Here is a 56,382-nt window from a genome sequence, read left to right on the forward strand (position 1 = left end):
AGGCGTCGGGTTTTCGCTTCCGCTGGTATGAGCTGCAGAATGCATTACAGGATGTGGTGAAAAGCTGAGGATCAGGGGAGCACTTGCTCCCCTTCGCTTTTTTACTGAGAGGTGACCGCGGTTTTCGACTTCACCGTGGAACGCAGCGCGCCGTGATTCGGTTGCGGTACGCGGATGATAAACGTCAGCACACCGGCAAACACATACAGGCAGGTGTAAGCCCACACCACGCCGACGATATCAAAGAACGGCAGCATCATGGAGGCGATGGCGGGCGCAACAAAATTGCTCATGCCTGCGGACAGGTTATACACCGAGACGGCCGCGCCCTGATGATGGGGCTCCAGCGTAGGGAAAACCGCCGTCATGGGCACAAAGGCCGCCACGAAAATGCCCAGCATCACGGCAGGAATCAGGGCGACCAGGAAATTGTGACCGGCATAGACAGGCAGGTAATAGAACGCCAGGCTGGAGATCGCCATGCCGAGGCAGCCAAACCAGCGCACCTGGCGAATCCAGCCAATACGTTCACCCATGATGCCCCAGAAGATATTGGTAAAAATGGTGACAAAAAAGAACACCGCCCAAATCTGCAGCCACTCTGAGAGCGTAAACCCAAGCCGATCCACAAACAGCAGTGGCATAATGATGGCAAAGCCAAACAGCGACAGCGTATTAATAATGCGGATCAGACAGGCGTAAAACACATGCTGGTTGGTGAACAGGATAGTCACCGCACGCGACATTTCCGTCATTTTTTCCCGCAGGGGTAAGTTGACGCGAGAACGATCGACCGGCACGTTGCGCAGGCTAAAATAGGCCAGCAAGCCGCCGCAGGTTACCCAGCCAATCGCCAGCCAGAGCGTGCCGGTTTCACCAATGGAAGGAATGATCAGGCTGGGCAGATAGCTCCCGACCACGCCGATGCCTACCGAATACATCGCCCAGAACCAGCCCGTGGCAGCCGCCAGCCGTTCCCGTGGCAGCACCTGCACCAGCAGCAACATAAATGAGTAGATAAACAGCGGATAGGCCAGGCCACGGATACCGTAAAACAGCAGCATAAGAGGATAATTGCGCATCCCCAGCCCCAGGCTCATAAACAGGGCGTGCATGACAACCCACAAGATAAAACCGATCAGCATAGCGCGCTGCGGCGTAATCAGCTCCGCCACCACACCGGATGCCCAGGCGGCCAGCGCCACCGCTAAACCGTAAAAGGTAAACACCAGCGCCGACTGCCCCGGCGTGAATCCCATATCGGTAATATGGCGTGACAGGAACGCCATCTCGAAACCGTCACCTGCCATAAAAACAGCGATGGCGACAAATCCCCAGATCAGATGTTTGGGCAAGCCAAACCAGTACGCAGTAGAGTGCATGACGATCGTCCTTCTCTGTTGGGTTACAGGTTAATCAGGCCAGCGAACGGGACTGAGAGTGTTGACGGTAAAGCTCACGGAACTGAGCCAGCCGTTGCTGCAGCCCCTGACGAACCTCAGGATTGGGCAGGAAGCGCGCCTGTATCGGGGGTTTAAGACACACCTGCGCTTCATCACCGCCCGCAGCCAGCCAGGCCAGGCGCGCCGCGCCCAGTGCACCGGATGCGCTGGCGGGATGCGTCACGACAGGCAGCGCCAGCACATCGGCGATCAGCTGCGCCCACAGGCTGCTGCGCGCGCCGCCGCCGGTCAGGCTGAACTGGGTAATGGCACGCCGTCCTTCCCCTAAGACGGTCAGGCCGTCGGCCAGGCCAAAGGCTACGCCTTCGAGCACCGCATAGCCCAGTAAGGCACGCTGGGTTTCGTGCCGCAGATAAAAAAACGCGCCCGTCGCATCAGGATCGTTGTGCGGGGTACGTTCTCCAGAGAGGTAAGGCAAGAAAAGCGGGGCCTGCTGTTTTTGTGCCGGACCCAGCGCAGCAATCTCTTCCAGCAGTTGGTTTTCACTGACCGAGAGCAACTGGCACAGCCAGCGCAGGCAGCTTGCGGCGCTGAGCATGACGCTCATCTGGTGCCAGCGGTCAGGCAGCGCATGGCAGAAAGCGTGCACGCCTGACTGCGGATCGGCCTGCAGCCGGTCATTAACCACAAAGATGACGCCAGAGGTGCCAAGTGAAATAAACGCATCGCCAGGATTCACGGCGCCCACGCCAACCGCCGAGGTGGCATTATCCCCGCCGCCGCCTGCAATGATGACCGACGAGGAGAGCCCCCATTCGTCGGCAATCGCCGGCCGTAACGTGCCGCTGACGGCATTCCCTTCGACGAGTGCAGGCATCTGGTCACGACGCATTCCCGTTGCGGACAACAGTGCCGCTGACCAGTCGCGTTTGGCGACGTCCAGCCATAAGGTGCCTGCGGCATCCGAGGGATCGGTGACAAAGCGCCCGGTCAGGCGCCAGCGCAGGTAATCTTTTGGCAATAACACTTTGCTAATGCGGCGAAAGCAGTCAGGCTCATGCCGGGCCACCCAGCACAGCTTTGGGGCCGTGAAGCCCGGCATGATCATGTTGCTGCTAATGTGCATGATTTCGGGATGATGCTGACCCAGCCAGTGGCATTCTGCCGCGCTGCGTGTGTCATTCCACAGAATGCAGGGCCGTAAAACCTCCCCCTGCTCATCCAGCAGCACCGCTCCGTGCATTTGTCCTGACAGCCCAATCGCCTCTATCGCAGACCAGGCCAGAGGTGCCTGCTGACGCAGACGCGTGATGACCTGATGGCAGGCGCGCCACCAGTCATGCGGGTCCTGCTCTGCCCAGTGTGGATGGGGGCGCTGCACGGCCAGAGCGGCATGTTCCGATGCCACGATCTCGCCCTGCGCATTCACGATCAGCGCTTTAAGCTCAGAGGTGCCGATATCGATACCCAGATACATATTCGCCCCCTAAACCACGGCCAGCGGTTGTTCTGGCTGGACTTGCCACGTTTCCAGCCCGGCGACGGTAGTGCTAAGCCGCGCATGAAAATCCTGTGATGTGGCCAGCTCAGCAAACAGGGACGTCTGGGTCATGTAAGCCTGTAACGGATCGGCATGGGCAAACCACTGCTGAACCACTTCAGGTTGCAGCACGCCATCCTGATAGTCATAAGGCAGCTCGCCACTGGCCCAGCGTTGCAAAAACAGATAGAACAGCGCCGGGAGCACAAGGCTGGCCGCAGGCGGCGTGCCGCGCTGATAGCATTCCCGCAGCGTCGGCGTCACCATGGCGGGAATTTTTGACAGACCGTCAGCCGCCACCCGTTGGTTGGTATCTTTTATCCACGGATTGCTAAAGCGGGACAGAACAACATCCCGATACTCCGCCAGGTTGAGCGGGCTGGGTGAAAGTGAAGGTATGACATCCTGTGAGACATATTCCCATGCCATCTGGTGGATGGCTTTCTGCCGGGTGCTTTCATCAATGTAAAGCAAACCGATAAGCGTGCCCGCCCAGGCAATGGCGCTGTGGGTGGCGTTGAGAATACGAATCTTGGCTTCTTCCCAGGGCAACACCGACTCGACCAGCTCGACGCCCACCTGCTCCAGCGCCGGACGCCCGGCAATAAAATCGTCTTCGATCACCCACTGGATAAAGGACTCCGCCATCACCGGCACCGCATCATCTTTACCGGTTGCCGCCTGAACGCGCTCCGCGACGTCAGGCGTGGGACGCGGGGTGATTCGATCCACCATGGTATTCGGCGAGGTGGTGTTATCACGCACCCAGGCGGCCAGCTCATCTGCCCCTTTTGCCGCAAGGAAGGCCAAAAAACCCTGACGGAAACGCTCACCGTTATGGCGCAGATTGTCGCAGTTCAACAGGGTCACGGGCGCCCCACCGTTGACGACGCGTGCCGTCAGGATACGCGCCAGCGCGCCATACAAGGTTCGCGCCTCGCCATTCAGATCCGCCTGGATATCGGGCTGCTGCAGGTCAAGCTCATGTTCCGGTGTTAAATAGTAACCCGCTTCGGTCACGGTGAAGGCGATTACCCGGGTGCATGGATCGGCGCCCTGCTGCACCAGCGCGCTGATCTCTTTGTCCCACGGCAGAATTTGCCGAATGGAGGTAATGGTCTCATAGTGACGCTCGCCCTCAGGCGTGACCGTCTCCAGCACATATTCCCCTTGCTGGGCGGTTAGCTGCGTCAGTAACGGCGTTGCGTCATCGCGGATATTGCCCAGCGCGATATGCCAGCGGCTGTCGCCCTGCTGCATCAGGCGGTGCAGATACCATGCCTGATGGGCACGATGGAAAGAGCCTGCGCCGATATGCATCCAAACTGATGGTGTCATCATGACCTCTTTAGGCATTTGTTTAAATTAAGGGCATTTGCCCGATGCACATATGTTAATCAGAGGTAACGTCAAGGTTCTGTGATTAATTTCACATTTAAGACATTGGCCCGTTAATTGAGCTTTTGCCCTGATAGGCTTTTAAACAGATTGCGCGATAAAATGGCGATCCGCAGAGAAGGGAATGGCGCAATGAACAAAGAAGAGAAGAAACAGGAGTTGGCGGCACGTGCCGCCTGGATGTATTACGTCGCTGGGTTAACACAGCAGGAGATCGCCCGGGCACTGGGATTGTCGCGCCAGGTGGCCCAGCGTTTGATTTCCGGGGCGCGTGAAATGGGCATGGTCAGCGTAAAGATCGCCCACCCCGTGACGCACTGCCTGCGTCTGGCGCACGACGTGCAGGAGAAATTTGGCCTGCAGCACTGCCGCGTGGTGCCTTCCGGCGATCTGGACGACAATGCCATACAGCAAATGCTGGCGGTAGAAGGCGCAGAGGTGATGTCGCAGTTTATCAATAACGACGAGCCGCAGGTGTTTGGCATCGGTTCGGGAAAAACCCTGCGTGCCATTATTGATGCGCTTCCCTGGGTTGAACGACCGCAGCATCACTGTGTTTCCATGATTGGGGCCATCGCCCGCGACGATTCAGGCACCCGCTACGACGTGCCGCTTAAGCTGTCTGAAAAAATGCAGGGCAAGTATTTCTTCATTCCCGCCCCGCTGTTCGCCGACAGCCCAGACGATAAGCAGATGTGGTGCCAGCATCAGGTCTATCAGCGCGTGGTCAACCGTGCACGACAGGCCCACGTCACCTTTTTGGGAATTGGGGAGGTCAATCCCGGCTGCCCGCTCCATGCCGAAGGCTTTATCACAGACAGCCAGGTGCAGGCGCTGAATGCGCGCGGCGTGGTCGGGGAAATGCTCGGTCATTTCTTCAATCAGCAGGGCGAACGCGTGTTAGGGGAAACCGATGCGCTGTTAACCAGCGTGGCGCTGGAAAGCCAGACGACGCGCAATATCATCGGCTTTGCGGGCGGGGAGCGGAAATATGCCGCTATTCAGGCGGCGGTGAACGGCGGCTGGATATCGGGCCTGGTGACCGATGAAGCCACCGCCGTGCGCCTGCTGAATAACCGATAGCTTGCCTACTTAAGCGATCCCTTCAGAAACTGCTGTAAGCGCGGGCTCTTGGGCTGACCAAATAATTCAGCCGGTGGCCCCTGCTCCTCAATTTTCCCCTGATGCAGGAAAATGACGTGGCTGGAGACGTGACGGGCAAATTCCATTTCGTGCGTGACCACCACCATGGTTTTCCCCTCTTCGGCCAGCTTCTGCATAATACGCAGCACCTCGCCGACCAGCTCAGGATCCAGGGCTGAGGTGGGCTCATCAAATAACAGCACCTCCGGCTCCATCGCCAGCGCGCGGGCAATGGAGACGCGCTGCTGCTGCCCTCCCGAGAGATGGACGGGATATTTTCCCTGCGCCCGCTCGTCGATGCCGACCTTGTTCAAATAGGTAATCGCGCGCTCACGTGCCTGCGCTTTACTCAGGCCCAGCACCTGAATCGGCGCTTCCATAACGTTTTCCAGCACCGTCATGTGGCTCCACAGGTTGAAATGCTGAAAGACCATGGTCAGACGGGTACGAAGCAGGCGCAGCTGCTCCTTGTCTGCCACCTTCAGCTGGCCGTCCGTATCGCGTACAAGGGTAATAGCGGTGTTGTTGACCACAATGGTGCCTTCACTCGGCTTTTCGAGGAAGTTAATACAGCGCAGAAAGGTACTTTTCCCGGAACCCGACGAGCCAATAATACTGATGACATCGCCCGCATTGGCGTTCAATGACACACCTTTTAATACTTCATGTTCACCGTAACGTTTATGCAGGTCGGTGACGCTTAATTTGTTATCAGCCATAGTCTTACTCAATGCGATGAAGAAGGTTTCACGTGCGCCAGCCAACGACGTTCCGCAAGACGAAACAGGCTAATCAGCACGTAAGAAATAATCAGGTATAACACGGCCGCAATGCCGAACGCGGTAAAGGGCTGATAGGTTGCCGCGTTAATGTCCCTGGCGATTTTCAGCAAATCAGGCACGGTTGCGGTAAAGGCCAGTGCGGTAGAGTGCAGCATGAGTATGACTTCGTTGCTGTAAACCGGTAAGGCCGTGCGCAGTGCAGAAGGCAAAATAATGCAGCGATACAGTTTAAAGGTCGAGAAGCCATAGGCTCGCGCCGCTTCGATTTCACCGTGTGGCACGGCACGAATCGCCCCGGCAAAAATTTCCGTGGTGTAAGCGCAGGTATTAAGGGTAAATGCCAGTAGCGTACAGTTCAGGCCGCTGCGGAAAAACGCATTCAGTAGCTCTGTGCCTTTCACGATTTCCAGCGTATACATGCCGGAATAGAACACCAGCAGTTGCACATAGAGTGGCGTACCGCGAAACACATAGGTAAAGAGCCACACCGGCAGGCTGATAAAACGATTGGGTGATACACGCGCAATCGCCAGCAACACGGCCATGCAGCCGCCCAGTACGACCGAGACAATCAGCAGCCATAGCGTAATCGCCACGCCTGTGAAGCGATAACCGTCTGTCCAGAGCAGCGACTTCCAGTATTCGTGAATAATCTCGATCATAGCTCCGCCCTCTTCACGCCGACCGTGTAGCGGCGATTGAGCCACCAGAGAATGCCGTTAGACAAGGTGGTAAAGACCAGATAAATCACGCCCGCCACGATAGCAAAATAAAACGGCTGCCAGGTGCTTTTACCTGCCAGCTGCGTGGCTTTTACCACATCCTCCAGCCCCAACAGGGAAACCAGCGCCGTGGCTTTCAGGATCACCTGCCAGTTATTACCGATGCCGGGCAGCGCGTAGCGCATCATCGCAGGGAACAGGATACGGCGGAAAACCTGCGAACCGGTAAAACCAAACGCCGTGGCGGCTTCAATCTGCCCTTTTGGCACCGCCATAAAGGCGCCACGGAAGGTTTCGGTAAAATAGGCGCCATAGATAAAGCCCAGGGTGATGATGCCAGCCACCATGGGATCGATATCGAACTGGGCCAGGCCAAGCGCATCGGTGAGATGGTTGAGAGCGATCTGCAGGCCGTAGAAAATCAGCAGCATCAGAACGAGGTCGGGCACGCCACGAATCAGCGTCGTGTAGCCCTCAAAAATCAGTGACAGCAGGCGATTGCGCGACAGCTTCGCGCCTGCGCCAATCAGACCCAGGATCACCGCCAGCAGCACCGAGCTCAGGGCGAGCTCAAGCGTAACCAGCGTGCCTTTTAAAATGACATCAGAGTAGCCATACAACATGGAAAAGGTCCTGTCGTGGGGTGGAAACGACGCTGCGCCGTCGTGCAGACGGGCAGCGCAGCTTCTGTTCTCGCATAGCCGATGACACAGGGTTGCTCCGACCAGAGAGATCGGGACAACCCAGGGCTTATTCTGTTATGCGAACAACAGAGGCGAGGACGACAGATCAGTCACCGTACACGTTGAAATTAAAGTATTTCTTCGCAATTTTGTCGTAGGTACCGTCTTTACGCATTGATTCAAATGCTTTATCGATGGCCGCTTTCAACTCGGTATCGTCTTTACGTAATCCCATACCGGTTCCGACACCGAAGATTTTATCGTCTTTCACGGCCGGACCTGCGAACGCATAGCTTTTACCGACAGGCTGTTTCAGGAAGCCTTCGGCGGCCTGAACTTCGTCCTGGAAGGCGGCGTCAATGCGGCCGGCGGTCAGATCCTGATAGACCAGATCCTGGTTGGCATAAGGCGTTACGGTTACGCCTTTTGGACGCCAGTACTCATTCGCGTAGGTTTCCTGAGTAGTGCCCTGCAGCACGCCGATGTTCTTGCCTTTCAGCGCCTCAGGCGTCGGCTCGATTTTTGATCCTTTCGGCGCGACTAAGCGTGCGTTAGCGGCATACAGTTTGTCTGAGAACGCAATCTCTTCCTGACGTTTAGCGGTGATGGACAGCGAGGAGATGATGGCATCGATTTTCTTCGCTTTCAGCGACGGAATCAGCGCATCAAAATCGCTTTCTACATAGGTACACTTGGTCTGGATACGTTTACAGATTTCGTTAGCCAGGTCGATATCAAAACCAACCAGCTGTCCTTGCGCGTTTTTCGACTCAAACGGCGGATATGTTGGGTCAGTGCCGACACGAATCGAGGTCGGTACTGCTGCAAATACGCTGGCCGCACTGGACAGGCCCAACATTAAAGAAAGAGCCAGAACACGCTTCTTCATAGATTACCCTCAAGTAAATTGCTTATTGTTATGTGATGCATGATGTGTGTTTGCGACGAACACTGCCTTTTCCTGTGCATGTTTCATGCCAGTTCTGCAGTTTTGCCGTCTGCCCAGCCGCCCGTTTGGTGACGAAAAGACTGGGTTTGTGAAAGGAATATATCAGTGATGTCGCAGAGAAAAAGCGATGTTGTGAACTTTTAGTTCAAGAAATGCAGGAACAGTGATCGCTCCCGCGTTTCTGCACCAAAGAAGGGCGAAAGAACACGCTTATGCACCTTGCCAGCGCACAAACAAGTCCTGCGGTAGTTCAATATCAAACTGATCAATGACCCGATTAACGGTCTGATCGACAAGCTGTTCGATAGTGGTTGGACGGTGGTAAAACGCCGGCACCGGCGGCATGATGATAGCCCCCAGTTCGGCCGCGGTCGTCATCATGCGCAGATGACCAATATGCAGCGGAGTTTCACGTACGCACAGGACCAGTTTACGCTGCTCTTTCAGCACCACGTCTGCTGCGCGCGTCAGCAGCGAGTCGCTGTAGCTGTGAACAATACCGGACAGGGTTTTCATTGAGCACGGCAGGATCACCATGCCCAACGTTTTGAACGACCCGGAGGAGATACTGGCGGCAATGTCCCGCACGTCATGAACCACGTCGGCCAGCGCCTGGACGTCCCGCAGGCTGTAGTCGCTTTCCAGGCTCAGCGTCTGACGTGCCGCATGGCTGATGATCAGATGGGTTTCCACGTCGCTGATCTGCTGCAAGACCTGCAATAGCCGGACGCCATAGATCACGCCGCTTGCGCCCGAAATACCAATAATGAGTCGTTTCATCGTTCAACCTTGCAGTGGCAAAGTGCACCATAATAGCGCAGACCGGCAGAAAACACAGAGGGCGGGATAAATCCCGCCCTCCTTTTTGCATTCAGGTTCGCTTACCCTTCGTTATGCAGTTCGAGGTTTTCGACTTCGTTTTGACGGGCGATGGCTTTCGCATCGTCGTTACGCAGGGATTCCAGATATTCAAGATAGCCCTGATCGACGTCTTTCGTCACGTAGATGCCGTTAAAGACGGAGCACTCAAACTGCACGATATCCGGGTTCTCTTCCCGTACGGCTTCGATAAGGTCATCGAGATCCTGGAAAATCAGCGCATCTGCTTTGATAATCTGGCGAATCTCTTCCACTTCACGGCCGTGGGCAATCAGCTCGGTCGCGCTGGGCATATCAATGCCGTAGACGTTAGGAAAGCGCACTTCCGGCGCGGCAGACGCAAGATAGACCTTTTTCGCGCCCGCCTCTCGCGCCATCTCGATAATCTGCTCGGAGGTGGTGCCACGAACAATTGAGTCATCAATCAGCAGCACGTTCTTGTCGCGGAACTCAGCGCGGTTAGCGTTGAGCTTGCGGCGAACGGCGCTGCGGCGCAGTTGCTGGCCCGGCATGATAAAGGTGCGGCCCACGTAGCGGTTTTTCACAAACCCCTGACGGTAAGGCTTATCAAGGATGCGGGCGATTTCCAGCGCGGTATCCATCGAGGTTTCCGGAATGGGAATCACCACGTCGATATCCAGATCTTCCCACTCGCGGGCGATCTTCTGACCCAGCTTGGTGCCCATGCGCACGCGGGCACTGTAGACCGAAATCTTATCCAGGAAGGAGTCCGGACGCGCAAAATAGACGTATTCGAACAGGCAAGGATTGTTTTTTGGGTTTTCGGCACACTGACGGGTTGAAAGCTGCCCCTGCTCAGTGATGTAAACCGCTTCACCCGGTGCCACGTCACGGATAAATTCAAAACCCAGGGTATCCAGCGCGACGCTTTCGGAGGCGACCATGTACTCGGTACGGCCATCGGCAATGACGCGTTTGCCCAGCACCAGTGGCCGAATGCCGTTAGGATCGCGGAAGGCGACCATGCCGTGACCGATGATCATCGCCACCACGGCATAGGCGCCACGCACCTGCTGGTGGACGGCAGCGATGGCGGCAAACACGTTATCGGCTTCCAGCGGATAGTGCTGAAAACGATCCAGTTCCTGCGCAAAGATATTCAACAGGATTTCAGAATCGGAGGTGGTATTAACGTGACGGCGGCCTTTTTCGAACAGCTGCTTACGCAGCTCGTGGGCATTGGTCAGGTTACCGTTATGGGCAAGGGAAATACCGTACGGCGAGTTAACGTAGAATGGCTGGGCTTCAGAAGCGCTGGAGCTGCCCGCGGTAGGATAGCGTGCGTGACCAATCCCCATGTTGCCTTGTAAACGTTGCATATGACGCGCTTCGAAAACATCGCTGACCAGACCATTAGCCTTACGCAGGCGGAAGCAGTTCAGCGCATCGATGGTACAAATGCCTGCGGCATCCTGCCCACGGTGCTGGAGCACCGTTAACGCGTCATAGATCGACTGGTTGACCGGCATGAAACCGGTGATACCGACAATACCGCACATGTTGTCATTTCCTCATTAAGCCGTACGCCCGGTGGTCTCACCGGGGCAAAAAACTCGACGTGCTTTTCAGGTAGTCAAAAAACCACCTGATTATAGAACTGAACTCGGGAATAAGTTGAGACTGCTGCCAGTCCGGGCTCTTTGAAAAGCCCGTGAATGTATCCAGGAAGAACAGCAGAGCGGCCACGATGAGCACACCACGCAATGCCCCGAAACAAACGCCTAATACCCGATCGGTTCCCGACAGGCCAGTTTTCTCAACCAGCGAGCCGATAACGTAGTTCACGATTGCGCCCACAATCAGGGTCGCGATGAACAGCACCGCAATCGCGATTCCGTTACGAACCAGTTCGTCGTCAAAACCTGTGAACCAGACTGCAAGGTAGGCATAGTAATGACTGGCGACAAAAAACGCGCATCCCCAGGTAACAAGAGATAAGGCTTCGCGGACAAACCCTCGAACCAGGCTGACCAAAGCCGAAAAACCAACTACCGCAATAATGACGTAATCAATCCAGATCATGAACTCTTCCAGCGCCAGTGCCATTGCACCCCTGCTTCCAGTTCGGGGCGCATTCTAACAGAAAAAGAAAACGTTTGCGTAGGGGTTTTCAGGTTCTGCATCCATAAAAAAGGCGATGAAAAAATCCGTCTTCGCCTGTGTCATTTTCACCCCGCTAACAGGCTGAAAAGTTGTCAGAAATTTAGCGTCAAGCCGGGTCAGGCACTGCCGTTCTCATCCCGATTGGCGCTGCCTGTTATTTCTATCGGCAGCGCCAATCGGCGCTTTAGCGGGCGCTGTAAGACTTAACCACGCCGCTCAAGCCTGAAACGTTCTTCAGCTCGCCGACGGCCGCCTGCATCTTCGCTTTTGACGCATCCGGCCCCACATAAATGCGGGTGATTTGCCCCTGCACGGGCGTAGACGGCACGGTATAGGCCCGGTAACCCGACAGGCGCAGTTTCGCCACAATCTCGTTAACCTTGCTGGCGTTCTTGAGTGCGCCTAACTGAACAACGTAAGCCTGACCGGCAGGCTGCGTTTCTTTGGGCTGCTCCGCAGGCGCGGTTTTTTCCGCAGGCTGCGACTGCTCGGCCGGTTTAGTTTTTTCAACAGGCTTAGCCTGCTCAACCGGTTTGGTTTTTTCTACCGGTTTGCTCTGCGTCTGCTCGACCGACTTCGGTTTAGCCTGCTCAACCTGTTTGGGTCGGGTTGGCTCAACCGGCCTGGCTTTCGGCGCTGTCGTGGCCGGAGACGAATGGACCGGTGGCGGTGAGACCACGCTCGGTTCGCTACTTTGCTCGGGCTGACTGCTGCCCTCGGCGGCGGCATCATCATCCGTATCAGAATGGCTGACCGCACTGCCTGCGCCTGCTGGCGGATGCGCAGGCAGCGACTGCGTCACCGGCGGCACCATTTCGCTGTCCTGCTGGTCATCGGGTTTGGGCACCAGCGGGATCGCGGCAAATTCTTCTTTATAATGTTTTTTCTTACCATCCAGCAGCCCCGGCAATACGATCACGCCGACGGCCACCAGAATAACGGTACCGACTAAACGGTTTTGAAACTTACTCGCCACGTCCTTTCTCCGTTTCAATCGATTCCATAACCTGCGCCACCGTCAGGAAAGAGCCGCAGACCAGAATAATATCCTGCGCTTCCGCCTGCTGGCGCGCCTGGTGCCAGGCCTGTTCAACATCCGCAAATGCCTGAGCGGACGTTACGTGCGCCATGAGCTGCTCCGCGCTGGCACCGCGCGGACCGGCCAAGGGTGCGCAATACCAGCAGTCCACCTGAGGTGCCAGGGCCGCCAGAGTGCCCGCAATGTCTTTATCGTGCAGCATCCCCACAACCGCATGGACGCGTCCGCTTTGCGGCAATGCAGCCAGTCGCGAGGCCAGATAGGTCGCCGCATGCGGATTGTGGGCAACGTCCAGAATCACCCGTGGGGATTCGCTGATGGTCTGAAAGCGTCCCGGTAAAATCGCCAGCGGCAGATGCGCACGAATGATTGCATCGCTCACGTTCAGCCCGGAGGCGCGCAGCGCCACCAGTGCGGTAGCCGCATTTGGCAACGGCACCTGAGGCAGCGGTAAATCATGCAGCTCGCCTTGCGCATCGCGCAGCGACCAGCTCTCTGCCTGCTGATGATAGTGCCAGTCGCGCCCGTGCTGCATTAACCGCGCACCTTTTTCACGGGCAACCTGAGCAATTGTGGCAGGCATATCAGGTTCACCGACCACGGCGGGTTTCGCCTGGCGGAAGACACCGGCTTTTTCCCGGCCAATACTGTCACGGTCCGGGCCAAGCCAGTCGGTATGATCCAGCGCGATACTGGTAATCACCGCGACATCCGCATCGACAATATTGGTCGCGTCCAGCCGACCGCCCAACCCGACTTCAAGAATGACGACATCCAGCCCCGCCTGCTTAAACAGGTTAAGCGCCGACAGCGTGCCAAATTCAAAGTAGGTCAGAGAAACCTTACCCCGTCCGGCCTCAATATCGGCAAAACTGGCGCTGTGTTGGGCTTCACTGAGTTCCTGCCCCTGAATCCGGACGCGCTCGGTGTAGCGCACAAGGTGCGGCGAGCTGTAAACCCCAACCCGATAGCCGGCTGCCATCAGTAAGGTTTCCAGGGTGCGACAGGTGGTACCTTTGCCATTGGTGCCCGCAACGGTAAAAACGAAGGGTGCAGGCTTGAGCAGGTCCAGACCTTGCGCCACCTGGCGAATACGATCCAGGCCCAGTTCTATCGCCTGAGAGTGGAGGTGCTCAAGATAATAAAGCCACGTGGCCAAAGGCGACGTGGCTTGAGGAAGGTGAAGATTGTCCATATGTCCCGTTTTGCAAATTTATACCCGATGAAAGCCGCAAGGTATACGGTGCATTGGTGGAAGGCGCGACCTGCGCGCCTTCTGTCTCCTGTCAGGCCTCGTTGCTCTCCGGATGGCTCGTCGCAGGTGCGAACGCTTCACCGTCGTGCAGCGGTGCGGGCAGATTCATCATTTTTGCCAGCAGACTCGCCAGTTTATAGCGCATTTCCGGACGACGAATGATCATATCAATCGCCCCTTTCTCGATTAAAAACTCACTCCGCTGGAAGCCCGGCGGCAGTTTTTCACGAACGGTCTGCTCAATCACACGTGGACCCGCAAAGCCGATCAGGGCTTTAGGTTCGGCAATATTCAGATCGCCCAGCATCGCAAAGCTGGCAGACACGCCGCCCATGGTCGGGTCGGTCAAAACCGAAATATACGGCAGACCGCGTTCCTGCATTTTCGCCAGCGCGGCACTGGTTTTGGCCATCTGCATCAGCGACATTAACGCTTCCTGCATACGCGCACCGCCACTGGCGGAGAAGCAGATCAGCGGGCAGTTATCTTCCAGCGCCTGCTCAACAGCCCGGACGAAGCGTGCGCCAACCACCGATCCCATTGAGCCGCCCATAAAGGCGAATTCAAAGGCGGCCGCCACAACCGGCATACCGTGCAGCTGACCTTTCATCACGATCAGCGCATCTTTCTCATTCGTGGCTTTCTGTGCAGCAACCAGACGATCTTTATACTTTTTGGAATCCCGGAACTTCAACAGATCCTTGGGTTCCAGCTCGCTGCCCAGCTCAACCAGCGTGCCCTGATCGAGCAGGCTCGCCAGGCGCTCACGGGCATGCATGCGCATGTGGTGGTCGCACTTAGGGCAGACCTCAAGATTACGCTCCAGCTCGGCACGATAAAGTACCTGGCCACAGCTGTCGCATTTCGTCCACACTCCTTCCGGAATACTGGCGCGACTTGTGGGCGTAATGTTGCTTTTATTAAGAATGCGTTCAATCCAGCTCATTGATGACCTTTCTGTTTAAAACTGACCTGGTCCAGTCGTCTTGATACTGCTGAAAACCGCTTCAGCAGACGGTAAATGTCGCTCATTAAACCACAACCAATTAAGACTGTGGATAAAAATCTGGTCTTACCCCTGAGCAACGCGGCTACTCAGGGATAATTTTACTGCTTAGCCTGGCGGCGATGGCGCCAGATTTCAATCACACCTGGCAGAATCGACACCACGATAATCCCGAGGATAAGCAGCTTAAGGTTTTCCTGTACCACGGGCAAATCGCCAAACAGATAACCCGCATAGGAAAACAGCAGCACCCAGGCCAGCGCGCCCGCGACGTTAAACAGGGCGAAGTGGCGGTAGGACATGTGTCCCATTCCGGCGACGAAAGGCGCAAAGGTCCGCACGATGGGCACGAAGCGCGCCAGGATAATGGTTTTCCCACCGTGCCGGGCATAAAAGGCATGGGTTTTATCCAGATAGCTGCGGCGGAAAATTTTCGAGTTCGGGTTGCTGAACAGCCGTTCGCCAAAGAGTTTGCCGATGGTGTAGTTCACGGCGTCCCCCAGAATAGCGGCGATGACTAGCAGCGCCACCATGAGATGCACGTTGAGATCGTTACCCGGCAACGCGGCCAGCGCCCCTGCCACGAACAGCAGTGAATCACCCGGCAAAAACGGCGTGACGACTAAGCCCGTTTCGCAGAACAAAATCAGAAACAGGATGGCGTAGATCCAGATGCCATACTGCGCGACTAATTCGGCCAGATGCACATCAATGTGCAGAATAAAATCGACCACAAAATGGATAAACTCCATAACGATCCCTTGTACGTAAGGTTAATTAATCCGCGAGGAACAATGGCCCCATCGCCGGCTGAGGTAAAGCAAAATGCACGGGATAATCCACCGCCACCAGATAAAGCCCTTCGGCTTTCGCCGTTGCCGCCGCCAGCGTGCGATCTTTAGCCGCCAGCAGTTCCGCCATCCAGGATTCTGACTGATTGCCGCAGCCAATTTCCATCAGACTACCGACAATATTGCGCACCATATGGTGCACAAACGCATTGGCTTTAATATCGACAATCACATAAGGCCCGTGGCGCGTGACGTTCAGGTGCATCACGTTGCGCCACGGCGTTCGCGACTGACACTGCACGGCGCGGAAAGAGGTAAAATCATTCTCGCCCAGCAGGCACTGTCCGGCGCGCTGCATCTTTTCTACATCCAGAGGATAGTAAAAATGCGTCACGCCATTACCCAGAATCGCCGGACGGAGCCGCTGATTGTAGATCAAATAGCGATAACGCCTGGCGGTTGCGCTAAAACGCGCGTGAAAGTCGTCCGGCACCGCCTTGACCCAACGTACGGCGATATCGTCTGGCAGATTGGCGTTCACGCCCAGCGTCCAGGCGGCATCGGCGCGCTGCGCAACGGTTTCAAAATGTACTACCTGGCCGGTGCCGTGTACGCCAGCATCGGTGCGGCCGGCACAGAACACGCTGACCGGATGGTCGGCCACTTTCGACAGCGCCCGTTCCAGCTTTTCCTGCACGCTGCGCACTTCCTGCTGACGTTGCCAGCCATAGTAGCGGCTGCCGTCGTACTCGATGCCCAGTGCCAGTTTTTGTGTCTGACCTTCTGACATCAGTACATGTACTCCTGAACCAGCTTCTCAGCGGTCTTCACCGCCATCAGCGCACCGCCGAAACGGACGTTGTCGGCCACCGACCAGAACTGCAACAGCTCAGGAATGCCGTAGTCGTTACGCACACAGCCAATGCTCAGTTCATCGCTGCCCGAAGCATCGGTAACCGGCGTCGGCACCGCATCCTCTTCGCTCAGATGAATATCCGCAGCCAGCGCCAGCTCTGCCCTTGCCTCTTCCGCCGACAGCGGGCGCAGGTTTTCAATATGTACGATCTGCGCATTGCCATAAAATACCGGCGCCTGAATGCTGCTGACCGCCACGGGCAAACCCTCGTCCTGCAGGACTTTGCGTACCTGATCGACCAGGCGGCGCTCGCTTTCTACGCTGCCTTCGCTATCTGCCAGCTGCGGCAGAAGGTTAAAGGCCAGCTGGCGGCCAAAGTGGTGCTCGTCAGCGGGCACGCCGTTCAGCAGACGCGCACTCTCACCGGCCAGCGCATCCACGGCCACTTTGCCGTGGGTGGAGACAGAGATCAGATTGGTGACCTGTAAACGGCCCAAACCTGCCGCATCCACCAGCGGTTTGATTGCCGTCAGCAGTTGACTCACCAGATTATCCGCCACGCTGATGATGTTGCGATTACGGTAATCGGCCAGCACCTGTGGATTCACATCCGGCACCACCAGCGGCACGTCCGGTGACAGGGCAAACAGCTCGCTGCTGTCGATCACCAGACAGCCCGCGCCCGCCGCCTCTTCGGCATAGCGTTCTGATGCATCGCGACCGGCAACAAAAAAGGCCAGCTGCGCCTGTGACCAGTCAAACCCGGCCGCGTCTTCAACGCGCACAGAACGTCCTTCAAAACGTTTGATTTCACCGGCACCGTTGTCGCTCGCCAGCAAATACAATTCACCAACCGGGAACTGGCGTTGAGCCAGTAGTTCCAGTACAGCGTTCCCTACTGCGCCTGTTGCGCCCAGTAGCGCAATATTCCAGCCGTCAGACATGTTGGTTTACCTCAGACAATGACATAAAAACAGAAGGCGGTGATGTCACCGCCCGGGGATTCAGAATTATCCCTACCTTCAGCCGCGCGTTACCCGGCTGAACCCATCAGGTTGAGGATAATATGGCGTTAAAGCCCAGCTGAATAAGCTGCTCAGCGGTGGCTTCATTATCACAGTTCACCTGTAATGATGACCATTCGCGACGCTCTTCATACTGTTTGCGCAGGCGGTCAAACTCGCCCGGTTTTGCCGCCACTTTTCGCAGGGGCGCATCATCGCGGCGCACATCATACACCAGATGCACTAACCGTTTCAGCGTTGGCTGATCGAGCGGCCCGTTCAGGCTGACCTGGCTGAATTCCGGCGTCGGTAGCAGGCTACTCAGCGGCACCTGCTGCGGTTGACCAATAAAGTCACACCAGGCCTCAAAAACCTGGGTGGTGCCGCGCGCCTTGCCCTCCAGGGTGTAACCAGCAATGTGGGCCGTCGCGATATCCACCTTATCCAGCAGCGCCAGGGAGAGATCCGGTTCAGGTTCCCAGACGTCCAGCACCACGCTGAGATCGTGACGCATGTTCAGGACTTCCAGCAGCGCGGCGTTATCCACCACCGGGCCGCGGCAGGCGTTAATCAGAATGGCGTTGGGCTTCAGGGCCATCAGCCGCGCGGCATCGGCCAGATGCCAGCTCTTGTAGGGGCCAGATTTAAACAGCGGCGTATGAAACGTTAAAATATCGGCCTGTTCCACCAGCGCATCGAGCGAGTGAAAATCCTCTTTGTCACCCCGGTCAGCGCGCGGCGGATCGCACAGCAGGGTTTTCACGCCCCAGGCTTCAAGGCGTTTCTGCAATCGCCCGCCCACGTTACCGACGCCAACGATGCCCACCGTGCGATCGCGCAACTGAAAACCGTCGCGCTCCGCCAGCAGCAGCAAGGCAGAAAAAACATACTCTACGACGGCGATCGCGTTACAGCCCGGCGCGGCAGAGAAGGCAATGCCCGCCTGCTCAAGCCAGTCTTCGTCAATATGATCTGTGCCCGCGGTTGCCGTGCCGACAAACTTTACGGGCTTGTCCTGCAGTAACGCAGCGTTAACCTGGGTCACGGAACGCACCATCAGGCCATCGGCATCGGCCAGTTGGGCTTCAGGAAGCGGCCTGCCAGGGACAGCGACCACCTCGCCCGTGCGGCTAAAGAGTTCACGGGCATAGGGCATGTTTTCATCGACGAGAATTTTCACCACGGCTTTCCTGTGTGTTGCATTTAAGGGCGCTATTTTGGCACAAAAGCCCCGCGTTAGCCTAACCACGCTGTGCAGTGAGTGCTAAGGCTGGCAGAAAGGGGCAACACAGGCGTACACTGCGGCGGGTCTGAGGCTGGAGTCATATTATGTTCTTTTTGTTCCCGCTGTTTGCGGTCTTAATTTGGTCGGTTAATGCTATCGTTAATAAATTATCGGCGAGTGCCATCGAGCCTGCGGCGATTTCTTTTTATCGCTGGTTACTGGCGTTGCTGGTCCTGACCCCGTTTGTGTTACCGGGTGTGATACGGCAATGGCAGACGATCCGGCCGCACCTCTTGCGCTTGATGGTTCTGGGTCTGCTGGGCATGGCGCTGTACCAAAGTCTGGCCTACTATGCCGCGCACAGCGTGAGCGCCCTGTTTATGGGTATCATCGCCGCGCTAATCCCACTGTTAACGGTATTGCTCAGTGTGGTCATACTGCGCATTGCCCCGACCGTGGGGATTCTGGCGGGCAGCCTGATCTCCTTTTGTGGCTTAATCTGGTTGGTCAGCGCAGGCAATCTTGATCAGTTGCTGCATCACGGCATCGGAGCAGGTGAAGCCATGATGCTGGCGGCCTCAGCCAGCTATGCGCTTTATGGCGTGATGACCAAACGCTGGTCAATTCCGCTGCCGGTCTGGCAGAGCCTGTATGTGCAAATTGCCTTTGGCGTTCTGTTGCTGTTACCCGGCTTTCTGATGACGCCGGACGTGGCGCTTACGCCGCGTAACCTTCCGCTGGTGGCCTTTGCCGGGCTGTTTGCCTCGATTCTTGCGCCCTGGCTGTGGATCCATGGCGTGCAAAAATTAGGTGCCAGCATCACCAGCATCTTTATGAATTTGACGCCGGTTTTTACCGCCCTGATTGCGGTGCTGTTTCTGCATGAGCATCTGCACAGCTATCACTGGATCGGCGGCGGTCTGACGCTGACGGGCGTTTTGCTGGCACAGCGGCTGCGCAGGCCGCTTAGCGCGCGCAAATCGATCAAGGCCGATCCGCGCTAAAATTGACGGAAACACGCAGTCCGCCCAGTAACGGACTGCTCTCCAGCGTGACGGCCGCCCCGTGCCAGGCACAAATATCCTGTACCAGCGCCAGTCCAATGCCCGCTCCGGCCTGCATCGCGGCATTATCCAGCCGGATAAAAGGCCGCAGTGCTTTTTGTTGCTCTTCCCGGCTAATCCCCGGTCCCGAGTCTTCAATTTGCAGCCTGCCGCTCTTTACGCGGGCCGTAATCATGCCCTGCGCTGGCGTGTACTTAATCGCGTTATCCAGCAGGTTGGCGCACAGCTCGCCCAGCAACAGCGCATCGCCTTTCACCTCACCGTGCTCATCCCCTTCGTAACCCAGGTCAATCTGTTTCGCGCGCGCCGCTGCATAACGACTCAGGCACGCTTCACGCACCACTGCCGCCAAATCCACCCGCGTCATGGGTTTATCTTCCCCGTGACGGGCTTTGATGCGCGCCAGTTGTAACAGACGGTCGGTGAGCAGAATGGTGTCATCCAGCGTGTAATGCATGCTCTGTAGACTTTCCCGCCACTGTTCGGGCCTATCGCTATCCAGCGCCGTGCTAATCTGCGTTTTCAGAATGGTGAGCGGTGTGCGTAGCTGATGCGCGGCATCGGCGCTGAACCGATCCTGCCGTGCCAGCAATTTTCTCAGCCGTTCCAGATAGCGGTTAAAGGCCACAATGAGCGGCTGAAGTTCCGACCAGGGCAGCGAAGGCAGCGGGGTCAGTTCAGCACCGTCGCGGCGCAGGACAATCTTTGACAGCCGACGTAAAGGCCGTAATACCCGGCGCAGCATCATGCTCGCCAGCAACAAGGCGATGAGCACCAGCGCGCTCTGGCTAAGTAAGGCTGTCCGCATCAGCCCCTGGGCAAACGCCTCACGGGAATGGATAGTTTCCGCCACCAGCACCAGTGCCATACCTTCCACGCCCGCCTCGCTGACCGGCTGCCATAAGGCCGCGACCCGAATGCGCTGTTTCTGGTAAAACCCGTCATAAAAATGGACTAACGCAGGATAGGCTTCAGACATCTCGCTGGTGGCCGGAATCGGCGGCAGCCCGTCATAACCCGACAGCGTTTTACCCTGGGGCGAAATCACCTGGTAAAACAGGCGATCGTTCATATTGCGCTCAAAGCTGTCGAGCACGACCCAGGGCACATCGACCTCCAGATGCTGATGACGGACCACCAGCCGCTCGGCAACGGTGCGCGCAGAGGCCAGCAGCGAACGATCGTAGGCCTGATTCGCCGCCGCCAGGCCGCTCTGGTAATGCGTATAAACCGACAGAATCCACAGCAGGAGCAATGGCAGTCCCAGCCAGGCGAGCAGCTCTCCCCGTAGCGAGGTGATTAATCGCATGCCAGGGTTTCCAGGCTGTAACCCAGACCGCGTAGCGTCACAATACCGACATCACTTCCGGCCAGTTTTTTGCGCACCCGATGCACATAGAGTTCAATACTTTCCGGGCTGGCTTCATCCGCCAGCGTAAAGGTTTGTTCATACAAATGTTGCCGCGAGACCGGGCGACCCTGACGCTGCATCAGCGTGGTCAGCACGCTGGATTCTCGCGGCGTCAGCGCCAGCGGTTTTTCGGCCAGCAAAAAGTAACCCTCGCCGTTCAGCACCAACTGACCCAGCGTTTGGTTTTGTGGCGATTGCCCCTGAGAACGCCGCAGTAGCGCTCGCAGGCGCGCGTCCAGCTCATCCAGTTCAAAGGGTTTGGTCAGATAGTCATCCGCCCCCGTGTTCAGACCGCGCACGCGGTCATCCAGCGTAGTGCGCGCGGTCAGCATCAGTACCGGCACAGTTTGTCCCCGGCGGCGCAGCCGGGTTAATACTTCAATGCCGTCCAGGCGCGGCAGAGAGACATCCAGTACGACCAGCGCATAATCTTCGCTTTGCAGGCTGTGATCGGCCGCCAGGCCGTCCGCCACCCAGTCCACAGCAAAGCCTTTTTGTGTTAACGCTTTCTGTAACCACAGCGCCAGCTCGGCCGTGTCTTCCACCAGTAAGAGACGCATATCACATCCTTTCACTAAACCTCATGAATGAAAGGTAAATGAAAGGTTGCTGTTTTAACAATTCAATAACACCGAATAGTCGGTAGTAATCACACTCTGAAACAAAGATGGAGCGCACGATGAAAAAAATAATCCACACCGCCCTCGCCTCTGCCCTACTGGCTTTTATGTTCTCCTCATCAGGTTATGCTGCTGCACCCGACAGAACAGAATGCATCGCACCGGCTAAACCCGGCGGCGGTTTTGACCTGACCTGTAAGCTGATTCAGGTTTCGCTGATGGAAACGAAGCAGATCGAGAAGCCGATGCGCATTACCTACATGCCAGGTGGCGTAGGCGCGGTGGCCTATAACGCGATCGTTGCGCAGCGTCCTGCCGAAGCCGGTACGGTCGTGGCCTTTTCGGGGGGATCGCTGCTGAACCTGTCTCAGGGAAAATTTGGTCGCTACTCGGTTGATGACGTGAAGTGGCTGGCGGCGATCGGTACCGATTACGGCATGATTGCCGTGCGTGAAGACGCGCCGTGGAAAAACCTGGGCGAACTCATGGCGGATATGAAAAAAGATCCCACCAAAGTGGTGGTGGGTGCGGGTGCCTCTATCGGCAGCCAGGACTGGATGAAAACGGCGCTGGTCGCAAAAGAAGCCGGTATTGATCCGCGCAAAATGCGCTATGTCGCGTTTGAAGGCGGTGGTGAAGTCGTCACCGCCCTGCTGGGTAATCATATTCAGGTGATGTCGGGCGATCTCAGCGAGATGGTGCCGCATTTACAAGGGGGCAAACTGCGCGTGCTGGCGGTAATGGCAGACAAACGCCTGCCCGATCAGCTGGCCTCGATTCCTACCGCCAAAGAGCAGGGCTTTAACGTGGAATGGCCGATTATTCGCGGCTTCTATCTTGGCCCTAAAGTCAGCGATGCCGATTATCAGTGGTGGCAGAGCGCCTTTGAGAAAATGGTGCAAACCCCTGAATTCAAGAAGCAGCGCGAACTGCGAGGCCTGTTCGAATTCAATATGTTTGGCGCTGAACTGGATAAATACGTGAAAGACCAGGTTGCCGCCTATCGCGAGCAGGCGAAATCCTTTGGTCTGGCTAAGTAAGCGGGAGAGATCATGAGCGATCGTATTTTTGCCACCTTGTGGCTAGTGCTGTGCCTGGCGGGACTGGTTATCGCCTGGCAGATTCAGAGTGAATACAGCTATGAGCCTGTCGGCCCACGTCCTTTTCCGCTGGTGCTTCTCAGCCTGATGGCTTTCTGTGCCGTGATGCTGCTGCTGAGAAAACCGGATGCCATCCAGTGGCCCACGCCCGCCACACTGAAACGCCTGGTGGCGCTGGCGGCGATGATGCTGGTGTACGGCGGGATGTTTGAAACCCTGGGCTTCCCGTTAGCGACCTCGCTGCTGACGTTTGGTATCGGCCTGCTGTTTGGCGCGCGCTGGTGGGCCGCTGTGCTGTCCGGCGGTGTAATGGGATGGTCACTGTTTTACGCCTTCGACCATCTACTGGACGTTACCTTGCCTGCTGGCAGCCTGTTTAATTAAGGAGAGAAATGATGGAAACCTGGTCTTTCCTGATGCACGGCTTTGCCGTTGCCATGACGCCGGAAAATCTGCTGATTGCCCTTATCGGCTGCTTTATCGGCACGATCGTAGGCTTACTGCCGGGACTCGGGCCGATCAACGGCGTAGCGATTTTGATGCCGCTGGCGTTCGCCCTGCACCTGCCTGCAGAATCCGCGTTGATTCTCCTGGCCACCGTTTATCTGGGCTGTGAATACGGCGGACGTATTTCGTCGATACTGCTCAACGTTCCGGGCGATGCCGGCGCCATTATGACCGCACTGGATGGCTATCCGATGGCGCAGCAAGGAAAAGCGGGCGTGGCGCTCTCTATCTCTGCCGTCAGCTCCTTTGTCGGTTCCACCATCGCTATCATCGGCATCATCTTATTCGCACCGCTGCTGGCCCGCTGGTCGCTGGCGTTTGGCCCGGCCGAATATTTTGCGCTTATGGTCTTCGCCATTGCCTGTCTGGGCAGCATGATGAGTCAGAACCCGCTTAAATCATTCCTGTCGGCGTTGATCGGGCTGAGCATGGCGACCGTGGGCGTGGATGCGAATACCGGCGTCTATCGCTTCACCTTTGACAGCGTTCACCTTTCTGACGGCATCCAGTTTGTCGTGGTCGTCATTGGCCTGTTCTCAGTGAGCGAAATTTTGCTGATGCTGGAATCCACCCATAGCGGGCAAAAGGTGGTGCGTGCCAGTGGCCGCATGATGTTCAATATGAAAGAGGCCGCTATGTCTACGGGTGCCACACTGCGTGCCTCATTTATCGGCTTCTTTGTGGGCGTGCTGCCCGGCGCGGGCGCCACTATCGCCAGTGCTATCGCCTACATGGCCGAGAAAAAAATCACTGGCAGCGATCAGTTTGGTAAGGGCGATATTCGCGGTGTGGCTGCGCCGGAAGCGGCGAACAACGCCTCCGCCTGCGGCTCGTTTATTCCGATGCTGACCCTGGGCATTCCCGGTTCCGGCACCACCGCGGTCATGGTCGGTGCGCTGACGCTGTACAACATCACGCCTGGACCTGCGATGTTTACCGAACAGCCGGATATCGTCTGGGGACTGATTGCCGCGCTGCTGATTGGTAACCTGATGCTGCTGATCATGAACATCCCGATGATCAACGTGTTTGCGCGGATGCTGACGATTCCGCTGTGGTTTTTAGTTCCGGCTATCGCCGCCATCTCGGCCGTGGGCGTTTATGCGGTGCACAGCACCACCTTTGACCTGCTGCTGATGGTCGGACTGGGGATTTTCGGCTATATCCTGCGGAAAATGGATTTCCCCATGTCACCGCTGATTTTAGGTTTCGTGCTGGGTGAAATGCTGGAGCAAAACCTGCGGCGTGCCTTGTCGATCAGCAACGGTGAGATGGGCATTCTGTGGGAAAGTCCGATTGCGAAAGTCCTGTTGATCCTCGCCGTTGCCGTATTAATCGTGCCGCTGCTATGGAAACGGCTGCGCCGTAAGCCCGCTCCCGCGCATCAGTAAGTAAATCTTTGTTCGAAACACACAAGCCCCGTGGATTTCCCAGGGGCTTTTGTTATCATAGTGTATTCTGTTTCCGGCGCACCCCACGCTGTTCTGTTTCCCAAGGAATCCGCCATGCAACCTGTCAGCGGCCCCGGTGTGCCGGTCGGCGATCGTTCATCTGTTAATCCGCAAACTGACGCCCCGCGTACGGGAAGTGTTGCCGGTGAACAACCCCTTTCTCCTGCCCAGCGCACGACGCTTGAGCGCCTGATTGTGCGCATCATGTCGCTCAGCACGCTTAAAGCGCCTGAGCTCTGGGCCGGCCTGCGTCATGAAGTCGGTGTTAAAAGCGAAGCAGAACTCCAGTCACGCCATTTTCCGGCTGCGGAGCAGTTTCTTAACAACCGCCTGGCGCAGGTGCAGACCGGTCACGGTACGCGTCAGTTAATGACGCAACTCACCGACCTGTTGCCCAAAGGCAATAACCGCCAGGCGGTAAGTGATTTTATCCGCCAGCAGTTTGGTCAGACGGTGCTGAGCGCATTAACCCAGGATCAGCTTCGTCAGGTGCTGACCATGCTGCAAAATGGTCAGATGGCCATTCCGCAACCTCAGCAGAGCCGCAGCAGCGATCGCACGCTGCTGCCTGCCGAGCATCAGGCGCTGAATCAGCAAATTGTTCGCCTGGCTGCCGCAACGGGCGAATCCAGTGGCAAAATATGGACCGCCGCACTAAAGCTGGTAAACCTGACCAGCGGCGATCCGATCCCGTCACGCCACTATCCGCTGCTCACTCAGTATTTACAGGTCCGTCAGACGTTAAGCCAGCACAGTGCGCCGACGTTGCAGCTGATTGAAACCTCGCTTAAACACCCTCTGGATCAGCGTGAACAGCAGATGCTGGAAGACTACAGCCTGCAACGCTTTCAGGCCACGCCTCAGATGGTGCTGACCCCGACGCAAACCCAGGATCTGCTTAACTTCCTGTTTGCACGTCGCGCAGAAAGAGCACACGAGCAAGCCCTGGCCGATAACGAACTGAATCCGCATCCCATCTGGGCGCCCATCTCCGGCTCGCTGCCGCCTGTGCTGCAGCCGCTGGCAGCGCGCCCGGTGCTGAGCGCGGTCGTCGGGTTAATCGTTCTGGCCTTTTTACTCTGGCTGGTGCTGTAAGTTAACACCCACAGGATGCCGCAGAAGCCGTCTGCGGCCATTCTCCCGGCTCGTCGCCCCATGCCATGGGATGGCCATCGCGCTTCCAGAAATCCAGCCCGCCAATCAGTTCTTTGACCTTAAATCCCAGCAACGCCAGCTGATAAGCCGCTTTGGTCGAACCATTGCAGCCAATGCCATCACAGTACGTCACATACAGCAGGTTGCGATCCAGTCCGGCCGTGCTGGCTTCATTCATTTCCCGATGCGGAAAATTTATTGCTCCGCAGAGATGACCGGCGCGGTAAGCCTCGATCTGACGGGCATCAATGACGACAACGCCCGGTCGCTGATGGGCCAGATCGTCAGCCAGATCCCAGGCATCGGTGTAATAAGCCAGTTTGGCCTGCAGATATGCAAGGCTCTGCTGCGGTGACGCGGGGGGAAAACCTAAAACAGATGACATCGTTTTTTCTCCTGTTGTGGCAGACAGGCAGTTTACGGCAAAGTGGACTGCTGGATAAGACCGCTTTCAATGAGCCCATAAGACCACGATGACTTCCCCGCTGCTGCAACTGTTTCATCATCAGGCAACCGGCGGTCTGCGCGACCGCCTGTGCGCCACGCTTCGCCAGTGGATAGAGACCGCGCACCTTCAGGCGGGTCAGAAACTGCCCTCCAGCCGTCAGTTGGCTGCCGATTTGAATCTGTCACGCGTTACGGTTGAAGCGGCTTACGCTCAGCTTGAAAGTGAAGGCTACCTGCGGCGGGAGTCCGGTCGCGGTAGCTTCGTTGCCATCACGCTGCCGGTCAGCGCGCCGCGCCCCCGCGCTGACCGCATGGCGCATTTCTCGCAGCGCGGCCATCAGATACTGGCGACAGGCGGTTGTCAGGATGCGCCCTTTCCGTATGCCTTTTCGGCAGGTTCGCCAGATTTGCGCGCCTTTCCTCATCCCCTCTGGCGGCGCTTAACCGCCCGCGTGCAGCGCACCGCAGGCCCTGGCGTCATGGGCTATGGCGATCCGTTGGGGTACCTGCCACTTCGCCACGCGCTTGCAGACTACCTTGCCCTGTCTCGTGGGGTTCAGTGCGAGGCTGAGCAGGTGATTATTTTGACCAGTTCACAGCAGGCGCTGCAGCTGCTGTCGTTAATGCTGATTGATCCCGGTGATGAGATCTGGATGGAAGAGCCGGGCTATGCGGGTGCGCGCAATGCCTTTCTTGCTGCAGGCGCACGGGTGCGCGGCATTCAGGTGGATGCCGAGGGGGCGATTCCTCAAGCCGGAACAGCAAAGCTGATGTATCTGACGCCTTCGCATCAGTATCCCACCGGCGTGTCATTAAGCCTGCCGCGCCGTCTGGCCTGGCTGGACTGGGCACGGCGCAACGGCAGTTGGCTGATTGAAGACGATTACGACAGCGAGTTTCACTATGACGATCGCCCTGCGTCTGCGCTGCACGGGCTCGACAACGATAACCGGGTCATTACCCTCGGCACATTTTCAAAATCGCTGTTTCCGTCGCTACGTCTGGCATGGATGGTGGTGCCCGGCCCGCTGGTCGCGCCCTTAGGTCGCGCGCGCAGCCTGCTTGACGGGCACAGCGCCCTGCTGCCCCAGGCGGTAACGGCGGAATTTATGCAGCAGGGGCATTTTGCCAGCCACCTGCGTTTGATGCGCCAGCTTTACCATAGCCGCCGCGATCGCTTACTCGAGCAGATAGCGCAACGCCTGACGCCCTGGCTCAGGCCCTTTCCCTGCCCGGGTGGACTGCAGACAACCGTTGCTCTGCGACAGGGCGACGAAGCGAGGCTGAGCTTACAGGCCGAGAAGATGGGGTTATTGCTGCCTCGCCTGAGTCCGCTCTACGGCGATGGCGCGCGTCAGCAAGGCTGGATTCTGGGTTTTGCGGCGCTGACGCCAGATGAGATAGTGGCCGGGTGCGATAAGCTGGTGAGGCTGCTTTCATCGGGCTCATCACCCAACCGTCGCTGAGGGATAACCAAAACAAAAAAGGCCGGCAAGCCGACCTTTTCGCAGGGTTCACGTCGTGCCGGGCAGCGCGACGCCACGTTTTTAACCGGGCATTAAGCCTGGTATTTACGCATTGTCAGCGTGGCGTTGGTGCCACCAAAGCCAAAGCTGTTTGACATTACCGTGGTCAGCGCTTTTTCAGTTGGCTGAGTCACAATATTCATCCCTTCTGCCGCCGCGTCCAGCGAGCTGATATTGATGCTTGGGGCAATAAAACCGTGCTCCAGCATCAGCAGCGAGTAGATAGCTTCCTGCACGCCCGCCGCCCCTAAGGAGTGGCCGGTCATCGCTTTGGTTGCAGAAATATACGGCGTGTTGTCGCCGAACACTTCGCGAATGGCACCCAGCTCTTTCACATCACCGACTGGCGTAGAGGTTCCGTGGCTGTTCAGGTAGTCGATTGGCGTATCCACACCGTGCATCGCCATCTTCATGCAGCGCACTGCGCCTTCACCGGATGGCGCAACCATGTCTGCCCCGTCCGACGTTGCGCCATAGCCCACGATTTCAGCGTAGATGTGCGCGCCACGCGCCAGCGCATGTTCCAGTTCTTCAACCACGACCATACCGCCGCCGCCCGCAATGACGAAGCCATCACGTTCGTTGTCATAGGTCCGTGAGGCTTTTTCTGGCGTGTCGTTATAACGCGTAGAAAGTGCGCCCATTGCATCAAACTCACAGGCCATTTCCCAGCACAGCTCTTCGCCGCCGCCCGCAAAAACGATATCCTGTTTGCCCAGTTGAATCTGTTCAACCGCGTTACCGATACAGTGCGCGGAGGTCGCACAGGCAGAGCTGATTGAATAGTTCACGCCGTGGATTTTAAACGGCGTAGCCAGACAGGCTGAAACGCCTGACGCCATTGCCTTAGTCACCACATAAGGCCCTACGGCTTTCAGACCGCGTGGGCTGCGCATGGCATCCGCACCAAAAACCTGAAAACGTGGGGAACCACCGCCAGATCCTGCAATCAGACCTACGCGAGGGTTATTCTGGTAAGCTTCGTTGCTCAGGCCAGAATCTTTGATGGCTTCTTCCATAGACAGGTAAGCATAGATGGACGCATCACTCATAAAACGCACAACTTTGCGATCGATGAGGCCGGTAGTATCGAGTTTAACGTTACCCCAGACGTGACTACGCATGCCGGAATCTTTCATCTCCTGGGAAAAAGTGATGCCTGAGCGGCCCTCACGCAGAGATGCCAGCACCTCTTGCTGGTTATTACCAATACTGGAAACGATCCCTAAGCCAGTAATCACAGCACGTTTCATTCAATCTTCCTCACCACTTCTGTTATTTGACGAGCACTCTAGCTTACACTTGTACGCCGAACAAGTCCGATCAGCCATTTCCTTTTGTAAATTTGCGTCATGTCACTCCGACCGATAAGATCCTGACACTCCCTGAAAAATGAGCCTTTACTGTGAAAACACCCCAGGTTGAACACGCCAGACTGAGCTGGAACGAACAGGGTACACCTGTTTCCCGAGCGTTTGACGACGTCTATTTTTCCAATGACAACGGTCTGGAAGAGACACGTTATGTCTTTCTGGGTGGCAATGATTTCCCACAACGCTTTCATCAGCACCCGCGCGATCTGCTCATTGTTGCCGAAAGCGGGTTTGGCACAGGCCTGAACTTTCTCACGCTCTGGCAGGCCTTTGATTCCTTCCAGCAACATTATCCTGACGCGCCCCTAAAACGTCTGCACTTCATCAGTTTTGAAAAATTCCCCCTGACGCAGGCCGATTTAACGGCGGCCCACCAGCACTGGCCCGAACTGGCCCCCTGGGCTGAACAGCTCCAGCACCAGTGGCCGCTGGCACTGCCAGGCTGCCAGCGGGTGTTATTTGATTCGGGCCGCGTCACACTGGACCTGTGGTTAGGCGATATTAATGCGCTAATTGATAATTTTGATGACAGTCTGCATCGCCAGGTGGATGCCTGGTTTCTGGATGGCTTTGCGCCGTCGAAAAATCCCGATATGTGGACGCCGGAACTGTTTGCGTCGATGGCGAAACTGGCCCGGCCAGGGGGCACATTTGCAACCTTTACGGCAGCGGGTTTTGTGCGGCGCGGGTTGCAACAGGCGGGCTTTGCGGTGACCCGGCGTAAAGGCTTTGGGCCGAAACGGGAAATGCTGTGCGGTTCGCTTGAGGCCGCGCCTGCGCTGACTCATCGCCAGCCCTGGTATGCGCGCCCTGCCCTGTCCGGTAAGGAGATCGCCCTGGTCGGCGGCGGCGTTGCCAGCGCGACGCTGGCCCTTGCCTTACTTCGCCGGGGCTTTCGCGTGACGCTCTACTGCGCTGACGAGGCGCCCGCGCTGGGGGCGTCCAGTAATCGTCAGGGCGCGCTCTATCCGCTCCTTAACCAGCACGATCCTGCCCTGGCGGCTTTCTTTCCTGCCGCATTCAGTTTTGCCCGTCGCCTGTATGATCAACTCGATCTGCCTTATGAACATGACTGGAGCGGCGTATTGCAGTTGGGCTGGGACGAGAAAAGTGCCAGTAAGATTGCGCAGATGCTGGATATGGCCCTACCGGCTGAGGTCGCCTTTGGCGTCAACCAGGACGAGGCAGCCGCGTTGGCAAATGTGGCGCTGGATTGCGGCGGTATCTTTTATCCACTGGGCGGCTGGCTGGCCCCGGCCGAATTAACCACAGCCCTGCTGTCCCACTGCGAGCAGCGTGGATTACGCATTCACTGGCTGCACCGCGTCACCGCACTGACGCAGGTTCCGCAAGGCTGGCAGTTAACCTTTAACGAAAAGCCCTCAACCCAGCATCAGGCTGTGGTGCTGGCTAATGGTCATGCCATGACCGATCTGCCTCAGACCGATGCCCTGCCGGTTTACCCGGTCGCCGGTCAGGTCAGCCATATCCCGTCTTCACCGGCCCTGTCGGCACTGAAAACGGTACTTTGCTATGACGGCTACCTCACGCCAGCCAGCCCGCAGTTTGGTACGCACTGTATCGGGGCCAGCTATCATCGTGGCGACACCTCAACCGCCTATCGCGAAGACGATCAGCAGCAAAACCGCAGCCGTCTGCAGCACTGCCTGCCACACAGCGACTGGGTGAATGAAGTGGACGTCAGTGAGGGCGAGGCGCGCAATGGCGTGCGCTGCGCCACACGCGATCATTTGCCCATGGTCGGCAGCGTGCCGGATTACGTGGCAACGCTTGACGTTTATGCCGATCTTGCTCAGCAGCGCGCCCGCGAGGCTAAGAGCGAAATGGCGCCCTGTTTCCCTAGCCTTTATCTGTTTGGTGCGCTTGGCTCACGCGGGCTGTGCAGCGCCCCCCTGGCGGCGGAAGTGCTGGCGGCTCAGCTTAGCGGTGAACCCCAGCCGCTGGACCTCAGCACGCTCGCGGCGCTTCATCCCAATCGTTACTGGGTAAGAAAACTACTGAAGGGTAAAAAAGCGGGGAAATAGCACAGGGCGGTCTGCCGCCCTGACTACTCAGGCCGTCTGACGGGCCTGTAAAAACAGGTTATCCCACATGCCAATCACCAGCGCCTGGTCCCGTGGCGATAACTCCCCGGCAGCAATGGCATTTTGCAGGCTACGTGTCACCTGAATCTGTAGCGCCTGCGGCGTGTGGTCGTCCAACAGTTCCACTTCAGCGACTGCCAGAGTGAGGTGGCCGCGCAGATAACCGCTGGCAAATAGCTCATCGTCACTGGCGTGCTCAACCATATCGTCAATCAGGGCCAGAATACGTGCCTCAAATTCTGCGATCATCTCATCATTCCTCTGTTATTAAGTCCCTTATGCATCACAGATCGTCCGGCCAGGGAAACTGCGATGCGGTCAGAGAAGGCCTGCCATAATAGTCAGCCAGGGCTGAAATAAAGCGTGCGGGGCGCTCAGGAATACCCGACGCCAGATAGCTCATGACCTGGGCATGAACTTTACGCTGAAAGCCAATGCGATCTGGCTCACAATCGCCTTCGAGATTGTCACAACTGACGTTGAAGGGAAAGCCTGCGGCTACACAAAACATCCACTCCAGCGCCTGCGGCTTCACCTCAACCGCTTCAAACTGGCTCTGCGTTTGCGCGTCGCGTCCGTCCGGACAATACCAGTAGCCAAAATCCACTAACTTACGCCGGGCTTCGCCAGCAATGCACCAGTGTGAAATTTCATGCAGCGCGCTGGCATAAAACCCATGAGCAAAAACCACCCGGTTCCATGGTGATTCATCATCCGCTGGAAGATAGATCGGTTCGTCATCGCCTTTAATTAGACGGGTCTGAAAATCGTGGCTAAAGCAGTCATCAAACAGCGTAATAAGCTGCGCGTAATTATGTGTTGTTGTCATTAAGTCATCACGTAAAAGTATTACAGATTCAGCGTGCTCAGCCAGGCCATCAATTCGCTGCCGTGGCTGTCCCAGAGCAGCTTGATGCTCATCACCGCCGAAACGATAACCACCATCGGGCGAATCAGCCTTTGTCCGCGTGCCAGCACCAGCCTGGCGCCCAGGCGAGCCCCGCAAAAAGCCCCCAGCATCATGATAAGTCCCGTGCCCCAGACCACTTTGCCGCCAAACATAAAAAACAGCAGGCTGCCCAAGTTGGAGGTGAAATTGAGCAGTTTGGCGTGGGCGGTGGCTTTCGCCAGGTTGTAGCCGCATAGCGTCACGAAGCCCAGCGCGTAGAAAGAGCCCGCACCGGGTCCAAAGAAGCCATCATAAAAGCCGATACAGCCACCGCCGACCAGGGCAAAAGGCAGCCCCTGCAGGCGGTGAACGCGATCGTCTTCACCGATGCGCGGCATCAGCAGAAACCACATGCCAATAGCAATCAACAACAGCGGCAGCACCTTACGCAAAAAATCAGCCTGAAGGTGCTGGATCAGAATGGCACCGCCAACCGCCCCCAAAAAGGTCATGGCGATATTCAGCCGCTGCTCGCTCAGCTTAATCGCCCCGCGCCGGACAAAATAGAGGCTGGCCGAGAACGATCCACCGACCGACTGCAGCTTGTTGGTTGCCAGCGCCTGAGCCGGTGACAGCCCGGCCGCCAGCAACGCGGGAACGGTTAACAGTCCGCCGCCGCCCGCAATGGAGTCAATAAAACCTGCCAGCAGCGCAATGAAAAACAGCAGCGCGACCAACAACGGGCTGACAACGAACCATTCCATGGGAACCCTTACAGTAAATGTTTATCCAGCAGTGCCTGACAGGCCGCAGGCAGCGGCGGCGGTTCACGTTTCACTGGTGCAGAGCCAGGCTGCCTGGGCAAAAACCAGCTTTGCAGTTCTGCTCCGCAGCCGTCACCGGCAGGCGGCGGTGCCTGCTCTTCACAGTCGGGGCTGCCCTGCGGACAGCGCAAACGGACGTGCATGTGGGCGCGATGCGCAAACCACGGACGCACCTTACGCAGCCAGGCCCGGTCTGTGCCTGCATCGGCGCACAGCTGCTTTTTAATCGCCGGATTGACGAAAATACGCGTGACATCTTCATCTTTCGCCGCCAGCTTAATCAGGCTGTCAATCTCAGGCTGCCAGTGGCGCGCTACCACGTTCTTGTCGTCGGCGGTGACGAGGTCCAGCGGCTGGGGCTTAAGCAGCTGCTGCGCGCTCCAGCGGGTTTTAGGCAGTTGCAGCCAGATGTCCACGTCCAGCCCGGTTTGATGGCTGGCATGTCCACTGCTGAAGCGCCCGCCCGCCGCCATGCCCATATCGCCAATCAACACGTTTCCTAGCTGGAGGCTATGGGCCTGGGTGGCCAGGCGCTGGATAAACAGGATCAGATCGGGATGCCCGAAATAGCGGCGCTGATCCTGACGCATCACCTGATAATCAGGCGAATTAAGCGGTAAAGCCTGCGCACCCACAATACAGCCATTGGCAAAGCCACCAATAGCCGTCGGTTGACCCGCAATCGGGTGCTGGATGCGCTGCCACGGCGTCGCCGCCAGGCTGGCCGCGCTCAACAACAGCGCGCTCACCATCAGCAAAATTTTCATTGGCTTACCAACGTGGCACGGTGGAGTTCACATGGCCACACTGCGCGCGCTGGCGCAGCAGATGATCCATCAGCACGATGGCCATCATGGCTTCGGCAATCGGCACGGCACGGATGCCCACGCAGGGATCGTGGCGACCTTTCGTGATCATCTCCACTTCCTCGCCGTCGCGGGTGATGGTTTTCCCCGGCACGGTAATACTGGAGGTGGGCTTCATGGCCAGATTGGCGCTGATGGTCTGACCGCTGCTGATGCCGCCCAGAATACCGCCCGCATGGTTGCTCTGGAAACCACTGGCGCGAATTTCATCGCGATGCTGACTGCCACGCTGATTAACCACGGCAAAACCGTCGCCGATTTCTACCCCTTTCACCGCATTAATGCTCATGAGCGCATGCGCCAGGTCGGCATCCAGGCGATCAAAAACCGGCTCGCCCAGGCCTGGTGGTACGTTTTCCGCCATGACCGTGACCTTGGCCCCAATCGAATCGCCTTCCTTCTTCAGGCCGCGCATCAGCTCGTCCAGCGCGTCCAGCTTGTCCGCATCCGGGCAAAAGAAAGGGTTCTCTTCCACAATGCTCCAGTCTTTCAGTTCACAGGCCACGTCGCCGATCTGCGCCAGATAGCCGCGAACCACAATATCGTGCTTCATCTGCAGATATTTTTTGGCAATCGCCCCAGCAGCCACGCGCATCGCGGTTTCGCGTGCTGATGAACGGCCGCCACCACGGTAGTCACGCGTACCGTACTTCTGCTCATAGGTGTAATCCGCATGGCCAGGACGGAACAGATCTTTAATGGCACCGTAATCTTGCGAGCGCTGATCGGTGTTCTCAATCAGCAGGCCGATCGAGGTACCGGTGGTCACACCTTCAAACACGCCAGACAAAATTTTCACCTGATCCGGCTCACGGCGCTGGGTGGTATAGCGCGACGTGCCTGGACGACGACGGTCGAGATCGTGCTGGATATCGGCTTCGGTTAACGGGATGCCCGGCGGCACGCCATCAACAATACAGCCCAGGGCAATACCGTGAGATTCACCAAAGGTGGTGACGCGAAAGAACTGTCCGATGCTGTTTCCGGCCATTGAGATTCCTTGTTACGGTTTGACGGGCGAAAGTTCGCCCATCCTTTTAGTCTTTATAAAATGAGAAATGGTGCTGTGCATCCACGATCTGCTGGCGGGTGAGCATAAAGACGCCGTCGCCGCCATTGTCGAACTCCAGCCAGGTAAAGGGCACATCGGGGTACTGTTCCATCATGTGCACCATGCTGTTGCCCACTTCGCAAATCAGCACGCCCTGCTCGCTCAGGTAGCCCGGCGCGCAGGCAAGAATGCGGCGCACCAGTTTAAGGCCATCGCTGCCCGCCGCCAGCCCCAGTTCGGGTTCATGCTGATACTCGCTCGGCAGATCGTCCATATCTTCCGCATCGACATAGGGCGGATTCGTCACGATCAGGTCGTACTGCACCGGCGGGAGTTCGCGGAACAGATCGGCGCGGATCGGCGTGACGTGATGAATCAGGCCGTGCTCTTCAATATTTTGCTCGGCGACCGCCAGCGCATCGTGGGAAATATCCACTGCATCCACTTCTGCGTCCGGAAAGGCATAGGCGCAGGCAATCGCAATACAGCCGCTGCCGGTGCACATGTCCAGAATATGTCGCGGTTTGTCCGTGATCAGACCGGCAAAGCGGTTTTCAATCAGTTCCCCAATGGGCGAACGGGGAACCAGAACCCGTTCATCAACGTAAAACTCATGGCCGCAGAACCAGGCTTTATTCGTGAGATAGGCGACCGGGATGCGCTCGTTCACGCGGCGAATGACGCGCTCAACAATGCGATGGCGTTCGCTGGCCGTAAGGCGCGCGTTACGCATGTCTTCAGGGATATCCAGGGGCAACCACAGCGTGGGCAGGACCAGCTGGACAGCTTCGTCCCAGGGGTTATCTGTGCCGTGTCCGTACCAGATTCCGGCAGCCGTAAAGCGGCTCACTGACCAGCGCAGCATATCCTGAATGGTGTGCAGTTCGTTCACTGCCTCATCGACGAAAATTTTGTCCACGTAGCCCTCCGCAGGCCTTTTACTAATTCGGCCGATAGTTTGCCACGAAGCCGAGGAGAATTCAGCGCAGCAAGGTGAAAAAGCTGACAATTAATGACGGTTAACGGTAAGGTATCGGCTTCTGCTGTTAATCAGCCACCTCAGACATGATTCACCACCCATGAGTAAAAAAAACCCCCTGAGCCAGGATGATCAAGCGCTGTTTCGCCAGTTGATGACAGGAACGCGTCAGTTAAAACAAGACACTATCGTACACAAACCGGCGGTTAAAACCCGGGAAGTGCCGATAAAAAGGCTGCTGTCTGAACAGGCGGATAACAGCCACTACTTTTCCGATGAGTTCCAGCCGCTGCTTTCCACTGAAGGGGCGACGCGCTATGTGCGCGCGGACGTGAGCCATTTTGAGCTGAAAAAGCTGCGTCGGGGCGATTACACGCCAGAGATTTTTCTCGATCTGCATGGGTTAACACAGATGCAGGCCAAGCAGGAGTTAGGCGCGCTAATTGCCGCCTGTCGTCGCGAACACCTTTTTTGCGCCAGCGTGATGACCGGACATGGTAAACATATTCTAAAGCAGCAAACGCCGCTTTGGCTGGCTCAACATCCCTGGGTAATGGCCTTTCACCAGGCACCTAAAATGTTTGGTGGCGACGCTGCCTTGCTGGTGCTGATTGAAGTAGAAGAGTGGCAACCGCCAGAGCTGCCCTGACATTCAGGCAGCAAAACGGCTTAAGCACCTTGCCCCGCTGCCTCCCCCTTTGACGGGGGAGCCCGTTAAACGGACTCACACGTCGCTCCCCTTAAACGCCCGATCCCGCCCCTGTTTGGCCAGGCGTTCTGCTGCTTTCTGTTCAGGCTGACGCAGACTATTTGCTTAAGAAACTATTTATATTCAATACAAGTTTTCCCTTGCCGATAACGTCTAGGCATTTAGGCACATTAGGCTTCAACATTTTGGCGTATTGACCAAGGGAACATTTTGAATGAGCGCATTAAGTCATTTTTTTGAGAATTTAAACGTAGGTAAAAAGTTAATGCTCGGTTTTGGACTGATTTTGCTTTTGAGTCTGGCCGTAGCGATATGCGGTATTAAAAACCTCAACGATATTAGCGTCCGGGCCGAAAAGCTCAGGGAGCTGAAAAGTGTCAACGATCGGTTTTCACAGGCCAAAGATGCCCGGCTGCAATTCGTCAGAACACATGATGAAAAATTCATCGATCTGAACGAAGCCATGCTGAAAGAGGTGGATCAGAACCTGAGAAATTTGGGCGTTTTTCGCTGGGATGCCAGTCAGCAGGCGATGATTACGGCGATGCCGTCAGCCATTGCCACCTACCGGCAGAAACGGGCCGATACCGTGCAGGCCGTTCGTAATGGGGCTCAGGCTTTACAAAGCCTGTCTGTCGAAGAAGAAATGCGGGGGATCAGCCAGCTTGCCACGAGCAGCAGCAATGACGCGCAGGTTGCCGCAGCCTTACAGGAAATCAATAAGCATCTGGCTGGCGTCGCGGTGCGGGTGAAACTCTTTGGCCTTGAGCACAAAGATGCCGATCGCAGCGCACTCAGCAACTTCCTCACTGAAACCGTCGGGCTTATCGCACAGGTTGCACCTCGCCTTAACCCGGCAGACAATGCAACGCTCGCAAAAATCAGCGAACAGCTTGACGGGAAACAAGCTGACATTAATGCGCTGATGGCCTCCGTGAAAGCAGGCGAAGAGGCCACAGCCGAGCTGGCGGTTGCGGGTAAGACCCTGACGGACATGAGCAATAACTTGTTTACGCAACAGCTGGATGCCACCAATCACGATGCCGGACAGGCCGTGTGGTTAATGGCTGCCATTGTTATCGCTGCCATCGTGGCAGGTATTGTTATCGCCCTGTTTATTACCCGACAGCTGACGCGTCCACTTTCTGAACTGCTGAACGTGGCGAACCAGATGGCGCGTGGCAACCTCAGCATCATGCTCAACTCGACCCGTCGGGATGAGCTGGGCGAGCTCATGCGCGCGGTAGGCGAGATGAGCGATGAACTGCGACGGATTATCAGCGGGATTCGCAGCGGCGTCACAAGCGTCAGCCAGGCTTCCGCAGAAATCGCCTCCGGGAATAATGATTTATCGGCACGGACAGAAAGCCAGGCAGCGGCCCTTGCGCAAACGGCAGCCAGCATGGAGCAGTTGACTGCGACAGTAAAACAGAACGCCGATAATATTCATCATTCCAGCAGGCTGGCGCAGCAAACCTTTGACACGGCGAGCCGTGGCGGAGAGCTGGTGACCAATGTCGTCAGCACCATGGATGAAATTTCTGCCAGCTCGGGGAAAATCTCCGAGATCACCTCCGTCATTAACAGTATTGCGTTTCAGACCAACATTCTGGCACTGAACGCCGCGGTAGAAGCGGCAAGGGCTGGCGAACAGGGCCGTGGTTTTGCCGTCGTCGCAAGTGAGGTGAGAAATCTGGCGCAGCGCAGCGCGCTGGCGGCAAAAGAAATCGAAGCGCTTATTCAGGACTCGGTTGCCCGCATCCGCGCCGGTTCACAGCTGGTCAGTCAGACAGGTAACACTATGGGAGAAATCGTCACCTCGGTCAGCAATGTGACAGAGATACTGAACGAGATCTCTCACGCGTCTGAAGAGCAGAACCGCGGCATTGCGCAGGTCGGCGTGGCTATCGTTGAAATGGATAACGTGACGCAGCAAAACGCGGCCCTGGTGGAACAGTCCTCTGCGGCGGCAAGCGCGCTCCATGACCAGGCGCAAACGCTGGCGGGCTCAGTATCACGTTTTGTGATTGCCTGACCTGCAGGGAAAGAAGCAGACGGGAATGACGTTCGGGGGTCGTTTTCATGTTCGGGCCAGTAAATGGCCCGACATTATTACATCGCTTTCGCGAGTTTTTTGGGGCTGACCTGCCATAACAGTTTGCCCTGACTTTCAGCCGGATCGAAGTCAATGCAGGCAATGGCCGAGGTGGCAAACATCGGTGGGGTTTCCTGGGGGCAAAGCTCCGACACCAGATAGCCCACCAGTGGCAAGTGGGAGATAACCAGCGCCGATTTAACCCCTTCATTCGCCAGTGCCTGCAAATAGCATCCGACCAGACCGGGATCGCCGCCGGGCGTCAGTTCCGGCAAAATATCCTCCCCTTCTGGCAAAGGGAACGCCTCACGAAATGTGGCAAGCGTCTGCTGCGCACGGAGATAGGGGCTGACCAGTACACGTTCAATGTCAACAGACTGACCTTTTAACCAGTTCGCCATTTGACGTGATTCGTCACATCCACAAAGCGTTAAAGGCCTGACTGAATCACTGGCAGCCTCAAGAGCCGCATCGCCGTGACGCATGATAAAAACTTGCATAAAGCACCGCTGTTGTTTGTCGACATCGCCTGATGCATCCGCATCAGGCGCTTCATTCTGCGAATGAACGTCGTGTTGTACCCTAATGACTTCAGTATAGTCAACCGGTTGTTTATTAAATAAGCACCTGTCAGATTCGTGCAGCGCCTCACGCTTGTGCGGCGCGTTTCTAACCCCCTGAATCGGAGTGGGTATTCGAATTTATGAAGAAGTGTAAAACTTTGTCTGCTGCTCAGCTGCGCGCAGCAACGCGTCACAGGGCGCAAAACGGTCCCCGTACTGTTGCTGAAGCCGCGTTAATCTGTTGACGATTTCTGCCGCGCCCAGCCTGTCGATGTAATGGAACGGTCCGCCCAAAAAGGGGGGAAAACCAATGCCAAACACCGCACCGATATCGCCGTCCCGCGGCGAGCGGATAACCTGCTCATCCAGGCAACGCACCGCTTCGTTTAACATCATCATCATGCACCGTTCGGCAATCTGGGCGCCGCTTTGCTTTGCCACCGGCCGGGTCTTCACTAAGCCGTACACCGCCGGATCGACCTTCTTACGCGCCAAACGCGACGATCCGTACAGGTAGAATCCCCTACCGTTTTTGCGTCCTTTGCGACCGTCTTTAATCACGGCATCCAGCGCGGAAGGCGCGGCAAACCGCTCGCCATAAGCCTGCTGCAGGCCCGGTGAAATCTTACTGCCGACATCAATGCCAACTTCATCCAGTAGCTGAACCGGCCCCACCGGGAATCCCGCCTTCACCAGCGCCCGATCAATGTGATCGATCGGTTCCCCCTCCACCACGCAGCGCATGGCCTCGTTGATGTAAGGTGTGAGGATACGATTGACGTAAAAACCAGGTTTATCGGCCACCACTATCGGCGTTTTACCCTGTTTCCGTGCCAGCATTACCGTACTGGCAAGCGTTTCAGGCGATGTCGTGGCATGCGGGATCACCTCGACCAGCGGCATTTTTTCCACCGGGCTAAAATAGTGCAGGCCGATGATGTTCTCCGGACGCCGTGCCGTCGCCGCAATCTCTGCAATGGGAATCGATGAGGTATTGGAAGCAAAGATCGTCTGAGGCTGACAGTTCGCCTCGACGTCCGCCACCATCTGTCTTTTCAGATCCAGGTCTTCAAAGACCGCCTCAATCACGATATCGCGCTGGGTGAATCCCTGATAGTCGGTGCTGCCGCTGATGCGCGCCATCTGCTGCTGACGCTGTGCCGGACTGATTTGCCGGCGTTTCACTTTTTTACTCAGCAGATCCCAACTGGTTTGCAGGGCATGGTTGATGCCTTTAAGGCTGATATCCTTGATGCGCACCGGTAGCCCCGCATTAACGGCGCTGACGCTGGCGATCCCGCCGCCCATCAGCCCGCCGCCCAACACACCGACCCGTTGGAGTGATCGTGGTTCAGCCTGGGTGCCGTTCTCTTTCTTGATGGCGGTGGAAGCAAAAAACAGGCTGCGCAGCGCGGCCGACTCTGGCGTCATCGCCAGTTCGCCAAACGCCCGCGCTTCAGCGGCGTAACCGGCCTGGCTGCTCTGCTCCAGGCCGATGCGAACCACCTCGATAATGTGTCGTGCCGCTGGGTAGTTACCCTGGGTTTTACGATCGGTTTCGCGTCTGACCAGTGCGAAAAGCGCCTGACGAGCCATCGGGCCCTGCAGCAGACGATCGCGCAGGGGCAGCGGCGCTCTGCGGTATTTCCCTTTCTTCACCAGTTCAACGGCGGCGTCAAGCAGGATGGCCTGCGGCACGGCATCATCAACAATGCCCAGCTTTTTCGCTTGCCTGGCCCGCAGGTTCTTACCGGTAAGGATAAGCGGTAAGGCTTTCTGTACGCCGATTAAGCGAGGCAGGCGCTGCGTGCCGCCCGACCCCGGCAGCAGCCCCAACTGCACTTCAGGCAGGCCAATACGGGTTTTATCGTCCAGCGAACAGATGCGCGCGTTGCAGGCCAGCGCCAGCTCAAGCCCGCCGCCCAGACAAGCACCATGGATTGCCGCCACCACAGGAAATGGCAATGCCGCAATCGCCGCCATCACGTCCTGCCCTTGTCTGGCCAGCGCTTCTGCCTCGTGGGCGCTCTGGCAGAGATCGATCATGCTGATATCAGCCCCTGCAACAAAGTTGTCAGGTTTGCCTGAAATCAGCACCAGCCCCAGCAGTTGCGGATGCTTGCGTGCTTCCGCAATGATTGCCGCAATCTGTGCCGCGAATGCCGCTTTAAGCGTATTCATCTTTTCATTGGGTACATCAATGGTGATCACGCCTACATGATCGTCCCGCATCTGTAATGTGAACGCGCTCTGTTCCATTATTCGGCCTCCAGAACCATTGCTGCCCCTAAACCCCCGGCGGCGCAGGCTGTGACTAAACCCAGCCCGCCGCCCCGGCGGCGTAATTCATTTAACGTCTGGGTAATCATGCGTGCGCCGGTTGCGGCAAACGGATGCCCAAAGGCGATCGATCCGCCCGAGACATTAAAACGTGCCTCGTCAACTTCGCCCAGCGCATGGGCGCGGTTTAACACGTCCCGGGCAAAACGTTCATCACGAAACATTTTCAGGTTGCTTAATGTCTGAGCGGCAAAGGCTTCGTGCATATCAATCAGGGTCAAATCCTTTAAGGTTATCCCGGCACGATCCAGCGCCAGCGGCGAGGCGTAGGCCGGCCCTAACAGCATGTCCTGCCAGACGTCGATAGCGGTAAACGCATAGCTGCGTAAATAGCCCAGCGGCTGTATTCCAAGCTCTTTTGCCCGGCCTTCACGCATTAAAATGACCGCCGCAGCCCCATCGGTAAGCGGCGTACTGTTTGCCGCAGTAACGGTACCGTGCTGACGGTCAAATGCCGGACGCAGCCGGGCATAGTCGGCGGCTTTTGCATCCATACGCACATTATTATCTTGCTCGATGGGCGCTTTCCACGGCGGCACAAAGGCGGCCATCACCTCCTGACTCAGTACGCCTGACTGCCAGGCCTGGGCCGCGCGCTGATGCGAGCGCAGGGCCAGCGCATCCTGCTCTTCCCGGCTGATGCCATGCGTTTTGGCCATCTGCTCTGCGGTATCCCCCATACGTAACCCCGTGGAGTACTCCGCAACGACAGGCGGAACCGGTAACAGATCTTTAGGGCGCAGCCGCCGGAGAATGTGCAGCTTCTGTGAAAAGCCACGCGCTTTATTCATATCCACCAGCGCGCGCGCCAGCGTTTTACTGACCCCAATGGGCAGCACAGAGGAGGAGTCCGCCCCGCCTGCGATGCCGGCAGAAATCGTACCTGCCAGTAAGCTTTCCGTGACGTTTGCCACCGCCTGAAAGCTGGTGGCGCAGGCGCGGCTGACGCTATAAGCATCGGTATTGACGCTCAGGCCACTGCTTAAGACGATCTCACGTGCGATGTTTGGCGCTTCCGGCATTTGCACCACCTGACCGAAGACCAGTTGCTCAATCACCTCAACCGGGAGTTCACTTCGGGCCATGATTTCGCTGATCACCATGCGACCCAGTTCAACCGCAGGGATGCCGTGAAAACCCGTGGCCTGGCGAAGAAAAGGCGTACGTAATCCGTGGGTGATGGCGATGCGCTCGCCATTACGCGTCAGCAGTGACTGCGCTTTGCTCATTGTATCCACCTGTACATCGTGACCGAGGCATCATTGCCGAAAGAGGTCTGACCTGATCCACAGTGTTAACCACAAGCGGGTGCGCCGCCAACATCAGGAGGAGAAAAGTGAGATAAGAAACACGAAAATGAAAAACGCCGCAGAGCAGCGGCGCCGAAATGTTTAACGTAGACCCAGTTGGAAAATCAGAGTTTCGGCCTGACAGCTAAAGGTAAAGTCGATATTAAGCTGCACGCCACCGGCCTCTTCCACCATGCTGGAATCGATAACGCAGGGTTCTGACTCGACCTGGCGCGCCCTTTCCGTCAGCTGCGCCAGTTTCGTTTCGGCATCGGCGCGATCTTTACACCATGCTGACCAGCTGGCCGTACAGTCTGAATTATCCATCACCGCACCAACATCAACGCAACAGCAGGCAGCCGTTTCCGTCGCGCTACATTTTTTTAAAGCATTTGTCATGATTTTCTCCTGACATCACATCATAAGGTGGGTGAGTTTTCTGCTGAAAATTTTACGCTCTGGCTTATCAACCCGCTACACACACCGCGCTAAGTGACGAATATCACAATAAAATTTGATGTGGATCAGTTTTGCTCCTGCCGCTCTGCCCATTTATTCCCGAGAAGTGTTAAGCAGATCGAATTTTCACCTATCAAATTGGAAATATTTTAAAAACAATATTGCAACATGTGTACAGGTCGGACCTATACTCTCCGCACTGGTCTGATATGTGCATTTGACATCAGTCCATACAATCCGCCGTTCTTTGTTACGCGACGTCACAACGTTAAATAATAATTCACATGAGGTTGTGGTCATGAACCATAAAAACCTGTTCGCAAAGTCAGCCGTGGCAGCTGCAGTAGCGCTTATTTCCTCTAACGTATATGCAGCCGGATTTCAGTTAAATGAATTTTCTTCCATTGGTTTAGGTCGCGCTTATTCTGGCGAAGGCGCAATGGGTGATACGGCGGCCTCAGCCAGTCGTAACCCGGCAACCATGGCACTCATGGATCGCCCTGAATTTTCAATCGGTGCGGTTTACATCGATCCTGAAGTGGATATCAGTGGCCAAAGCCCGACGGGCCGCAGCCTGGACGCGAAAAACACCGCACCGAACCAATGGATCCCTAACCTGCATTACGTCCAGCCGATCAATGACAAGTGGTGGGTAGGCGCGTCAGCGACGTCTAACTACGGCCTGGCGACAGAGTTTAACAACGGTTATACCGCGGGCGGATTCGGTGGAAAAACCGATCTGATGACCGCTAACCTGAACCTCAGTACGGCCTATCGTCTTAATGAACACTTCAGCTTCGGTGTGGGCTTTGATGCGGTTTATGCCAAAGCAAAAATTGAGCGCTACGCTGGCGAATCCTTCTCGGCACTCAGAATTCCTGCGGATACCCAGATTGCTCGTCTGAAGGGAGATGAATGGGGCTATGGCTGGAACGCCGGTATTCTTTATGAAGTCGATGAAAACAACCGTTTCGGCTTCACCTACCGCTCTGAAGTGAAAATCGATTTCGATGGGGATTACAAAAGTAATCTGCCTACTGCCCTCAATGCCTTTAACATCCCCGGTGCGCCTTTTGGCACAAGCGGTAACACCATTCCGGGGTCACTGACCCTGAACCTGCCGGAAATGTGGGAAGTTTCAGGCTGGCATAAAGTGGCACCACAGTGGGCCGTGCACTATAGCCTGGCCTACACCAGCTGGAGTCAGTTTCAGGAGCTGAAAGCAACGGGCTCAAACGGCCAGACGCTGTTCTATAAAGATGAAGGTTTCCACGATGCCTACCGCATCGCACTGGGTACCACCTACCAGTACGACAAAAACTGGACCTTCCGCAGCGGTATCGCCTTTGATGACAGCCCGGTTCCGGCTGACAAGCGTTCTATCTCTATCCCGGATCAGGACCGTTTGTGGCTGAGCGCCGGTGCCTCTTATGCGTTTAACGACGATGCATCGGTAGACGTCGGCGTGTCTTACATGCACGGTCAGAAAGTGACCGTGCAGGAAGGCTCCTATACCTTTAACTCTAGTGGTAAAGCCTGGCTGTATGGCGCAAGCTTCAACTACAAGTTCTGATGCGCGAAATGCATAAAAAAAGCGACACTGAGTGTCGCTTTTTTATTGCTCATGGGAACGTCACACGTCATTCAGTCTGGTGACAACCCTGTAACAGCTTCACGTCATCACCTCGGGCCGCTTATCAGGCCGCCCTTGCGACAGGCGGCTTCTGGCGGGTCATGATTTACTGCGAATCAATGTCTTTCAGATCGTCCTGAATCGCCGCCGCATTCGGATTTTCTTCTGGCTTCAGCTTGCCGCCGCGCGCCAGGAAGTCGTAGCGCTGGAAGTAGGCGCTACGGATAAAGGCGTAAGGATCGCGTTGCTGTTTCAGGATTGCATCCGAGTCCAGCAACTGTGCGCGCGATTCGATGCCTTCCAGCGTCCATTTACCGATGGACATGGGCCAGGTCAACCAGCCAAGCACAGGATAAAGCGTATCGACGTAATCACCGCCGTCCTGACGTATCGTGAAGCTGCCATAGGCCGGTAACTGCACATAAGGGCCATAGCCCACGCCATAGTGACCGAGCGTGGTACCAAAACGCTGCGGTCCCTGGCGCGCCAGTTCCGGATTGGCTTTACCGGCGACATCAATGAAACCGCCCAGCCCCAGCACCGTATTCAGGAAGAAACGTGTAAAGTGGATACCTGCATTGCGCGGCTCGCCGACCAGAATCGCATTTACCATACTGGCAGGTTCGCTGAGGTTGCCCAGGAAGTTGCTGAGGCCTGCGCGCGCAGGCACGGGAACATAGTCGCGCCAGGCCACTGCCACAGGGCGCAGCACGTAAGGGTCCAGCACGTTATAGTTGAAGTTAAACATTGTGCGGTTAAAACCTTCAAGCGGATCGCTACGCCCTGCAGGCGCATCGTCAGCAGGCTTTGAACTGGCACAACCAACCAGAAGCACACTGGTCAAAGCCAGGCTGGTCAGGCGGTGATCCATTTTTTTCTCCCTGTGCATATAAGTTATTTATACCCTGCTGAGTTTCAGCGGGTAGATCAGCGCAGTCCAGCAAGCATAGCTGATATCTCCCGTGCGGTTGGCAGATTCAGACATTGCCAGACGCCAGCCGGTTAAGGCTGCTGTTTATCAATCGCGACGTCAATGTGCTGATGGCCATCCCAGGGAACTATCGCGCTGACGCCAAACCAGTCGCCCGGCTCAGGATTTGCGCGGCCATTTCGTGCAATCCTGACGCGAACCTGAATCTGTTTCTGCGTTGAAAGACGTCGCTCTTGCAACATCGCATTACTGTCATCCAGCGTCAGCGACACGGGAAAATGTCCGGGCGATATGCGCTTCACCGCGACCGGTACGGGCGAGACGCCGTCAGTCACCGAAATATACATGACTCCGCCCGGCGGTAACATTTTTTCTGCCTGGGGAGAAAGCGTGACCTCGACCGTTAGTTGACTGCTTTGCTGCCCTGCATCGGTTTTGGCTTGCTCAATGCTGCGCGCAATACCCTCACGACGAGGATCGTCGGCCGGTAACACCTGCAACAGGGTTTGCCAGCTGTCTATCGCCTGCGAATACTGCTGTTGTTCAAACGCATTATAGGCCAGCAGGCTTAGGGTGCGGATATCCTGCGGATGCTGTTTAAGCAGATCCTTGAGCAGCAGCCCGGCCTGGCGGTTATCCTGAGGATCGCCCGATCGCGTCAGCACCTCAGCATAATCCTGCTGCAGGGCAAAATTATTCGGTGCCAGCTGCAACGCATGCTCGAAAGCCTGACGCGCGCCCGTGGCATTGTTGAGTACCATACCGAGGCGGCCCAGCATCGCCCAGCCACTGAGGTTATCAGGTTCGGTTTGCAGCTGGCTGCGCAAACCGAGCTGCAGGCGAGAGAGCTGCTCTTGGGTAAGTGGCCGGGCATGGGGATCCATGAGCTGGGCGCGCAGCGCCGGATACGCTTCCTGCACCTGGAGCCAGCCACTTAACTGCGTTAAGCCACCGGTTTTAAGATAGCTTGCCAGTGACACGATAACTAAAACGATCAGGCCGGGTAACAGCACCCAGCGACGGCTGCGGTGCGAGTGGGCATCCGAAGCGGGCGGAATATCGCTAAGCAGGGTTTGCTGTAACTCCTGCTCCATCACGGCGCGATCGGCAATCACGCCCTGCTCTTCGTCCAGGGTCATTTCAGCCAGCCGCTGCCGATAAAAATGCGTATTAAGGTTGTCGCGCGCTGCCGTGTGGGTTTCACGTTGACGCCAGCCTGCGGCTAAAAACAGTATGCAGGCCGCCAGCAGCAGCAGAAAAATCGTGAGTAAAAAGACAGCCATTATCGTTTCCTGTCCGACTTCAGAATCGCCGCCAGACGCTGTTGTTCCTGGTCATCAAGCTCGCTTCGGGTTTTACGCTGACGACTACGCCACACGATCACGGCACCGCCCACAATCACAAACAGCGCCGGGCCAGCCCACAGGATCAGGGTTGAGGGCGTGACAGGCGGCTGGTAACTGACGAAATTGCCATAACGCGCCACCATATAGTCGATGATTTGCTGACGGCTCTGCCCCTGCTTCATCAGTTGATAAACTTTCAACCGCATATCTGACGCAATCATCGCATTAGAGTCGGCGATGCTGTTGTTCTGGCATTTGGGACAGCGCAGCGAGGCCGTGATTTCACGGTACTGCTCCTCCTGCGCCACGGAGTCAAACGCATAGGTATCAATCGCGGCCCACAGGCTGGCACTAAACAGCAGCCCACAGAGCATCATCATCAGGGATCTCATGCGCCGCTCTCCTTCGTGTATTTATCCCACAAGGGTTTGACTTCCTGTTGCCAGACGCGCGGGTTCAGATCGCCAGCATGGCGATAGCGAATAATGCCTTTGCCATCAATCAAAAAGGTTTCAGGTGCGCCATAAACGCCGAGATCGAGGCCCAACATCCCGTTACCGTCATACAGGCTGAGCGCATAAGGATTACCCAGCGTGTTCAGCCAGGTTACTGCCTTCTGGCGATCGTCTTTGTAGTTCAACCCTACAACCCGAACGCCCTGCTCTGCCAGCTCATTAAGATAGCGATGCTCGGCGCGGCAGGTCGGACACCAGGTTGCCCAGACGTTCAGCAACAGTGGTTTACCGGTGATCAACGTTTGCTGATCATAGGTTTTGCCTGGCTTATCCAGCGCCTCCAGCCTGAACACGGGCAAGGGCTTACCAATTAAGGCCGATTCCAGCCGTGAAGGATCGTCCCCTTCCGCATTACGTGACAGCTGCCACAGCAGCGCGGCAGCCAGCAGTAAAAATAATCCCAGCGGAATAAACAGAATTTTTTTCATGTCCGCACCTCGCGATCGGCTTTCCTGCGCGAGCGATAGCGCGGGTCGAGCAAACAGAACAGCCCTCCGACGGCCATAAACAAGCCGCCAAACCAGATCCAGCGGACGAAGGGTTTGTAGTAGATACGCACCGCCCAGCTACCGTCACTGAGCTCTTCACCCAGCGCGGCGTAAAGATCACGGGTAAAGCCGCCGTCGATCGCCGCCTCTGTCATCATGGTGCGCGCGGCAGAGTAAAAGCGTTTTTCCGCATACAACACGGCTTCCGGCTTGCCCTTGTGGGAAACGTCAATTACCGCCACGCCGCCGCTGTAATTAGGGCCTTGTAAGTCCTGAACATCACGAAAAACAAAATGGTAGTGATGGATATCGACGCTGTCGCCCGCTTTCATGCGCACGTCGCGCTCAACGCTGTATTGGGTACTGAACGCAATGCCAATAACGGTGACGCCCACGCCGAGATGTCCAAGCACCATGCCCCAGTGACTGCGCGAAAGGTGACGTAATCCGGTAAAAAAACGATGACGATGAGTGGCACGCTCATGCAGCTCCATCAGGGTCAACAGGATGATCCATACCGCCATCAGTAATCCCACCACCGTCATGGCTTCAACACGATCCTGCAACCACCAGGGCAGCAGCACGGAGGCCAGCAGCGTCACGAGCAGCGCTATCAGCAGACGACGAACCAGCTTTTGTGGTTCATCGCGTCGCCAGCGCACTAACGGCCCAATACCGAGCATTAACGCCAGCGGAGCCATTAACCAGCTGAACATGGTATTAAAGAAGGGTTCGCCAACGGAAATGCTGCCCAGCCCTAACTGTTTATGCACCAGCGGTAACAGCGTGCCGAGCAGGACCACCAGCATGGCCGCGATTAGCAGCACGTTATTCCCCAGCAGAAAAGATTCTCGCGACCAGAGCTCATTTTGCACCCGACTGCGCACCTGGCCGCCTTTAATGGCATACAGCAGCAGCGAGCTGCCAATCACGATGACCAAAAATGCGAGAATAAACATGCCGCGCGCCGGATCGGAGGCGAAAGCATGTACCGAGACCAGTACGCCGGAACGGACCAGGAAGGTGCCGAGCAGGCTCAGGGAGAACGCGGTAATAGCCAGCAGCACCGTCCAGGCCTTGAAGGTGCCGCGTTTTTCCGTAACCGCCAACGAGTGCATTAAGGCGGTGCCCGCCAGCCACGGCATAAAGGAGGCGTTTTCCACCGGGTCCCAGAACCACCAGCCGCCCCAGCCCAGTTCGTAATACGCCCAGGCGGAACCGAGTACGATGCCAATGGTCAGGAATAACCAGGCGGCGGTAGTCCAGGGACGCGACCAGCGCGCCCAGGCGGTATCCAGCCGTCCCGCCATTAATGAGGCGATGGCAAAAGCAAAGGCCACGGAGAAACCGACATAGCCCATATACAGCAGTGGCGGATGAAAGATCAGGCCGATATCCTGCAACATTGGATTAAGATCTCGACCGTCTACGGGAAAATCGGGCAGCGTCCGGCTGAAGGGATTAGAGGTGAGGATGATAAACAGCAAAAAGCCCAGATTGATCATCCCCATCACTGACAACACCCGGGCCAGCGCGTCCTGCGGCATACCGCGGCTGAAGATTGCCACGGCCAGCGTCCAGCCACTCAGCAGCAGCACCCACAGCAGTAACGAGCCTTCATGCGCGCCCCAGGTGGCCGCAATGCGGTAGTAAACCGGCAGCAGTGAGTTTGAGTTGTTGACGACATAGCTCACGGTAAAATCGTTAACGATAAACGCCCAGACCAGCAGCATAAAAGCCCCCGCGACGCAGGCAAACAGGCCAACGGCAAGCGGACGTGCCATGCCCATCAGGCGGGCATCCTGGCGCCAGGCGCCCCACAGCGGATAGACGCTGAGCAGCAGCGCCAACGCTAATCCAAGACAGAGTAAGAAACTGCCCAGTTCTGGCATCATGGTGTACGTCCTGCCGGGTTATTCGCGGCCTGTTGCGCAGAGGGTGCGGGTTTCATCGCGGTGCTGATTTCGGGAGGCGTGTAGTTTTCATCATGTTTTGCCAGCACTTCTTTGGCTTTGATCAGGTTGCCGGGTTCAAGTACGCCCTGCGCGACAACGCCCTGACCTTCGCGGAACAGATCCGGTAAAATGCCGACAAAGCTCACGTTGACCACACCGCGACCATCATAAAGCTGGAAGGAAACCGCCAGCGTGTGGGGATCCCGCGTTACGCTGCCAGGCATCACGACGCCGCCCACGCGCAGGCGCTGTCCGGGCTCAGGCTTGATGTGCGCATCGCCTTTTCCCTCCAGGATTTCACCCGGCGTATAAAACAGATCGATATTGGACCGCAGCGCATACATCACCAGTGCGGTCGCCAGCCCAAGTCCGGCAAGGATCGCCACCACGACATACAGGCGATTACGACGGCGGGTATTCACTTCTCTTCTCCTGCCGTAGGGTTGGCGGTACGTTGAACGTTGGCCGCTCGCAGGCGGCGCTCCCGTGCATCACGCTGGCGAATGTCCGCCAGCAAACGTCGGTGTGACCACCTACTATGCAAGATCAGGGCGAAAAGCGGCACCAGCGTGCCTGCCACCGCCAGCCACACATAAAAGGCGTAGCCGCCCATGGCAACGAAGTCATGCCATGAGGCAAAAGCGGGCGTCATACTTTGCTCCTTGTCTTCGCCAGGGCAATTGCCCAGGGACGTTTACGTTCCGTAAGCAGGATCAGGTTACGTAAGCGCATCAGCGTTAAGGTGATAAACAACAGCAGGTCACCCAGGATGGCCCAGCGCAGCGGCGTGCGCATCGGCGGCGCGATCGCCTGTTGCAGCAACCCGGACGATCCCTGATGTAAGGTATTCCACCACTGCACAGAGAAATGAATGATGGGCAGATTGATCACCCCGACCAAAATGAGCACGCCTGCGGCCCGCCCGGCCATGCGACGATCGTCGAAGGCCTGATACAGCGCAATCACGCCCAGATATAAAAACAGCAGCACCAGTTCTGACGTCAGTCTGGCATCCCATATCCACCAGGTTCCCCACATCGGCTTGCCCCAGGCAGAACCGGTGACCAGCGCGATAAAGGTAAACACGGCACCGATTGGCGCCATCGCCGCTGACACTAAATCGGCCATTTTCATCTGCCAGACCAGCCCCGTGAACGCCGCAACGGCCATCGCGCTGTATATCCCCATCGACCACATGGCCGCCGGAACGTGGATATACATAATGCGAAAGCTGTCACCCTGCTGGTAGTCTGCCGGTGCATAGCCAAATCCCCATACCCAGGCCAGCAGCAGTACCGCCGCACTGGCCAGAGCAAACCACGGCAGCAGGCGACCGCACAACTGATAGAGCCGTTCGGGCTTAGCCAGCTGATGTAATCCTTTCCACATGTTCAATTGCTCACATTAAAATAAACGCTAATAACACGTCTGAGGCGTGCTGATTTAGTGCAGCGTAATCCGCAACGCCGCAGCGGTGGCAAAAGGCGCCAGCGTTGCACTCGCGACCAGCATTGCCCCCAGCAACGCCAGATACCCGCCAATGGCGACGCCCTGTCCTGCGGCATCAATGGCCGCACTGGCAAAAATCAAGACAGGAATCGCCAACGGCAGGACCAACAGGCTGAGCAGCACGCCACCACGACGTAATCCCACAGTCAGCCCCACCCCAATTGCGCCAAGAAAACTCAGCGTCGGTGTTCCCAGCAGCAGCGTCAGTGCCACCGCTCGCCAGCTCGGGATATCCAGGGACAGCAACAGAGCCGCCAGCGGCGAAAGCAGGATTAACGGCAAGCCGGTGACCAGCCAGTGGGCAATCACTTTGCCCAGCACCATGACCGGCAGCGGCGTGGGAGACAATAAAAGTTGCTCCAGCGTGCCGTCATTGAAGTCATCGCGAAACAGCCTTTCCAGCGCCAGCAGCGAGGAGAGCAACGCGGCAACCCAGACAATACCAGGCGCGATCCGGGCCAGTTGCTGAGGATCGGGACCGATACCCAACGGGAAAAGCGTAATCACGATCAGGAAAAACCACAGTGGATTAACCACCTCCGCACCGCGACGACAGGCGATGCGTAATTCACGTTGAATAAGACGACACAACATTACTGCCACTCCATGGCATGCAGGCGAACGGTTTTTATCTGGCCGTTCAGCCCCGGCAGCGCCTGATGACTCGTCACAATAACAGAACCGCCCTGTTGCGCGTGTTCCGCAAAGCGCCCCATTAAGGTGTCGACGCCGACAGGATCAAGAGCGGTTAAAGGTTCATCCAGAATCCACAGGGTTGCCTGGGTCAGCCACAGCCGGGCCAGCGCGATTCGCCGCTGTTGCCCTGCAGAGAGCTGAGCGGCTGGCACGTCTTCATAGCCCGCCAGTCCGACGCTGGCCAGTGCAGTAAAAATGTGCTCATCGCGGCAGTTCGGATGATAAAAGCGTAGATTTTCCAGCGCCGACAACGCCGAGGTGATCCCCGGCAGATGCCCAAGATAAAGCATGGCCTGATGCCAGACATCGCGTTGCTGATGAATCCGCTGCGACTGCCAACGCACCTCGCCGTGTTCAGGCGTGCTCAACCCGGCCAGAATCCGTAGCAGCGACGTTTTACCGGCCCCGTTTGGCCCTTCAATTTGTACGATATCACCTGCCGACACGCGAAACGTGAGCGCCTCAAAGAGCGCACGTTCATCACGCACACAAAGCAGATTCATGATTTCCAACATGGAGGGGTAAATCGCGCCAGCCAAATAAGGCGCAAATGATAGCACAATGTTGCAGTGTGCCGAAGACCGTGCGCGGCCCCCTTTCCCGCTGGGGTTGGATATTCGTGCTTTTCACGGCGTTAAGCGGACAAAAAGCGCACCACAGCAAAATGTTGTAACTTTTGTTAGCTGTTGTAGAAACAATTTCGCGGGCCAAAAAACGACTACGCTTATAACGCATTTGCACTGTTATCAGGAGAAAACATGAAGCCTTCATCAAGCACCAGTCAGGGACCTAACGACGTAGACAGCGAAGAGAAAGAACAGGGCAAAGAGGATATTGAAGTGGATGAAGACGCCCTGCCCTCTCGCGCCGCCGCTATCCATGAGGAGATTCGTCAGGACGGGGAAAAAGAGCTGGAACGTGACGGTATGGCGCTGCTGTGGTCCGCTATTGCTGCCGGGCTGTCGATGGGCGCCTCGCTGATGGCTAAGGGCATTTTTCAGGTGCATCTGGATGGCGTGCCCGGCGCGTTTTTACTGGAAAATCTTGGCTACACCTTTGGCTTTGTGATTGTGATTATGGCACGGCAGCAACTTTTCACTGAAAACACCGTGACCGCCGTCCTGCCCTTTATGCACAAACCTACTGTGAGCAATCTTGGCTTATTGCTTCGCCTGTGGGGCATTGTGCTGCTGGGTAATCTTATCGGGACAGCGTTCGCGGCCCTGGCGTTTACTGAAATGCCGATTTTTGATGAAGCCACCCGACAGGCCTTTACCGACATCAGTATGAAGGTAATGGAACATACGCCGGGCGAGATGTTTGCGAATGCGGTGATTTCAGGTTGGATCATTGCCACCATGGTCTGGATGTTCCCCTATGCCGGTGCCGCCAAGCTGTTTGTCATTGTGATGATGACCTGGCTAGTCGCGCTGGGCGATCTGGCGCATATCGTGGTGGGTTCCGTCGAAGTGCTTTACCTGGTGTTTAACGGCAGCATTCCCTGGACCGAGTTTCTCTGGCCCTTTGCTATCCCGACGCTGTTGGGCAATCTGACGGGCGGTACGTTGATTTTCGCCCTAATCAGCCATGCGCAGATTCGCAATGATATGGGCGAAGCTGCCCAGGCAAAGGCGAAAGCGGAACGACGTAAAGCGGAGAAAAAACGTCAGCAACAACAAGAAGAACGCTAAATTGCTGACAGAATGAGCAAACGCGCGGCGGTGTAGTGAATCCTGCCGCCTAACTGCGGTATACTGCGCTGGCGTCTCCTTAGTTAAATGGATATAACGAGCCCCTCCTAAGGGCTAGTTGCAGGTTCGATTCCTGCAGGGGACAATTTTCTTTCATTTCACCACGTTTCATAACATCACAAAATCCTCGATAAACTCTTTAAAATCAATGAATGAAGCCTCGAACAGGTTTCAGTTCATTTCATGACATTGCATGCTTCTGATGGTATCGTTGATGGTATTCCCGGTTCGATAAGCCGATACCATCAACTAATAGCTAAGATCACTCCTCATGGCACTTAACGAGCTATCCCCCAAAAAAGTTGAAAATGCCAAGCCCAAAGAGACAGACTACAAGCTGACCGACGGTGGCAGCCTGTATCTCTTGGTCAAAAAGAACGGGACTAAAGCATGGCGAATGAACTACAGGTACAACGGTAAGCAAGCTACGTTAGCGCTGGGCGTCTTCCCGGACGTTTCGCTAGCACTAGCACGTAAACGCAGGGATGAAGCAAGGCAACTTTTGGCTGAGGGTGTTGACCCAAGAGTTACTAAAAGAGTTGTTCCTGCGGAACCAACTTCGCCAATATTTCAAGCGATCGCTTTAGAATGGCATCAGGGCTCGATAGGCCATCCTACATGGAAAGAAATTACTCGTATAAAAATTCTGAGAGAAATGGAAAATCATGTTTTTCCATTCATCGGGGATAAACCTGTCAGTTCATTAAAAACGAGTGATCTTCTAAAGTTATTAGTCAGAATGAATGAGCAAGGTATCGGTGCTACGACAGGGAGAGTTAAGACTACTCTTGCAAGTGTTTTTCGTTACGCTATTCAGTGTGGGATCATTGAATACAATCCAACTCATGACCTTAAAGGAGCAATTACTAGTCCTAAAACTAAACATCGCCCTGCTCTACCTTTAGAAAAATTACCTGAATTAATTTCTAAAGTTGAAAACTACACAGGAAGACCACTAACTAAGCTGGCGGTCTTATTTTCTCTTCATACCTTTGTTCGCTCAAGCGAATTAAGGCACGCAAGATGGAACGAAATTGATTTCGAAAATGCAATGTGGACCATTCCTGCGCAAAGAGAATTAATAGATGGGGTAAAATATTCAGAGCGCGGAGCTAAAATGGGTAGCATTCATTTTGTGCCATTGTCTAATGAGGCCATTAAAATCCTTAAAGAAATTAAAAAAATAAGCTATGAATATAACCTCATTTTTCCAGGGGATAGTAACCCTTATAAACCTATGAGTGAAAATACGGTTAACAAATCATTAAGAACGATTGGTTATGATACAAAAGTAGATATATGTCTTCATGGATTTAGAGCAATGGCATGCTCAGCTCTTACAGAGTCGGGTCTGTGGTCAAAGGAAGCAGTAGAACGTCAGATGAGTCATCAAGAACGGAATGAAGTTCGAGCTGCCTACATTCACTTAGCTCAACACATGCACGAAAGGCGTAAGATGATGCAATGGTGGTCCAGTTATATTCAAGCTAACAAAGACGGCTACGTTGCTCCTTATGATATGGTAAAAAATAAATCTATTGATGCTTAAAAACGCACGCAAGAAAATTTCCATTAATCTCGAAACGATGAAATTCCTACACAGGTGAATTTATGAGTGACCATATAAAAATTAACGTTTGGGAAAGAAATAATATACCTGCCCTTGAGTTTTGCTCTTTAAGAAGATCTGCTGAATTACTTAACTGCAAAATTGATGATCTTATCCATTTCGCACAGATAGGAATTATAGAATTTTGTTTAGAGCTTAATGGTTTTGAAGCTGCACTACTCATGATGCGTAAAGGTGGAGATTTTAAAGATTGGGAAAATAAGTATCCTCCTAGCGTGTTAAATTACAATAATAAGTCAGCACTAAGTTACTTTATACCTAAAGCAGCCTTTGACTCCGACCCAATTGATGGGGAATCGCACGTCC

Annotated in this window: 56 protein-coding genes and 1 tRNA gene (2 of these 57 cut by a window edge); 16 read left to right on the forward strand and 41 right to left on the reverse strand. The window is 56.1% G+C overall.

Annotated features, from left to right (window positions below):
- Positions 1–68, forward strand: the final stretch of a protein-coding gene (locus DFO57_RS14250; protein WP_110015444.1) for a TIGR01777 family oxidoreductase. 832 nt of this gene lie to the left of the window's left edge; the window shows 68 of its 900 coding nt (coding positions 833–900); the start codon falls outside the window, past its left edge; its stop codon occupies positions 66–68.
- A gap of 33 nt (positions 69–101) precedes the next feature.
- On the opposite strand, the gene DFO57_RS14255 is transcribed toward DFO57_RS14250, so the two are convergent.
- The 3 genes from DFO57_RS14255 to dalD are packed head-to-tail and all read right to left on the reverse strand — an operon-like array spanning position 102 to position 4,281.
- A complete protein-coding gene (locus DFO57_RS14255) occupies positions 102–1,382 on the reverse strand; it encodes an MFS transporter (protein ID WP_013026533.1) in 1,281 nt (426 codons plus the stop codon).
- A 34-nt stretch (positions 1,383–1,416) separates the two neighbouring features.
- Positions 1,417–2,880 (reverse strand): xylulokinase, encoded by a 1,464-nt coding sequence (gene xylB / locus DFO57_RS14260; protein ID WP_110015445.1) that lies wholly within the window; start codon positions 2,878–2,880, stop codon positions 1,417–1,419.
- A gap of 9 nt (positions 2,881–2,889) precedes the next feature.
- Positions 2,890–4,281 carry a D-arabinitol 4-dehydrogenase gene (dalD, locus tag DFO57_RS14265; protein ID WP_028715410.1) on the reverse strand — a complete coding sequence of 464 codons (1,392 nt, stop codon included), beginning with the start codon at positions 4,279–4,281 and terminating at the stop codon, positions 2,890–2,892.
- 192 nt (positions 4,282–4,473) lie between these two features.
- Between dalD and DFO57_RS14270 the strand changes: the two genes are divergently transcribed.
- Positions 4,474–5,424, forward strand: coding sequence for a sugar-binding transcriptional regulator (locus DFO57_RS14270; protein ID WP_019106009.1), 951 nt, complete (start codon positions 4,474–4,476; stop codon positions 5,422–5,424).
- A 5-nt stretch (positions 5,425–5,429) separates the two neighbouring features.
- Here the strand turns inward: DFO57_RS14270 and hisP are convergent, their stop codons facing one another.
- From hisP to pdxB, 14 genes are all read right to left on the reverse strand, one after another.
- On the reverse strand, positions 5,430–6,203 hold the full coding sequence (hisP, locus tag DFO57_RS14275; RefSeq protein WP_019106010.1) for a histidine ABC transporter ATP-binding protein HisP: 774 nt from the start codon (positions 6,201–6,203) through the stop codon (positions 5,430–5,432).
- Between the two features lie 8 nt (positions 6,204–6,211).
- The gene (locus DFO57_RS14280) at positions 6,212–6,928 is read right to left on the reverse strand and encodes an ABC transporter permease (protein WP_014594184.1); all 717 of its coding nucleotides are present in this window, start codon (positions 6,926–6,928) and stop codon (positions 6,212–6,214) included.
- The gene (locus DFO57_RS14285; RefSeq protein ID WP_014594185.1) at positions 6,925–7,611 is read right to left on the reverse strand and encodes a histidine ABC transporter permease HisQ; all 687 of its coding nucleotides are present in this window, start codon (positions 7,609–7,611) and stop codon (positions 6,925–6,927) included. Before DFO57_RS14285 ends, DFO57_RS14280 begins: the two co-directional genes overlap by 4 nt.
- 166 nt (positions 7,612–7,777) lie before the next feature.
- Complete coding sequence (argT, locus tag DFO57_RS14290; RefSeq protein WP_014594186.1) at positions 7,778–8,560, reverse strand: lysine/arginine/ornithine ABC transporter substrate-binding protein ArgT; 783 nt, start codon at positions 8,558–8,560, stop codon at positions 7,778–7,780.
- A gap of 270 nt (positions 8,561–8,830) precedes the next feature.
- A complete protein-coding gene (locus DFO57_RS14295) occupies positions 8,831–9,400 on the reverse strand; it encodes a UbiX family flavin prenyltransferase (protein ID WP_013026541.1) in 570 nt (189 codons plus the stop codon).
- A 101-nt stretch (positions 9,401–9,501) separates the two neighbouring features.
- Positions 9,502–11,019: an amidophosphoribosyltransferase gene (gene purF, locus DFO57_RS14300; RefSeq protein WP_013026542.1), complete on the reverse strand. Its 1,518-nt coding sequence runs from the start codon at positions 11,017–11,019 to the stop codon at positions 9,502–9,504.
- Positions 11,020–11,056: 37 nt separating this feature from the next.
- Complete coding sequence (gene cvpA / locus DFO57_RS14305; protein WP_026021019.1) at positions 11,057–11,542, reverse strand: colicin V production protein; 486 nt, start codon at positions 11,540–11,542, stop codon at positions 11,057–11,059.
- Between the two features lie 265 nt (positions 11,543–11,807).
- Positions 11,808–12,599 (reverse strand): cell division protein DedD, encoded by a 792-nt coding sequence (gene dedD, locus DFO57_RS14310; RefSeq protein WP_015699833.1) that lies wholly within the window; start codon positions 12,597–12,599, stop codon positions 11,808–11,810.
- A complete protein-coding gene (gene folC / locus DFO57_RS14315) occupies positions 12,589–13,857 on the reverse strand; it encodes a bifunctional tetrahydrofolate synthase/dihydrofolate synthase (protein WP_015699832.1) in 1,269 nt (422 codons plus the stop codon). Before folC ends, dedD begins: the two co-directional genes overlap by 11 nt.
- Positions 13,858–13,948: 91 nt before the next feature.
- A complete protein-coding gene (accD, locus tag DFO57_RS14320; protein ID WP_013026546.1) occupies positions 13,949–14,863 on the reverse strand; it encodes an acetyl-CoA carboxylase, carboxyltransferase subunit beta in 915 nt (304 codons plus the stop codon).
- Between the two features lie 161 nt (positions 14,864–15,024).
- Positions 15,025–15,675: a DedA family protein gene (locus tag DFO57_RS14325; protein ID WP_013026547.1), complete on the reverse strand. Its 651-nt coding sequence runs from the start codon at positions 15,673–15,675 to the stop codon at positions 15,025–15,027.
- A 25-nt stretch (positions 15,676–15,700) separates the two neighbouring features.
- On the reverse strand, positions 15,701–16,504 hold the full coding sequence (gene truA, locus DFO57_RS14330) for a tRNA pseudouridine(38-40) synthase TruA (protein ID WP_013026548.1): 804 nt from the start codon (positions 16,502–16,504) through the stop codon (positions 15,701–15,703).
- Entirely contained in the window at positions 16,504–17,514 is a 1,011-nt protein-coding gene (locus DFO57_RS14335; RefSeq protein ID WP_014594188.1) for an aspartate-semialdehyde dehydrogenase, read from the reverse strand. The genes truA and DFO57_RS14335 overlap by 1 nt, the downstream gene beginning before the upstream one ends.
- A gap of 106 nt (positions 17,515–17,620) precedes the next feature.
- Positions 17,621–18,754 (reverse strand): 4-phosphoerythronate dehydrogenase PdxB, encoded by a 1,134-nt coding sequence (gene pdxB, locus DFO57_RS14340; protein ID WP_110015446.1) that lies wholly within the window; start codon positions 18,752–18,754, stop codon positions 17,621–17,623.
- 149 nt (positions 18,755–18,903) lie between these two features.
- Between pdxB and DFO57_RS14345 the strand changes: the two genes are divergently transcribed.
- Positions 18,904–19,803 (forward strand): DMT family transporter, encoded by a 900-nt coding sequence (locus DFO57_RS14345; protein ID WP_014594190.1) that lies wholly within the window; start codon positions 18,904–18,906, stop codon positions 19,801–19,803.
- On the opposite strand, the gene DFO57_RS14350 is transcribed toward DFO57_RS14345, so the two are convergent.
- Together DFO57_RS14350 and tctD are read right to left on the reverse strand one after the other, a co-directional pair.
- Positions 19,784–21,172 carry a sensor histidine kinase gene (locus DFO57_RS14350; RefSeq protein WP_029570325.1) on the reverse strand — a complete coding sequence of 463 codons (1,389 nt, stop codon included), beginning with the start codon at positions 21,170–21,172 and terminating at the stop codon, positions 19,784–19,786. The genes DFO57_RS14345 and DFO57_RS14350 overlap by 20 nt on opposite strands.
- Entirely contained in the window at positions 21,163–21,834 is a 672-nt protein-coding gene (tctD, locus tag DFO57_RS14355) for a transcriptional regulator TctD (RefSeq protein WP_110015447.1), read from the reverse strand. The genes DFO57_RS14350 and tctD overlap by 10 nt, the downstream gene beginning before the upstream one ends.
- Positions 21,835–21,953: 119 nt before the next feature.
- Between tctD and DFO57_RS14360 the strand changes: the two genes are divergently transcribed.
- The 4 genes from DFO57_RS14360 to flk all read left to right on the forward strand — a co-directional run bounded on the left by DFO57_RS14360 (position 21,954) and on the right by flk (position 26,047).
- Positions 21,954–22,934 carry a tripartite tricarboxylate transporter substrate binding protein gene (locus tag DFO57_RS14360; protein WP_078828827.1) on the forward strand — a complete coding sequence of 327 codons (981 nt, stop codon included), beginning with the start codon at positions 21,954–21,956 and terminating at the stop codon, positions 22,932–22,934.
- A 12-nt stretch (positions 22,935–22,946) separates the two neighbouring features.
- Entirely contained in the window at positions 22,947–23,378 is a 432-nt protein-coding gene (locus DFO57_RS14365) for a tripartite tricarboxylate transporter TctB family protein (RefSeq protein WP_013026555.1), read from the forward strand.
- Between the two features lie 11 nt (positions 23,379–23,389).
- Entirely contained in the window at positions 23,390–24,892 is a 1,503-nt protein-coding gene (locus DFO57_RS14370) for a tripartite tricarboxylate transporter permease (protein WP_026021021.1), read from the forward strand.
- A 114-nt stretch (positions 24,893–25,006) separates the two neighbouring features.
- Positions 25,007–26,047 (forward strand): flagella biosynthesis regulator Flk, encoded by a 1,041-nt coding sequence (gene flk, locus DFO57_RS14375; protein ID WP_014605358.1) that lies wholly within the window; start codon positions 25,007–25,009, stop codon positions 26,045–26,047.
- A 1-nt stretch (position 26,048) separates the two neighbouring features.
- On the opposite strand, the gene DFO57_RS14380 is transcribed toward flk, so the two are convergent.
- The gene (locus tag DFO57_RS14380; RefSeq protein ID WP_014605357.1) at positions 26,049–26,492 is read right to left on the reverse strand and encodes a rhodanese-like domain-containing protein; all 444 of its coding nucleotides are present in this window, start codon (positions 26,490–26,492) and stop codon (positions 26,049–26,051) included.
- Positions 26,493–26,580: 88 nt separating this feature from the next.
- Here DFO57_RS14380 and DFO57_RS14385 point away from each other — a divergent pair, with 88 nt between their 5' ends.
- Entirely contained in the window at positions 26,581–28,020 is a 1,440-nt protein-coding gene (locus tag DFO57_RS14385; protein WP_019106018.1) for a PLP-dependent aminotransferase family protein, read from the forward strand.
- A gap of 92 nt (positions 28,021–28,112) precedes the next feature.
- On the opposite strand, the gene fabB is transcribed toward DFO57_RS14385, so the two are convergent.
- Complete coding sequence (fabB, locus tag DFO57_RS14390) at positions 28,113–29,333, reverse strand: beta-ketoacyl-ACP synthase I (protein ID WP_013026560.1); 1,221 nt, start codon at positions 29,331–29,333, stop codon at positions 28,113–28,115.
- 152 nt (positions 29,334–29,485) lie between these two features.
- Here fabB and mnmC point away from each other — a divergent pair, with 152 nt between their 5' ends.
- A complete protein-coding gene (gene mnmC / locus DFO57_RS14395) occupies positions 29,486–31,498 on the forward strand; it encodes a bifunctional tRNA (5-methylaminomethyl-2-thiouridine)(34)-methyltransferase MnmD/FAD-dependent 5-carboxymethylaminomethyl-2-thiouridine(34) oxidoreductase MnmC (RefSeq protein ID WP_110015448.1) in 2,013 nt (670 codons plus the stop codon).
- A gap of 27 nt (positions 31,499–31,525) precedes the next feature.
- Here the strand turns inward: mnmC and DFO57_RS14400 are convergent, their stop codons facing one another.
- From DFO57_RS14400 to prmB, 6 genes are read right to left on the reverse strand one after another with little or no spacing between them, the layout of a single operon-like run.
- Complete coding sequence (locus DFO57_RS14400; protein WP_013026562.1) at positions 31,526–31,807, reverse strand: YfcL family protein; 282 nt, start codon at positions 31,805–31,807, stop codon at positions 31,526–31,528.
- Between the two features lie 34 nt (positions 31,808–31,841).
- A complete protein-coding gene (locus DFO57_RS14405; RefSeq protein ID WP_019106020.1) occupies positions 31,842–32,387 on the reverse strand; it encodes an elongation factor P hydroxylase in 546 nt (181 codons plus the stop codon).
- Between the two features lie 20 nt (positions 32,388–32,407).
- Entirely contained in the window at positions 32,408–33,211 is an 804-nt protein-coding gene (locus tag DFO57_RS14410; protein WP_110015449.1) for a sulfite exporter TauE/SafE family protein, read from the reverse strand.
- An 8-nt stretch (positions 33,212–33,219) separates the two neighbouring features.
- Positions 33,220–34,038, reverse strand: a complete 819-nt coding sequence (mepA, locus tag DFO57_RS14415; RefSeq protein ID WP_022623444.1) for a penicillin-insensitive murein endopeptidase — start codon at positions 34,036–34,038, stop codon at positions 33,220–33,222.
- Between the two features lie 4 nt (positions 34,039–34,042).
- Positions 34,043–35,128: a chorismate synthase gene (aroC, locus tag DFO57_RS14420; RefSeq protein WP_110015450.1), complete on the reverse strand. Its 1,086-nt coding sequence runs from the start codon at positions 35,126–35,128 to the stop codon at positions 34,043–34,045.
- Positions 35,129–35,174: 46 nt separating this feature from the next.
- Positions 35,175–36,107 (reverse strand): 50S ribosomal protein L3 N(5)-glutamine methyltransferase, encoded by a 933-nt coding sequence (prmB, locus tag DFO57_RS14425; RefSeq protein ID WP_014605352.1) that lies wholly within the window; start codon positions 36,105–36,107, stop codon positions 35,175–35,177.
- Positions 36,108–36,267: 160 nt separating this feature from the next.
- Here prmB and smrB point away from each other — a divergent pair, with 160 nt between their 5' ends.
- Together smrB and DFO57_RS14435 are read left to right on the forward strand one after the other, a co-directional pair.
- Positions 36,268–36,816: an endonuclease SmrB gene (smrB, locus tag DFO57_RS14430; RefSeq protein ID WP_013026568.1), complete on the forward strand. Its 549-nt coding sequence runs from the start codon at positions 36,268–36,270 to the stop codon at positions 36,814–36,816.
- A 274-nt stretch (positions 36,817–37,090) separates the two neighbouring features.
- Positions 37,091–38,911, forward strand: a complete 1,821-nt coding sequence (locus tag DFO57_RS14435) for a methyl-accepting chemotaxis protein (RefSeq protein WP_019106023.1) — start codon at positions 37,091–37,093, stop codon at positions 38,909–38,911.
- A gap of 77 nt (positions 38,912–38,988) precedes the next feature.
- Here the strand turns inward: DFO57_RS14435 and sixA are convergent, their stop codons facing one another.
- From sixA to DFO57_RS14455, 4 genes are all read right to left on the reverse strand, one after another.
- Positions 38,989–39,471 (reverse strand): phosphohistidine phosphatase SixA, encoded by a 483-nt coding sequence (gene sixA, locus DFO57_RS14440; protein WP_013026570.1) that lies wholly within the window; start codon positions 39,469–39,471, stop codon positions 38,989–38,991.
- 201 nt (positions 39,472–39,672) lie between these two features.
- On the reverse strand, positions 39,673–41,793 hold the full coding sequence (gene fadJ / locus DFO57_RS14445; protein ID WP_019106024.1) for a fatty acid oxidation complex subunit alpha FadJ: 2,121 nt from the start codon (positions 41,791–41,793) through the stop codon (positions 39,673–39,675).
- A complete protein-coding gene (gene fadI / locus DFO57_RS14450) occupies positions 41,793–43,103 on the reverse strand; it encodes an acetyl-CoA C-acyltransferase FadI (RefSeq protein WP_110015451.1) in 1,311 nt (436 codons plus the stop codon). The genes fadJ and fadI overlap by 1 nt, the downstream gene beginning before the upstream one ends.
- Before the next feature lie 162 nt (positions 43,104–43,265).
- Positions 43,266–43,562, reverse strand: a complete 297-nt coding sequence (locus DFO57_RS14455) for a YfcZ/YiiS family protein (RefSeq protein WP_110015452.1) — start codon at positions 43,560–43,562, stop codon at positions 43,266–43,268.
- Between the two features lie 358 nt (positions 43,563–43,920).
- On the opposite strand from DFO57_RS14455, the gene fadL reads away from it, so the two are divergent.
- Positions 43,921–45,195: a long-chain fatty acid transporter FadL gene (gene fadL / locus DFO57_RS14460; RefSeq protein WP_110015453.1), complete on the forward strand. Its 1,275-nt coding sequence runs from the start codon at positions 43,921–43,923 to the stop codon at positions 45,193–45,195.
- A 166-nt stretch (positions 45,196–45,361) separates the two neighbouring features.
- Here fadL and mlaA read toward each other — a convergent pair whose 3' ends face one another.
- The 10 genes from mlaA to ccmA all read right to left on the reverse strand — a co-directional run bounded on the left by mlaA (position 45,362) and on the right by ccmA (position 53,210).
- Positions 45,362–46,126, reverse strand: a complete 765-nt coding sequence (gene mlaA / locus DFO57_RS14465; protein ID WP_014605347.1) for a phospholipid-binding lipoprotein MlaA — start codon at positions 46,124–46,126, stop codon at positions 45,362–45,364.
- 131 nt (positions 46,127–46,257) lie between these two features.
- A complete protein-coding gene (ccmI, locus tag DFO57_RS14470) occupies positions 46,258–47,469 on the reverse strand; it encodes a c-type cytochrome biogenesis protein CcmI (protein ID WP_072138906.1) in 1,212 nt (403 codons plus the stop codon).
- Positions 47,469–47,924: a cytochrome c-type biogenesis protein gene (locus DFO57_RS14475; protein ID WP_028715423.1), complete on the reverse strand. Its 456-nt coding sequence runs from the start codon at positions 47,922–47,924 to the stop codon at positions 47,469–47,471. The genes ccmI and DFO57_RS14475 overlap by 1 nt, the downstream gene beginning before the upstream one ends.
- On the reverse strand, positions 47,921–48,475 hold the full coding sequence (locus DFO57_RS14480) for a DsbE family thiol:disulfide interchange protein (RefSeq protein WP_013026577.1): 555 nt from the start codon (positions 48,473–48,475) through the stop codon (positions 47,921–47,923). The genes DFO57_RS14475 and DFO57_RS14480 overlap by 4 nt, the downstream gene beginning before the upstream one ends.
- Entirely contained in the window at positions 48,472–50,430 is a 1,959-nt protein-coding gene (locus DFO57_RS14485) for a heme lyase CcmF/NrfE family subunit (protein ID WP_110015454.1), read from the reverse strand. Before DFO57_RS14485 ends, DFO57_RS14480 begins: the two co-directional genes overlap by 4 nt.
- A complete protein-coding gene (gene ccmE / locus DFO57_RS14490) occupies positions 50,427–50,912 on the reverse strand; it encodes a cytochrome c maturation protein CcmE (RefSeq protein ID WP_014605342.1) in 486 nt (161 codons plus the stop codon). The genes DFO57_RS14485 and ccmE overlap by 4 nt, the downstream gene beginning before the upstream one ends.
- Entirely contained in the window at positions 50,909–51,142 is a 234-nt protein-coding gene (gene ccmD, locus DFO57_RS14495) for a heme exporter protein CcmD (protein ID WP_013026580.1), read from the reverse strand. The genes ccmE and ccmD overlap by 4 nt, the downstream gene beginning before the upstream one ends.
- Positions 51,139–51,879 (reverse strand): heme ABC transporter permease, encoded by a 741-nt coding sequence (locus tag DFO57_RS14500; RefSeq protein WP_014594213.1) that lies wholly within the window; start codon positions 51,877–51,879, stop codon positions 51,139–51,141. Before DFO57_RS14500 ends, ccmD begins: the two co-directional genes overlap by 4 nt.
- Before the next feature lie 54 nt (positions 51,880–51,933).
- On the reverse strand, positions 51,934–52,593 hold the full coding sequence (ccmB, locus tag DFO57_RS14505; RefSeq protein ID WP_014594214.1) for a heme exporter protein CcmB: 660 nt from the start codon (positions 52,591–52,593) through the stop codon (positions 51,934–51,936).
- A complete protein-coding gene (gene ccmA, locus DFO57_RS14510; protein ID WP_072137021.1) occupies positions 52,593–53,210 on the reverse strand; it encodes a cytochrome c biogenesis heme-transporting ATPase CcmA in 618 nt (205 codons plus the stop codon). The genes ccmB and ccmA overlap by 1 nt, the downstream gene beginning before the upstream one ends.
- Before the next feature lie 243 nt (positions 53,211–53,453).
- Here ccmA and DFO57_RS14515 point away from each other — a divergent pair, with 243 nt between their 5' ends.
- The 4 genes from DFO57_RS14515 to DFO57_RS14530 form a co-directional block, all read left to right on the forward strand.
- Positions 53,454–54,386 (forward strand): formate/nitrite transporter family protein, encoded by a 933-nt coding sequence (locus tag DFO57_RS14515; RefSeq protein ID WP_014594216.1) that lies wholly within the window; start codon positions 53,454–53,456, stop codon positions 54,384–54,386.
- A 73-nt stretch (positions 54,387–54,459) separates the two neighbouring features.
- Positions 54,460–54,531 (forward strand) — tRNA-Arg (locus DFO57_RS14520).
- A 186-nt stretch (positions 54,532–54,717) separates the two neighbouring features.
- Positions 54,718–55,995, forward strand: a complete 1,278-nt coding sequence (locus tag DFO57_RS14525; RefSeq protein ID WP_110015455.1) for an integrase arm-type DNA-binding domain-containing protein — start codon at positions 54,718–54,720, stop codon at positions 55,993–55,995.
- A 62-nt stretch (positions 55,996–56,057) separates the two neighbouring features.
- Positions 56,058–56,382: the 5' end (the start) of a hypothetical protein gene (locus tag DFO57_RS14530; RefSeq protein ID WP_110015456.1), read on the forward strand. 650 nt of this gene lie beyond the right edge of the window; only the first 325 of its 975 coding nucleotides appear in the window; its start codon is at positions 56,058–56,060; its stop codon lies off the right edge, out of view.

This window comes from Pantoea sp. AG702 (assembly GCF_003182295.1).
In the GTDB taxonomy this organism is placed as follows: domain Bacteria; phylum Pseudomonadota; class Gammaproteobacteria; order Enterobacterales; family Enterobacteriaceae; genus Pantoea; species Pantoea ananatis.

What these genes read in the sequence shown, in the direction of transcription:
- DFO57_RS14255 (WP_013026533.1), bottom strand. Translation starts at nt 1,382, where the DNA reads ATGCACTCTACTGCGTACTGGTTTGGCTTGCCCAAACATCTGATCTGG.
- xylB (WP_110015445.1), bottom strand. Translation starts at nt 2,880, where the DNA reads ATGTATCTGGGTATCGATATCGGCACCTCTGAGCTTAAAGCGCTGATC.
- dalD (WP_028715410.1), bottom strand. Translation starts at nt 4,281, where the DNA reads ATGACACCATCAGTTTGGATGCATATCGGCGCAGGCTCTTTCCATCGT.
- DFO57_RS14270 (WP_019106009.1), top strand. Translation starts at nt 4,474, where the DNA reads ATGAACAAAGAAGAGAAGAAACAGGAGTTGGCGGCACGTGCCGCCTGG.
- hisP (WP_019106010.1), bottom strand. Translation starts at nt 6,203, where the DNA reads ATGGCTGATAACAAATTAAGCGTCACCGACCTGCATAAACGTTACGGT.
- DFO57_RS14280 (WP_014594184.1), bottom strand. Translation starts at nt 6,928, where the DNA reads ATGATCGAGATTATTCACGAATACTGGAAGTCGCTGCTCTGGACAGAC.
- DFO57_RS14285 (WP_014594185.1), bottom strand. Translation starts at nt 7,611, where the DNA reads ATGTTGTATGGCTACTCTGATGTCATTTTAAAAGGCACGCTGGTTACG.
- argT (WP_014594186.1), bottom strand. Translation starts at nt 8,560, where the DNA reads ATGAAGAAGCGTGTTCTGGCTCTTTCTTTAATGTTGGGCCTGTCCAGT.
- DFO57_RS14295 (WP_013026541.1), bottom strand. Translation starts at nt 9,400, where the DNA reads ATGAAACGACTCATTATTGGTATTTCGGGCGCAAGCGGCGTGATCTAT.
- purF (WP_013026542.1), bottom strand. Translation starts at nt 11,019, where the DNA reads ATGTGCGGTATTGTCGGTATCACCGGTTTCATGCCGGTCAACCAGTCG.
- cvpA (WP_026021019.1), bottom strand. Translation starts at nt 11,542, where the DNA reads ATGATCTGGATTGATTACGTCATTATTGCGGTAGTTGGTTTTTCGGCT.
- folC (WP_015699832.1), bottom strand. Translation starts at nt 13,857, where the DNA reads ATGGACAATCTTCACCTTCCTCAAGCCACGTCGCCTTTGGCCACGTGG.
- accD (WP_013026546.1), bottom strand. Translation starts at nt 14,863, where the DNA reads ATGAGCTGGATTGAACGCATTCTTAATAAAAGCAACATTACGCCCACA.
- DFO57_RS14325 (WP_013026547.1), bottom strand. Translation starts at nt 15,675, where the DNA reads ATGGAGTTTATCCATTTTGTGGTCGATTTTATTCTGCACATTGATGTG.
- truA (WP_013026548.1), bottom strand. Translation starts at nt 16,504, where the DNA reads ATGTCAGAAGGTCAGACACAAAAACTGGCACTGGGCATCGAGTACGAC.
- DFO57_RS14335 (WP_014594188.1), bottom strand. Translation starts at nt 17,514, where the DNA reads ATGTCTGACGGCTGGAATATTGCGCTACTGGGCGCAACAGGCGCAGTA.
- DFO57_RS14345 (WP_014594190.1), top strand. Translation starts at nt 18,904, where the DNA reads ATGTTCTTTTTGTTCCCGCTGTTTGCGGTCTTAATTTGGTCGGTTAAT.
- DFO57_RS14350 (WP_029570325.1), bottom strand. Translation starts at nt 21,172, where the DNA reads ATGCGATTAATCACCTCGCTACGGGGAGAGCTGCTCGCCTGGCTGGGA.
- tctD (WP_110015447.1), bottom strand. Translation starts at nt 21,834, where the DNA reads ATGCGTCTCTTACTGGTGGAAGACACGGCCGAGCTGGCGCTGTGGTTA.
- DFO57_RS14360 (WP_078828827.1), top strand. Translation starts at nt 21,954, where the DNA reads ATGAAAAAAATAATCCACACCGCCCTCGCCTCTGCCCTACTGGCTTTT.
- DFO57_RS14365 (WP_013026555.1), top strand. Translation starts at nt 22,947, where the DNA reads ATGAGCGATCGTATTTTTGCCACCTTGTGGCTAGTGCTGTGCCTGGCG.
- DFO57_RS14370 (WP_026021021.1), top strand. Translation starts at nt 23,390, where the DNA reads ATGGAAACCTGGTCTTTCCTGATGCACGGCTTTGCCGTTGCCATGACG.
- flk (WP_014605358.1), top strand. Translation starts at nt 25,007, where the DNA reads ATGCAACCTGTCAGCGGCCCCGGTGTGCCGGTCGGCGATCGTTCATCT.
- DFO57_RS14380 (WP_014605357.1), bottom strand. Translation starts at nt 26,492, where the DNA reads ATGTCATCTGTTTTAGGTTTTCCCCCCGCGTCACCGCAGCAGAGCCTT.
- DFO57_RS14385 (WP_019106018.1), top strand. Translation starts at nt 26,581, where the DNA reads ATGACTTCCCCGCTGCTGCAACTGTTTCATCATCAGGCAACCGGCGGT.
- fabB (WP_013026560.1), bottom strand. Translation starts at nt 29,333, where the DNA reads ATGAAACGTGCTGTGATTACTGGCTTAGGGATCGTTTCCAGTATTGGT.
- DFO57_RS14400 (WP_013026562.1), bottom strand. Translation starts at nt 31,807, where the DNA reads ATGATCGCAGAATTTGAGGCACGTATTCTGGCCCTGATTGACGATATG.
- DFO57_RS14405 (WP_019106020.1), bottom strand. Translation starts at nt 32,387, where the DNA reads ATGACAACAACACATAATTACGCGCAGCTTATTACGCTGTTTGATGAC.
- DFO57_RS14410 (WP_110015449.1), bottom strand. Translation starts at nt 33,211, where the DNA reads ATGGAATGGTTCGTTGTCAGCCCGTTGTTGGTCGCGCTGCTGTTTTTC.
- mepA (WP_022623444.1), bottom strand. Translation starts at nt 34,038, where the DNA reads ATGAAAATTTTGCTGATGGTGAGCGCGCTGTTGTTGAGCGCGGCCAGC.
- aroC (WP_110015450.1), bottom strand. Translation starts at nt 35,128, where the DNA reads ATGGCCGGAAACAGCATCGGACAGTTCTTTCGCGTCACCACCTTTGGT.
- smrB (WP_013026568.1), top strand. Translation starts at nt 36,268, where the DNA reads ATGAGTAAAAAAAACCCCCTGAGCCAGGATGATCAAGCGCTGTTTCGC.
- DFO57_RS14435 (WP_019106023.1), top strand. Translation starts at nt 37,091, where the DNA reads ATGAGCGCATTAAGTCATTTTTTTGAGAATTTAAACGTAGGTAAAAAG.
- sixA (WP_013026570.1), bottom strand. Translation starts at nt 39,471, where the DNA reads ATGCAAGTTTTTATCATGCGTCACGGCGATGCGGCTCTTGAGGCTGCC.
- fadJ (WP_019106024.1), bottom strand. Translation starts at nt 41,793, where the DNA reads ATGGAACAGAGCGCGTTCACATTACAGATGCGGGACGATCATGTAGGC.
- fadI (WP_110015451.1), bottom strand. Translation starts at nt 43,103, where the DNA reads ATGAGCAAAGCGCAGTCACTGCTGACGCGTAATGGCGAGCGCATCGCC.
- DFO57_RS14455 (WP_110015452.1), bottom strand. Translation starts at nt 43,562, where the DNA reads ATGACAAATGCTTTAAAAAAATGTAGCGCGACGGAAACGGCTGCCTGC.
- fadL (WP_110015453.1), top strand. Translation starts at nt 43,921, where the DNA reads ATGAACCATAAAAACCTGTTCGCAAAGTCAGCCGTGGCAGCTGCAGTA.
- mlaA (WP_014605347.1), bottom strand. Translation starts at nt 46,126, where the DNA reads ATGGATCACCGCCTGACCAGCCTGGCTTTGACCAGTGTGCTTCTGGTT.
- ccmI (WP_072138906.1), bottom strand. Translation starts at nt 47,469, where the DNA reads ATGGCTGTCTTTTTACTCACGATTTTTCTGCTGCTGCTGGCGGCCTGC.
- DFO57_RS14475 (WP_028715423.1), bottom strand. Translation starts at nt 47,924, where the DNA reads ATGAGATCCCTGATGATGATGCTCTGTGGGCTGCTGTTTAGTGCCAGC.
- DFO57_RS14480 (WP_013026577.1), bottom strand. Translation starts at nt 48,475, where the DNA reads ATGAAAAAAATTCTGTTTATTCCGCTGGGATTATTTTTACTGCTGGCT.
- DFO57_RS14485 (WP_110015454.1), bottom strand. Translation starts at nt 50,430, where the DNA reads ATGATGCCAGAACTGGGCAGTTTCTTACTCTGTCTTGGATTAGCGTTG.
- ccmD (WP_013026580.1), bottom strand. Translation starts at nt 51,142, where the DNA reads ATGACGCCCGCTTTTGCCTCATGGCATGACTTCGTTGCCATGGGCGGC.
- DFO57_RS14500 (WP_014594213.1), bottom strand. Translation starts at nt 51,879, where the DNA reads ATGTGGAAAGGATTACATCAGCTGGCTAAGCCCGAACGGCTCTATCAG.
- ccmB (WP_014594214.1), bottom strand. Translation starts at nt 52,593, where the DNA reads ATGTTGTGTCGTCTTATTCAACGTGAATTACGCATCGCCTGTCGTCGC.
- ccmA (WP_072137021.1), bottom strand. Translation starts at nt 53,210, where the DNA reads ATGTTGGAAATCATGAATCTGCTTTGTGTGCGTGATGAACGTGCGCTC.
- DFO57_RS14515 (WP_014594216.1), top strand. Translation starts at nt 53,454, where the DNA reads ATGAAGCCTTCATCAAGCACCAGTCAGGGACCTAACGACGTAGACAGC.
- DFO57_RS14525 (WP_110015455.1), top strand. Translation starts at nt 54,718, where the DNA reads ATGGCACTTAACGAGCTATCCCCCAAAAAAGTTGAAAATGCCAAGCCC.